The organism is Desulfobacterales bacterium, from assembly GCA_021647905.1.
In the GTDB taxonomy this organism is placed as follows: domain Bacteria; phylum Desulfobacterota; class Desulfobulbia; order Desulfobulbales; family BM004; genus JAKITW01.
This window is the reverse complement of sequence record JAKITW010000008.1, coordinates 1-55545: the sequence shown is the minus strand read 5'-3', so window position 1 is coordinate 55545 and position 55545 is coordinate 1. Positions and strand designations below refer to the sequence as shown.

General features: G+C 59.3%; 62 protein-coding genes and 2 tRNA genes (1 of these 64 only partly in view). 53 read left to right on the top strand and 11 right to left on the bottom strand.

Translation table 11 applies throughout. The annotated features are described in order from the left end of the window. A protein-coding gene (locus tag L3J03_02725; protein MCF6289904.1) for a hypothetical protein crosses the window boundary here: on the top strand, positions 1-129 show its 3' end. 585 nt of this gene lie to the left of the window's left edge; the window shows 129 of its 714 coding nt (coding positions 586-714); the start codon falls outside the window, past its left edge; it ends in the stop codon at positions 127-129. Positions 130-159: 30 nt separating this feature from the next. On the opposite strand, the gene cobO is transcribed toward L3J03_02725, so the two are convergent. Together cobO and L3J03_02715 are read right to left on the bottom strand one after the other, a co-directional pair. Further along, a complete protein-coding gene (gene cobO, locus L3J03_02720; GenBank protein MCF6289903.1) occupies positions 160-684 on the bottom strand; it encodes a cob(I)yrinic acid a,c-diamide adenosyltransferase in 525 nt (174 codons plus the stop codon). A gap of 75 nt (positions 685-759) precedes the next feature. Beyond that, positions 760-1545 (bottom strand): prepilin peptidase, encoded by a 786-nt coding sequence (locus tag L3J03_02715; GenBank protein MCF6289902.1) that lies wholly within the window; start codon positions 1543-1545, stop codon positions 760-762. A 177-nt stretch (positions 1546-1722) separates the two neighbouring features. Between L3J03_02715 and L3J03_02710 the strand changes: the two genes are divergently transcribed. The 7 genes from L3J03_02710 (at position 1723) to aroA (ending at position 8263) form a co-directional block, all read left to right on the top strand. After that, positions 1723-2508: a dihydroorotate dehydrogenase electron transfer subunit gene (locus L3J03_02710; GenBank protein ID MCF6289901.1), complete on the top strand. Its 786-nt coding sequence runs from the start codon at positions 1723-1725 to the stop codon at positions 2506-2508. Next, positions 2499-3422 (top strand): dihydroorotate dehydrogenase, encoded by a 924-nt coding sequence (locus L3J03_02705; GenBank protein ID MCF6289900.1) that lies wholly within the window; start codon positions 2499-2501, stop codon positions 3420-3422. The genes L3J03_02710 and L3J03_02705 overlap by 10 nt, the downstream gene beginning before the upstream one ends. Before the next feature lie 16 nt (positions 3423-3438). After that, positions 3439-4143 (top strand): YkgJ family cysteine cluster protein, encoded by a 705-nt coding sequence (locus L3J03_02700; protein MCF6289899.1) that lies wholly within the window; start codon positions 3439-3441, stop codon positions 4141-4143. Between the two features lie 329 nt (positions 4144-4472). Beyond that, a complete protein-coding gene (gene aroD, locus L3J03_02695) occupies positions 4473-5216 on the top strand; it encodes a type I 3-dehydroquinate dehydratase (GenBank protein MCF6289898.1) in 744 nt (247 codons plus the stop codon). Positions 5217-5499: 283 nt separating this feature from the next. After that, on the top strand, positions 5500-6369 hold the full coding sequence (locus L3J03_02690) for a shikimate dehydrogenase (GenBank protein ID MCF6289897.1): 870 nt from the start codon (positions 5500-5502) through the stop codon (positions 6367-6369). Next, entirely contained in the window at positions 6366-6884 is a 519-nt protein-coding gene (locus L3J03_02685; GenBank protein MCF6289896.1) for a shikimate kinase, read from the top strand. Before L3J03_02690 ends, L3J03_02685 begins: the two co-directional genes overlap by 4 nt. 20 nt (positions 6885-6904) lie before the next feature. After that, positions 6905-8263 (top strand): 3-phosphoshikimate 1-carboxyvinyltransferase, encoded by a 1359-nt coding sequence (gene aroA / locus L3J03_02680; GenBank protein MCF6289895.1) that lies wholly within the window; start codon positions 6905-6907, stop codon positions 8261-8263. Positions 8264-8360: 97 nt separating this feature from the next. On the opposite strand, the gene L3J03_02675 is transcribed toward aroA, so the two are convergent. Next, entirely contained in the window at positions 8361-8756 is a 396-nt protein-coding gene (locus L3J03_02675) for a PilZ domain-containing protein (GenBank protein MCF6289894.1), read from the bottom strand. A gap of 72 nt (positions 8757-8828) precedes the next feature. Next, positions 8829-9017: a hypothetical protein gene (locus tag L3J03_02670; protein MCF6289893.1), complete on the bottom strand. Its 189-nt coding sequence runs from the start codon at positions 9015-9017 to the stop codon at positions 8829-8831. Between the two features lie 600 nt (positions 9018-9617). On the opposite strand from L3J03_02670, the gene L3J03_02665 reads away from it, so the two are divergent. The 10 genes from L3J03_02665 (at position 9618) to L3J03_02620 (ending at position 18920) form a co-directional block, all read left to right on the top strand. Further along, positions 9618-10949, top strand: coding sequence for an ammonium transporter (locus L3J03_02665; GenBank protein ID MCF6289892.1), 1332 nt, complete (start codon positions 9618-9620; stop codon positions 10947-10949). A gap of 170 nt (positions 10950-11119) precedes the next feature. Beyond that, a complete protein-coding gene (locus tag L3J03_02660) occupies positions 11120-11458 on the top strand; it encodes a P-II family nitrogen regulator (GenBank protein MCF6289891.1) in 339 nt (112 codons plus the stop codon). Between the two features lie 408 nt (positions 11459-11866). Beyond that, positions 11867-12172 carry a transcriptional regulator gene (locus L3J03_02655; protein MCF6289890.1) on the top strand — a complete coding sequence of 102 codons (306 nt, stop codon included), beginning with the start codon at positions 11867-11869 and terminating at the stop codon, positions 12170-12172. A 52-nt stretch (positions 12173-12224) separates the two neighbouring features. After that, positions 12225-12794 (top strand): M48 family metallopeptidase, encoded by a 570-nt coding sequence (locus L3J03_02650; GenBank protein MCF6289889.1) that lies wholly within the window; start codon positions 12225-12227, stop codon positions 12792-12794. Between the two features lie 27 nt (positions 12795-12821). Continuing rightward, positions 12822-13349 (top strand): YfcE family phosphodiesterase, encoded by a 528-nt coding sequence (locus L3J03_02645; GenBank protein ID MCF6289888.1) that lies wholly within the window; start codon positions 12822-12824, stop codon positions 13347-13349. A 212-nt stretch (positions 13350-13561) separates the two neighbouring features. Continuing rightward, positions 13562-14365, top strand: coding sequence for a hypothetical protein (locus L3J03_02640; protein ID MCF6289887.1), 804 nt, complete (start codon positions 13562-13564; stop codon positions 14363-14365). Positions 14366-14488: 123 nt separating this feature from the next. Then, entirely contained in the window at positions 14489-16060 is a 1572-nt protein-coding gene (locus tag L3J03_02635) for a tetratricopeptide repeat protein (protein ID MCF6289886.1), read from the top strand. A gap of 159 nt (positions 16061-16219) precedes the next feature. Next, the gene (locus L3J03_02630) at positions 16220-17629 is read left to right on the top strand and encodes a trypsin-like peptidase domain-containing protein (protein MCF6289885.1); all 1410 of its coding nucleotides are present in this window, start codon (positions 16220-16222) and stop codon (positions 17627-17629) included. A gap of 381 nt (positions 17630-18010) precedes the next feature. Continuing rightward, entirely contained in the window at positions 18011-18523 is a 513-nt protein-coding gene (locus L3J03_02625; GenBank protein ID MCF6289884.1) for a DUF177 domain-containing protein, read from the top strand. 19 nt (positions 18524-18542) lie between these two features. Beyond that, on the top strand, positions 18543-18920 hold the full coding sequence (locus tag L3J03_02620; GenBank protein MCF6289883.1) for a YkgJ family cysteine cluster protein: 378 nt from the start codon (positions 18543-18545) through the stop codon (positions 18918-18920). 172 nt (positions 18921-19092) lie between these two features. Here the strand turns inward: L3J03_02620 and L3J03_02615 are convergent, their stop codons facing one another. From L3J03_02615 to L3J03_02605, 3 genes are all read right to left on the bottom strand, one after another. Further along, a complete protein-coding gene (locus tag L3J03_02615) occupies positions 19093-19308 on the bottom strand; it encodes a zinc ribbon domain-containing protein (GenBank protein ID MCF6289882.1) in 216 nt (71 codons plus the stop codon). A gap of 371 nt (positions 19309-19679) precedes the next feature. Further along, a complete protein-coding gene (locus L3J03_02610) occupies positions 19680-19841 on the bottom strand; it encodes a hypothetical protein (protein MCF6289881.1) in 162 nt (53 codons plus the stop codon). 195 nt (positions 19842-20036) lie between these two features. Next, the gene (locus tag L3J03_02605; protein ID MCF6289880.1) at positions 20037-20624 is read right to left on the bottom strand and encodes a TetR/AcrR family transcriptional regulator; all 588 of its coding nucleotides are present in this window, start codon (positions 20622-20624) and stop codon (positions 20037-20039) included. Between the two features lie 172 nt (positions 20625-20796). Between L3J03_02605 and L3J03_02600 the strand changes: the two genes are divergently transcribed. The 3 genes from L3J03_02600 to L3J03_02590 all read left to right on the top strand — a co-directional run bounded on the left by L3J03_02600 (position 20797) and on the right by L3J03_02590 (position 22370). After that, the gene (locus L3J03_02600) at positions 20797-21207 is read left to right on the top strand and encodes a hypothetical protein (GenBank protein MCF6289879.1); all 411 of its coding nucleotides are present in this window, start codon (positions 20797-20799) and stop codon (positions 21205-21207) included. After that, positions 21204-21728, top strand: coding sequence for a hypothetical protein (locus tag L3J03_02595; protein MCF6289878.1), 525 nt, complete (start codon positions 21204-21206; stop codon positions 21726-21728). Before L3J03_02600 ends, L3J03_02595 begins: the two co-directional genes overlap by 4 nt. 480 nt (positions 21729-22208) lie before the next feature. Beyond that, positions 22209-22370 carry a hypothetical protein gene (locus L3J03_02590; GenBank protein ID MCF6289877.1) on the top strand — a complete coding sequence of 54 codons (162 nt, stop codon included), beginning with the start codon at positions 22209-22211 and terminating at the stop codon, positions 22368-22370. A 28-nt stretch (positions 22371-22398) separates the two neighbouring features. Here the strand turns inward: L3J03_02590 and L3J03_02585 are convergent, their stop codons facing one another. From L3J03_02585 to hisB, 3 genes are all read right to left on the bottom strand, one after another. Further along, positions 22399-23298 carry an ARMT1-like domain-containing protein gene (locus tag L3J03_02585; protein MCF6289876.1) on the bottom strand — a complete coding sequence of 300 codons (900 nt, stop codon included), beginning with the start codon at positions 23296-23298 and terminating at the stop codon, positions 22399-22401. 204 nt (positions 23299-23502) lie between these two features. Further along, positions 23503-24111, bottom strand: coding sequence for a hypothetical protein (locus tag L3J03_02580; protein MCF6289875.1), 609 nt, complete (start codon positions 24109-24111; stop codon positions 23503-23505). A gap of 102 nt (positions 24112-24213) precedes the next feature. Beyond that, the gene (gene hisB, locus L3J03_02575; GenBank protein MCF6289874.1) at positions 24214-24813 is read right to left on the bottom strand and encodes an imidazoleglycerol-phosphate dehydratase HisB; all 600 of its coding nucleotides are present in this window, start codon (positions 24811-24813) and stop codon (positions 24214-24216) included. 343 nt (positions 24814-25156) lie between these two features. On the opposite strand from hisB, the gene L3J03_02570 reads away from it, so the two are divergent. From L3J03_02570 to L3J03_02475, 20 genes are all read left to right on the top strand, one after another. Beyond that, positions 25157-25231, top strand: a tRNA-Gly gene (locus tag L3J03_02570). Between the two features lie 150 nt (positions 25232-25381). Continuing rightward, a complete protein-coding gene (gene rplM, locus L3J03_02565; GenBank protein MCF6289873.1) occupies positions 25382-25810 on the top strand; it encodes a 50S ribosomal protein L13 in 429 nt (142 codons plus the stop codon). Positions 25811-25859: 49 nt separating this feature from the next. After that, a complete protein-coding gene (gene rpsI / locus L3J03_02560) occupies positions 25860-26252 on the top strand; it encodes a 30S ribosomal protein S9 (GenBank protein MCF6289872.1) in 393 nt (130 codons plus the stop codon). A 215-nt stretch (positions 26253-26467) separates the two neighbouring features. Then, a complete protein-coding gene (gene argC / locus L3J03_02555) occupies positions 26468-27508 on the top strand; it encodes an N-acetyl-gamma-glutamyl-phosphate reductase (protein MCF6289871.1) in 1041 nt (346 codons plus the stop codon). Next, positions 27505-28272: a tRNA pseudouridine(38-40) synthase TruA gene (truA, locus tag L3J03_02550; GenBank protein MCF6289870.1), complete on the top strand. Its 768-nt coding sequence runs from the start codon at positions 27505-27507 to the stop codon at positions 28270-28272. Before argC ends, truA begins: the two co-directional genes overlap by 4 nt. A 131-nt stretch (positions 28273-28403) precedes the next feature. Beyond that, positions 28404-29612 carry a pyridoxal phosphate-dependent aminotransferase gene (locus L3J03_02545; GenBank protein MCF6289869.1) on the top strand — a complete coding sequence of 403 codons (1209 nt, stop codon included), beginning with the start codon at positions 28404-28406 and terminating at the stop codon, positions 29610-29612. A gap of 291 nt (positions 29613-29903) precedes the next feature. After that, positions 29904-30320: an NADH-quinone oxidoreductase subunit A gene (locus tag L3J03_02540; protein ID MCF6289868.1), complete on the top strand. Its 417-nt coding sequence runs from the start codon at positions 29904-29906 to the stop codon at positions 30318-30320. Next, the gene (gene nuoB, locus L3J03_02535) at positions 30302-30793 is read left to right on the top strand and encodes an NADH-quinone oxidoreductase subunit NuoB (protein ID MCF6289867.1); all 492 of its coding nucleotides are present in this window, start codon (positions 30302-30304) and stop codon (positions 30791-30793) included. The genes L3J03_02540 and nuoB overlap by 19 nt, the downstream gene beginning before the upstream one ends. 2 nt (positions 30794-30795) lie before the next feature. Then, positions 30796-31323, top strand: a complete 528-nt coding sequence (locus L3J03_02530; GenBank protein MCF6289866.1) for an NADH-quinone oxidoreductase subunit C — start codon at positions 30796-30798, stop codon at positions 31321-31323. Continuing rightward, on the top strand, positions 31320-32438 hold the full coding sequence (locus L3J03_02525) for an NADH-quinone oxidoreductase subunit D (GenBank protein MCF6289865.1): 1119 nt from the start codon (positions 31320-31322) through the stop codon (positions 32436-32438). The genes L3J03_02530 and L3J03_02525 overlap by 4 nt, the downstream gene beginning before the upstream one ends. Positions 32439-32449: 11 nt before the next feature. Further along, positions 32450-33451, top strand: a complete 1002-nt coding sequence (locus L3J03_02520) for an NADH-quinone oxidoreductase subunit H (protein ID MCF6289864.1) — start codon at positions 32450-32452, stop codon at positions 33449-33451. Between the two features lie 2 nt (positions 33452-33453). Continuing rightward, positions 33454-33894: an NADH-quinone oxidoreductase subunit I gene (locus L3J03_02515; GenBank protein MCF6289863.1), complete on the top strand. Its 441-nt coding sequence runs from the start codon at positions 33454-33456 to the stop codon at positions 33892-33894. After that, positions 33894-34433 (top strand): NADH-quinone oxidoreductase subunit J, encoded by a 540-nt coding sequence (locus L3J03_02510; protein ID MCF6289862.1) that lies wholly within the window; start codon positions 33894-33896, stop codon positions 34431-34433. Before L3J03_02515 ends, L3J03_02510 begins: the two co-directional genes overlap by 1 nt. Further along, positions 34430-34756: an NADH-quinone oxidoreductase subunit NuoK gene (nuoK, locus tag L3J03_02505; protein MCF6289861.1), complete on the top strand. Its 327-nt coding sequence runs from the start codon at positions 34430-34432 to the stop codon at positions 34754-34756. The genes L3J03_02510 and nuoK overlap by 4 nt, the downstream gene beginning before the upstream one ends. 18 nt (positions 34757-34774) lie before the next feature. Further along, a complete protein-coding gene (locus L3J03_02500; GenBank protein MCF6289860.1) occupies positions 34775-36268 on the top strand; it encodes a monovalent cation/H+ antiporter subunit D family protein in 1494 nt (497 codons plus the stop codon). Positions 36269-36272: 4 nt separating this feature from the next. Further along, a complete protein-coding gene (locus L3J03_02495; GenBank protein MCF6289859.1) occupies positions 36273-36521 on the top strand; it encodes a hypothetical protein in 249 nt (82 codons plus the stop codon). Next, entirely contained in the window at positions 36514-38295 is a 1782-nt protein-coding gene (locus L3J03_02490) for a Na(+)/H(+) antiporter subunit D (protein MCF6289858.1), read from the top strand. Before L3J03_02495 ends, L3J03_02490 begins: the two co-directional genes overlap by 8 nt. A 27-nt stretch (positions 38296-38322) precedes the next feature. Next, positions 38323-39852 carry an NADH-quinone oxidoreductase subunit M gene (locus L3J03_02485; GenBank protein MCF6289857.1) on the top strand — a complete coding sequence of 510 codons (1530 nt, stop codon included), beginning with the start codon at positions 38323-38325 and terminating at the stop codon, positions 39850-39852. Between the two features lie 149 nt (positions 39853-40001). Continuing rightward, the gene (locus tag L3J03_02480; GenBank protein MCF6289856.1) at positions 40002-41426 is read left to right on the top strand and encodes an NADH-quinone oxidoreductase subunit N; all 1425 of its coding nucleotides are present in this window, start codon (positions 40002-40004) and stop codon (positions 41424-41426) included. Between the two features lie 506 nt (positions 41427-41932). Further along, positions 41933-42262 (top strand): cytochrome-c peroxidase, encoded by a 330-nt coding sequence (locus L3J03_02475; protein MCF6289855.1) that lies wholly within the window; start codon positions 41933-41935, stop codon positions 42260-42262. Positions 42263-42354: 92 nt separating this feature from the next. On the opposite strand, the gene L3J03_02470 is transcribed toward L3J03_02475, so the two are convergent. Continuing rightward, the gene (locus tag L3J03_02470; GenBank protein ID MCF6289854.1) at positions 42355-43443 is read right to left on the bottom strand and encodes a hypothetical protein; all 1089 of its coding nucleotides are present in this window, start codon (positions 43441-43443) and stop codon (positions 42355-42357) included. A gap of 264 nt (positions 43444-43707) precedes the next feature. Here L3J03_02470 and L3J03_02465 point away from each other — a divergent pair, with 264 nt between their 5' ends. The 12 genes from L3J03_02465 to L3J03_02410 all read left to right on the top strand — a co-directional run. Beyond that, positions 43708-44925, top strand: coding sequence for a glycosyltransferase (locus L3J03_02465; GenBank protein ID MCF6289853.1), 1218 nt, complete (start codon positions 43708-43710; stop codon positions 44923-44925). Between the two features lie 369 nt (positions 44926-45294). Continuing rightward, positions 45295-46428 carry a Re/Si-specific NAD(P)(+) transhydrogenase subunit alpha gene (locus L3J03_02460; GenBank protein ID MCF6289852.1) on the top strand — a complete coding sequence of 378 codons (1134 nt, stop codon included), beginning with the start codon at positions 45295-45297 and terminating at the stop codon, positions 46426-46428. A gap of 13 nt (positions 46429-46441) precedes the next feature. After that, entirely contained in the window at positions 46442-46735 is a 294-nt protein-coding gene (locus tag L3J03_02455) for an NAD(P) transhydrogenase subunit alpha (protein MCF6289851.1), read from the top strand. Further along, the gene (locus L3J03_02450) at positions 46732-48111 is read left to right on the top strand and encodes an NAD(P)(+) transhydrogenase (Re/Si-specific) subunit beta (protein ID MCF6289850.1); all 1380 of its coding nucleotides are present in this window, start codon (positions 46732-46734) and stop codon (positions 48109-48111) included. The genes L3J03_02455 and L3J03_02450 overlap by 4 nt, the downstream gene beginning before the upstream one ends. 119 nt (positions 48112-48230) lie before the next feature. Then, the gene (locus L3J03_02445; GenBank protein MCF6289849.1) at positions 48231-49025 is read left to right on the top strand and encodes a hypothetical protein; all 795 of its coding nucleotides are present in this window, start codon (positions 48231-48233) and stop codon (positions 49023-49025) included. Further along, entirely contained in the window at positions 49018-49485 is a 468-nt protein-coding gene (locus tag L3J03_02440; protein ID MCF6289848.1) for an RDD family protein, read from the top strand. The genes L3J03_02445 and L3J03_02440 overlap by 8 nt, the downstream gene beginning before the upstream one ends. Before the next feature lie 251 nt (positions 49486-49736). Further along, positions 49737-49812: transfer RNA gene (locus tag L3J03_02435), tRNA-Phe, on the top strand. A gap of 501 nt (positions 49813-50313) precedes the next feature. Then, positions 50314-52395 carry an elongation factor G gene (gene fusA, locus L3J03_02430; GenBank protein MCF6289847.1) on the top strand — a complete coding sequence of 694 codons (2082 nt, stop codon included), beginning with the start codon at positions 50314-50316 and terminating at the stop codon, positions 52393-52395. Positions 52396-52421: 26 nt separating this feature from the next. Next, positions 52422-53126, top strand: a complete 705-nt coding sequence (locus L3J03_02425; protein MCF6289846.1) for a hypothetical protein — start codon at positions 52422-52424, stop codon at positions 53124-53126. A 212-nt stretch (positions 53127-53338) separates the two neighbouring features. Beyond that, entirely contained in the window at positions 53339-54139 is an 801-nt protein-coding gene (gene hisA / locus L3J03_02420) for a phosphoribosylformimino-5-aminoimidazole carboxamide ribotide isomerase (GenBank protein ID MCF6289845.1), read from the top strand. A 425-nt stretch (positions 54140-54564) separates the two neighbouring features. Then, positions 54565-55104 carry an RsbRD N-terminal domain-containing protein gene (locus L3J03_02415; protein MCF6289844.1) on the top strand — a complete coding sequence of 180 codons (540 nt, stop codon included), beginning with the start codon at positions 54565-54567 and terminating at the stop codon, positions 55102-55104. A gap of 35 nt (positions 55105-55139) precedes the next feature. Then, positions 55140-55545 (top strand): menaquinol oxidoreductase (locus L3J03_02410; GenBank protein ID MCF6289843.1); only part of this gene is annotated, 406 nt, incomplete at its 3' end.

Here is a 55545-nt window from a genome sequence, read left to right as displayed (position 1 = left end):
AAAAAATTCGGCCACTCCAAGCCGCAGATGGGCGAAGCCCTGCGGCTTGGCCGGGAAATCGGCACGGCCCTGCAACAGCGGACCCCGCTCGCCTCCCTTACCCTGCGTACCGATCTGTCCACCCCCTGATCCGGGCGGATCAATCACGGCTGTCTGCCTTCAGAACTCAATACCCCGGCGACCCCTTTCTCCCTGTTGAAAGGGGTGTTTGATCTCCCGCATCTCGGTGACCAGGTCGGCGGCGGCCAGCAGCTGCTCGCCGGCATCCCGGCCGGTGATCAGCAGATGAAGTTTACGGGGCCGCTCCTTGAACGCGGCCAGCACCTCCGGTTCAGCGAGATAGTCAAAGTTGAGGGCATAGGTGAACTCGTCGAGGATCACCAGATCGTAGTGATTGCTCATGATTTTTTTCCGGGCCAGGGCCCAGCCGGCAATGGCCGCCTTTTTCGGTTCCCCGGGATCCTTGGCCGCCCAGGTAAAACCGCTGCCCATGGTATGCAGTTCGATCATATCGCCAAGGCGGGCCAGGGCCCGCACCTCGCCGGTATCGTCCCGGCCCTTGATGAACTGGATGATGCATACCTTGAGCCCCTGTCCGGCGGCCCGCAGGGCCTGGCCCAGGGCAGCGGTTGTTTTACCCTTGCCGTTGCCGGTGTAGAGAATAATCAGGCCGTTTTTTCCCATGGTGGATCCTTGATGAAATTGTAAAAAAAGATATTCACCGCGGTAACATCGGAGTTTTTACGGGGCTGTCAACCCTCAGCCGGCTGGGAGAAAATACCAGCGGAGCAAGGCGTCGATCCGCTCGGCGTAAAAGAGATAAAAGAGCGCTGCGCCGGCCAGGAAGGGACCAAAGGGGATCACGGTCTGGCCGCCTTTTTTCTGCTTGAACATCGCCCCGATCCCGACCACGGCCCCGACCAGGGAACTGGCGAAGATCACGAAGAACAGACTCTGCCAGCCGAGGAAGGCGCCGATCATCGCCAACAGCTTGATGTCGCCGCCGCCCATGCCGTCCCGCTTGGTGATCAGGTAATAGCCGGCCGCGATGCTGTAGAGGACCCCGCCGCCCAGGAGCAGGCCCAGGCCGGATTCCTGCCAGCTGACCATGGGGTTGACAACCGAGCAGGCAAAGCCGATGATGATCCCGGGCAGGCTGATCACGTCGGGGATGATCTGGTGATACAGGTCAATGACCATGATCGCCAGCAGGGCCCCGCAGAAGAGCAGATAGATGGCAAAGGCCGGCGAGAGGTGAAACTTGCGGAACAGCCCCACCGTGAGCAGGGCCATGGCCGTTTCCACCAGCGGGTACTGCCAGGAGATCGCGGCGCGGCAGTGTCTGCATCTCCGGCCCAGCAGAATAAAGCTTATTATGGGAATATTATCATACCAACGAAGCCGTTGTCGACAGGCCGGGCAATGGGAGGCCGGAAAGACAATCGATTCTCCCTCAACCGGCAGCCGCAGAATCACCACGTTGAGAAAGCTGCCCAGCATTGCGCCAAAGACGAACAGGTATCCCAGCACCAGGGTTTCGCTCATCGGGAAAATCCTATACATTTGATGTTTACAGGGGATGGCAGGTATTTTACTATCTGAGGCGTCTTCTTAAGTCCGGACCGGCGACGCATCCGGATAAATGTACAATAGATCCTTGATCAAGGCTTTGCTTTTTTTGCCGTCCAGGCGACGCGGGGCCATGCTGGAGATGGTGGCCATATGGACCAGCCAGGGCAGGAAAATGCAACCATAACCAGGACCGAGCAACTGACCCCGGATATCTTCCGGATCACGGTCCGGGCCCCTGGAATCGCCCAGGCGGCCCGGCCCGGCCAGTTTGTAATGGTCCGGGTGGCGGACGCCTATGACCCCCTGCTGCGGCGGCCTTTTTCCATTCACCAGGTCATTGGGCCGGACCAGGTCCAGATCCTGTTCAAGGTGGTGGGCAAAGGCACTGGGATTCTCGCCCGGGCAACGGTGGGCCGGGAACTGGATCTGGTGGGTCCGTTGGGCCGTGGTTTTCATATTACCCGGCAGCAGCCCCTCTGCCTGATCGGCGGCGGCATGGGGATCGCGCCCCTGTTGTTTCTGGCCCAGCGGCTCTGCCAGGTTCCGGAAAAACCGGAGATCCTGGTTCTGGTCGGGGCCGGCACCAGGAGCGAGTTGCTCGCCCTGGCCAGGGACCTGGAACAACTGGGACTGGCGGTGCGGACCGCCACTGACGACGGCTCCCTGGGCCATCACGGCCTGGTGGGGGACCTGCTGGCCGGGCTGGACCGCCGGGCGCGGCAGGCCTATGTCTGCGGGCCCTATCCGATGATGCGGGCCGTGGCCGGGCAATGTCGCGTCCTGGGCTGGTCCTGCGAGGTTTCCCTGGAAACCATGATGGCCTGCGGCCTTGGTGCCTGTCTCGGTTGCGCTGTGCCCCGCGGGCAGGGAGACGGGTATCTGCATGTGTGCAAACATGGGCCGGTTTTTGATGCACAGGAGGTGGCATGGCGATAGGGCAACCAGACCTCACGGCCAGGATCGGCTCGCTGATCCTGAAGAATCCGGTGCTGACCGCCTCGGGCACCTTTGGCTATGGAGAGGAGTTTGCCGCGCTGGTCAACCTGGACCGGCTGGGGGCGGTGGTGGTAAAAGGGATTTCCCTTAAAGCCCGGTCCGGCAACCCCATGCCGCGGGTGGTGGAGACCGCCTGCGGCATGCTGAACGCCATTGGCCTTGAAAATGTGGGCGCGGAACGGTTTATCACTGAAAAGCTGCCCTTTTTTCAGAAAATCAGGACCCCGCTGGTCGCCAATATCCTCGGAGACTCGGTGGCGGAGTACCGGACCCTGGCCCGGCGGCTTGAGCGCGAGTCCCTGGTGGCGGCCCTGGAGGTCAATATCTCCTGTCCCAATGTCAAAAAGGGGGGAGTCGCGTTCGGCATTGACCCGGACACGGCCCGGGCGGTAACCGAGGCGGTACGCAAAGAGTTCACCCGGCCGGTGATCGTCAAGCTTTCGCCCAATGTGACCGATATCACGGTTATTGCCCGGGCCGTGGAAGCGGGCGGCGCCGATGCGGTCTCCCTGATCAACACCCTGCTGGGCATGGCCATTGATGGAGAAACCCGGCAACCGCGGCTGGCAAACATTGTCGGCGGTCTTTCCGGTCCGGCGATCAAACCGGTTGCCCTGCGGATGGTCTGGCAGGTCGCCCGGGCGGTGCGGATTCCGGTGATCGGCATCGGCGGTATTACCACTGCCGCGGACGCGGTGGAATTTCTCCTGGCCGGGGCCACTGCCGTGCAGGTGGGCACGGCCAATTTTTTCAGCCCCCGGGCCAGCGAGGAGGTAGTTGACGGCCTGGCCGCTTATCTCCGGAAACAGGGGCTGGAGTCGGTGGGTGAACTCATCGGCGGCCTGATTCTCTAGGCCGGGGCAGGTTTACATGCCACGGGACAGCGATACCAAGCGTGCCGGTTCGACACCGCTTACCCGGCTTTATGAGATCCATGAGCAGTTTGTAAGCAGGCTGCCCTTTGCCTGTAAAAAGGGCTGTGCTGTCTGCTGCACCCGGAGCGTGACCATGACCAGCCTTGAGGGCCGGGCCATTGCCGCCTTTCTTGAGCAGGCCCGGCCGGATCTTGTCGCAAAACTGAAGGAGCACCGGGAGGTGCAGGTTTCCGGTCGACCGTTGATGACCACCAACCAGTTTGCCGCCGCCTGTCTGGCCCGGCGGGAGATCCCGGCCGAGGCCGAGGACCCCTGGTGTTTGAGCCCCTGTTTTTTTCTTGAGCAGGATTGCTGCGCTATCTATCCGCTCCGGCCTTTCGGTTGCCGGAGTTTTGCTTCGCTCAGCCGTTGTGCTGCCGGTGGGGCGGCCGAGAGTCTGCCGTTTCTGATCACCGTGAACACGGTGCTGCTCCAGATTATCGAGGAGTTGGCCTTTCGGCAGGGCGGCTACTGGGGGCGGATGGACCGGGTCCTGGCCCGGCTCCTGGGCACTGAGCGGGCATCCGGCCAGGAGCTTGTCCCGGCCCGGCCGTTGCCCGGCTTCCTGGTCGAACCCGAGGAATGGGGCGTTGTCACGGAACTATTTTCCCGGCTCAAAGAGGCGGGTCTCGGTGACTGGCGCGAATGGCTCGTCCGGTGACGCCCCGGTTGATTGACAACTGTTTCCGATTGGAATAGGTTTGTCGGTCTCGCATAAACCGCTCAACGGACGTGGGTCAGTTACAACGTGGTGATTTTGTTATGTGGCATTTAAAACGTTGAGGTGTTTTACGGGATCATAAAGTTGATGAACTCGTAACAACCCGAAAGGCTTCAAATGCCACCCAATAAAATCAACAAGTTACAAGACGAATCACGTCCGTCGAGCGGGTTGTTGCGAGACCGACAAAGTTGGCCAGCTACCAAGGGCCTGTCGGAGAAGTACCTTTTTATAGCGCTTGGCTTCTGGCCGGAAAAAGGAATGGAATCATGACCAATACCAGTGAAGATTTTTCCCTGAACGATCCCTTTGCGATCAGGACCCGGGGGCGGATCTGCGTGGCCGTGGCCAGCCCCACCGCAAAGGAGGCCATTGAGGTGGCCCGGGGTACGGAACCACTGGCCGAGGTGATCGAGATCCGGCTTGATGCCATGGTTAAACCGGAGGTTGCGCCGTTGATCAAGGCCCTGAACCGGCCGTTGCTGTTCACCAACCGTCCGGCCTGGGAAGGCGGCGCCTTTACCGGTTCGGAGGAGCAGAGGATTAAACCGCTCCTGACCGCGGTCAGGGCCGGGGCAACCTATGTGGACCTTGAGCTAAGGGCTGAGCCGGCCCTGCGCCGCCAGCTGTTCCGGGAGATCGAGCGGGAATCGCCCGACACCATGCTGATCCTGTCCTGGCACGATTTCAACACCACCCCGGACACCGAGGAGTTGGAAAAGATCTTTGCCCGCCTGTGCCGGAGCGGGGCCCAGGTGGGCAAGATCGTCACCATGGCCCATGATTATCAGGATGCACAACGGGTCCTTGCCCTGCAGGAGTTGTCCATGGAATGGGAGTTTCCCTTGATTTCCTTTGCCATGGGCAGGGCCGGAATGTTGAGCCGGCTGGCCACCCTGGAACGGGGCGGCTACATGACCTATGCGGCCCCGGATTCAGTGCCGGGCACCGCCCCGGGCCAGTTGCGGCTGTCGGAGTTGTACTCTCTGCTTGGCAAAGACGTTGCGCTGTAATTCAGGACAGACGGCGGCCTGACATAACGTAAGTGATCACAGGCACCCCATCTTCGCACGATCGCTCCTGCCCGCATAGGCGGGCTATAGCGGCCGGTCGCGCTTGCGCAAATCTGCGGCACCTGTGGTCACTTACAGGTTTGGGGGTAGTAATATCACAGAGTTATACGCCCCGTGATCAGTTACGACATAACAAATGATGCCCTGGAAGAGTATTTGTTGCCGCCACAGGGGCGGCGGGCGATTCTTCCGGGGTCGACCAGTGTAAGGAGTGGGTGGAGCCATGAAGGAACGAACAACAATCAGTCCGGCGACAAAGGTGTGCGCGATCATCGGCAACCCGGTGGGGCACAGCCTTTCCCCGGCCATCCATAATGCCGCCTTTGCCGCCCTGGACCTGGATTATGTCTATGTGGGGTTCCGGGTGGAGGATGTCGAGCATGCCCTGGCCGGGATGCGGGCCCTGGAGAATTTTAGGGGGATGAGCGTAACCATCCCCCATAAAATCGAGGTCATGGATTATGTGGATGAGATTGCCGAGGTCGATCGCCACATCGGTTCAATCAACACGGTGATCAGTCAGGACGGCCGACTTCTGGGTCTTAATACCGACGGACCCGGCGCCATGAAGGCGATTGTCGATGCCGGGGTGGATCTTGCCGGCCGCAAGGTCCTGATGCTGGGGGCCGGCGGCGCGGCCCGGGCAATCGCCTTTACCCTGGGCCACCAGGGCGGCATCGGCCGGCTCACCCTGCTGGACATCAGCCAGGAGTTGCTGGGCCAGCTCGGCGGCGATCTTGAAAAGGGAACCGATGTGACCATTGTGGCCGATCTGCTCAATGAGGACACGGTCCGGCAAAACGTCCAGGAGGCGGATCTGATCATCAACTGTACGCCGGTGGGCATGCATCCCAAGGTGAACGCAACCCTGGTGCCGGCCGAACTGTTCCGGCCGGAACAGGTGGTGTTCGATGTGGTCTACACCCCGCTCCGGACCAGACTGCTGACCGAGGCCAAGGCCAGGGGGCTGAAGGTGATCCAGGGGGTGGAGATGTTCATCAACCAGGCGGTGCTGCAGTTTGAGCGTTTTACCGGGGTGGATGCCCCGGTTGAGGTCATGCGGAGGGTGGTGATGGAGAAATTGACCCCATGAATATCGTCTTGATCGGCTATCGCGGAACCGGGAAAAGCGTGGTGGCGGCAAGGCTGGCCGTTCGCCTGAATATGCCGGTTTTCAGCATGGATGCGGAGATTGTCAGAAAGGCGTCCATGTCGATCCCGCGGATCGTTGAGAAACAGGGCTGGGCCGGATTCCGGGACATGGAATCGGAGGTGGCCCGGGAAATGGCGCGCAAGGACAACTGTATTGTCGATACCGGCGGCGGTGTCATTGAGCGGCCGGAAAATATCGAGGTCCTGGGCAGGAATGGCCTTATCTGCTGGCTGCAGGCCTCGGTGGAGGTGATTGTCAGCCGGATCAAGGGCGGCACGGAAAGGCCGGCCCTGGTTGCCGGCAAGACCTTTACCGAGGAGGTGGCCGAGGTCCTGGAGCGACGTACGCCGATGTATGCCAAGGCCTGCCATCATGCGATCGATACCGACCATATCTCTCCGGACCAGGTGGCTGACGAAATCGTTACCCTCTGGAATCAGAAGAACAATCCCTAGCAAGGGGTCGAACATTTACCATGAAAGAGATCCGTCCTGTTTCCACTATTGACGCGGTTGTCGAAGTTCCCGGCTCCAAGAGCCTCACCCAGCGGGCCCTTATCGTTGCGGCCCTGGCCGATGGCGACAGCCAGTTGATCGGCCCCCTGGCCAGCGAGGACACCCGGTATACGGCCGCGGCCCTGCGCGCCTTTGGGATCACCATTGAAGAGTCTGGCAATTGCTGGCTGGTCCGGGGCGCCGGCGGCCGGATCAACGCCCCGGATCAGGAGATCTTCCTGGGCAACAACGGTACTGCCACCCGCTTTCTCACCTCAATGGCCGCCCTGGGCAACGGCATTATCCGGATCACCGGTGATAAACGGATGGCGGAGCGGCCGATCCAGCCGCTGCTGGAGGCCCTGCGCGGCTGGGGGGTGGAGGTGCGCAGCATCAGGGATACCGGCTGCCCGCCGCTTGAGATCAAGGCCAAGGGGTTGGCCGGCGGCCGGACCCTGCTGCCCGAGGGAAAAAGCAGCCAGTACCTCTCCTCGCTTCTCCTGGTGGCGCCCTATGCCCGCAAGGAGGCGATCCTGACCGTGGCCGGCGAGGTGTTGTCCAAGCCCTATGTGACCATGACCATGGCGGTGATGGCTGATTTCGGGGTCCAGGTCTCATCCAGCCGGGAACTCAACGAGTTCGTGATTCCCAGGGGCCGATACCAGGCCCGGAAATATCCAGTGGAGGGTGATGCCTCCAATGCCTCCTATTTCTGGGCCGCGGCCGCGGTCACCGGCGGCCGGGTCACGGTGACCAACGTGCCGGCCCAGTCGCTCCAGGGCGACACCGGTTTTATTGCCCTGCTCGCCCGGATGGGCTGTACGGTGGAGCAGGCCGGGGACGGGCTTACCCTGATCGGGCCGACTGAACTCCAGGGTATTGAGGTGGACATGGGCAATATGCCGGACGTGGTGCCGACCCTGGCGGTGGTGGCCTCCCGGGCCCGGGGCCGGACAGTGATCAGCAATATCGCCCACCTGCGGATCAAGGAGTGCGACCGGCTGCATGTGATGGCCGTGGAACTGGCCAAGCTGGGGGCCCGGGTGGAGGAACTGGACGATACCCTGATTATTGAAGGGCTGGGCCCGGAAGCGCCCCCCATGCACGGGGCCGAGATCAAGACCCATGCGGACCACCGGATCGCGATGAGTTTTGCCGTGGCCGGCCTGGTGGTGCCTGGAATCAGGATCCAGGGCGAGGAATGCGTTGCCAAGTCCTTTCCCGATTTCTGGGACCGGTTCCGCTTCGGCCAGAGGGCAGAGGACAGAAGACAGTGGACAGTGGGCAGTGGGCAGTGGACGGTAAACCAAGAACCGAGAATAGAGGACGGAAAAAAATAGTGGACGGTATGCGGTATGTGGTTTGCGGTGAAAAAAATATGGAGCCTTGACCGTGGGCCGGATATACTATTCCCTGACCCCTGACCCCTGACCCCTGTTAATTATCGCCCTTGATCAGCAGGCCGGGATTTTTGCGCAGTTCCTCGAGAATCTGGTCCGGATCCGGACTGTTCAGTACCATCAGGTTTTTGAAGTGGCGGTACTGGGAGATATCCATGGCAATGAACTTGATCCCTGCGCCGGCCTGGCTTTTGTGGACCACCGCGCTCTCGAATTCGATCTGCACCCGCTCCTCTGTCCCTTGCCGCTCCTGGATGATCAGCAGGATGTGGATCTTCTCGCCCGCCTGTAATTTTTCCTGATCCTTTATTTTGAGCAGCATCCCGCCGAAGCTGATGTTGCTGGTCCTGCCGGTCAGGGTGCCGTGGTCCGTGGTTATGACCTCGACCGCCATTTCCAGCGGCAGCCTGGTATATTTCCGGTGTTCGATCATCGACCAAAACTCCTGTGCTTTTTTTGCCTCTCCCTGTCACCCGCCGGCCCGGCTACGCCTCCAACTGGACACCTACCTTAAGAAGTTCAATAAGTTAAAGCAACAGAAAACCGGATTACCATGTAAGCATCCAGTAAACCCCCTCCTGTCGGGAAAGGGGTCTTCTTCTACCAACGGCCGCTCCATTGAGAAGGGCCGGCTGTTCATAAACAGGCTATCAAGCAGGAACTCGCTTCGCCGCAACGGCGATTCGGAAGCCATAAGCATATCATGCCGAAGTTGTTTCAAATTCCGCTTTTGCCGTCACGGCTACGGCTCAGGGTCCGCTACACCGTTCGCTATAAGAAAACCCCTTTCCCGGTCAAACCTCAAACGTACGGGGTTTACCGAAACCTTACGCGGGCGGCAAGGAAGTTGGCCACGATTTCCCGGACCAGGGGATCAGGGTCATCGGCCAGGGGGTTGAGATGGTTGGCAAGGGGGGCTGATCAGCGCTTCCTGCGAACCCCTGCCCGGCAACCCGGCTGATTCGTTTTTTATCCCTCGGCAAACAACATATTTGTTAAATTGCGGGCCTGGTTTTACAAATATGTTGTCGTTATTGTTGGGCACGATTGGGACGCAAGAGTTCATTTTCCATAAAATCAAAGGGATAAGAAGCTGGCACAGAACCTGCTTCCCCGTGGGCACGTCAACCCGTCAACCATGATGAACTCGCAACAATCCCAACCGCGGCAAATGCCACTGAACAAAAGCAACAACCTGCCATACGCTGGCCCCGCATCTTGTTGCGTGACCAGTGAATATACCAGGACCGTGCACACGGTCACACTCAAGGGATATCAGGAGAGGGGGAAAATCATGCAGATAAGAAAACCGATCATTTACGGAGGGTTTGCGCTTGCCGTTTTCCTGCCCGGGCTGGCCCGGGCCGCGGGGAACGGAATCGATACCGGCACAACCGCCTGGATGCTGACATCAACGGCCCTGGTGCTGTTGATGGTGCCGGGGCTGGCCATGTTTTACGGCGGCCTGGTCCGGACCAAGAACGTCCTGGGCACCATGATGCACAGCTATGTCTCCATGGCGGTCATCGGCGTACTCTGGGTGGTGTGCGGCTATTCGCTTACCTTCGGCCAGAGCATCTTCGGCGGGGTTATCGGCTGGAACAGCGACTATTTCCTGCTCCGCGGCATTGACGACTCCATTGTCAACGGCATCCCCGAGTATATCCTTGCCATGTTCCAGGGCAAGTTCGCCATCATCACCCCGGCCCTGATCAGCGGCGCCCTGGCCGAGCGCGTCTATTTCCGGGGTTACATCCTGTTCATCGTCCTCTGGTTTCTCATGGTCTACGCCCCGCTATGTCACTGGGTCTGGGCCTCGGACGGCTGGCTCTTCAACTACGGTGCCGCCGGGGTTATCGACCTGGCCGGCGGCCTGGTGATCCATGTCTCGGCCGGGACCAGCGCCCTGGTGGCGGCCCTGTTCCTCGGCCGGCGCAAGGGCTGGCCCCAACGGGCCATGCAGCCCAATAACCTGGTGATGACCATGATGGGCGCCGGTCTGCTCTGGGTGGGCTGGTTCGGCTTTAATGCCGGTTCCACCGTGCAGAGCGGCCTGGATACGGCCCGGGCCCTGACCATGACCCAGGTTTCGGCCGCCAGCGGCGCCCTGGCCTGGCTGCTGATCGAGGTTGTCCATTTCCGCAAGGCAACCTCCCTTGGTTTTGTTTCCGGCATCCTGGCCGGCCTGGTGGTGATCACCCCGGCCGCCGGGGTGGTCCAGCCCGGCGGTGCCATCATCCTGGGTGCGCTTTCCTCCGGTGCCTGTTACCTGGCCCTGATGGCCAAGGGCCGCTTGGGCTATGACGACAGCCTCGACTGTTTCGGCATCCACGGGGTGGGCAGCGGCATGGGAGTGCTGATGCTGTCCTTCTTCATCCGCGACAGCTGGATGGCTGATGCCGCGGCCGCGGCCGGAGCCGGCGGCTGGGGCGTTCTGGATCAGTTCGGCGTCCAGCTGGTGGGCCTGGGCGCGACCATCGCCCTCTCCCTGGTAGCCACCTATGTTATCTGCTTTATCGTTGAAAAAACAGTGGGCTTCCGGATCGATGAGCAGGGCGAGGCCATCGGCCTTGACTATTCGTTGCACGGCGAGCGCGGGTATGGTTTTATTAACACCGAAGGATAATTGATGAACTCGTAACAACCCGAAAGGCTTCAAATGCCATCCAATAAAATCAACAAGTTACAAGACGAATCACGTCCGTCGAGCGGGTTGTTGCGAGACCGACATAATTGACCGGCATCAATGCGATATGTCCATAGCCGGAGAAGAAATCCGGCCAGCGAGGAGCAATCATGAAAAAAATCGAAGCAATTATCAAGCCGTTCAAGCTGGACGAGGTCAAGGAGGCCCTGAACGGTATCGGTCTCAAGGGGATGACCATTACCGATGTCAAGGGCTACGGCCGGCAGAAGGGCCACAAGGAGATCTATCGCGGCGCCGAGTATGTGATCGATTTCATTCCCAAGACCAAGATCGAGATCGTCATTGAGGCCGAACGGGTGGAGGAGGTGGTCAACACCATCCGCCAGGCCGCCAATACCGGCAAGATCGGTGACGGCAAGATCTTTGTGATCCCGGTGGAAGAGGTGCTCCGGGTCCGGACCGGCGAGACCGGGCCGGAGGCTATTTAGAGCCTCTGGCCTTAACATCTGCGAAAAGCGTGGGTGGGGCGCAGGGTTCGAGTGGCTGTACACACCTTGTTCGAACTGTAGAGGCTCTTATCCGGCCCCGCCGGGCTGGAGCCTCTGGCCTTAACATCTGCGAAAAGCGTGGGTGGGGCGTAGGGTTCGAGTGGCTGTACACACCTCGTTTGAACTGTAGAGGCTCTTATCCGGCCGTAACCGTTCACCGGGGGTATGGAATTACGGTAACCTCATGCCCGTAAGCGTTTACCAGTGCCTTAGATTCGTTCATTTGGGACAGCGAAGCATACTGGCGCTATTCGAGCAGGCCCAGATGGGCGAAGATGAGGTGCTGGTGAACGCTTACATCCGGCCCCGCCGGGCTGGACCGGCAGGGGCTGGGATCGTGGAGAAATCATGGATACTCCGGTCCTGGAACGGCAACAGACCGTCCGTCAACAGATCATCGACCTGCTGCTCGTCCAGGAGGCGACCGCCCTTGATATCTCCCAGGCCCTGGGCATCCGGGAAAAGGAGGTTGCCGGACACCTGGAACACATCGCCCATTCCGTTCAAGCCCACGGCCGCACCCTGGCAGTGACCCCCAGTCGCTGCCAGGGCTGCGGCTTTGTCTTTCACGACCGGCGCCGGTTTACCCGGCCCGGCCGTTGTCCGCGATGCCGGGGCAGCCGCCTGAGCCGCCCTTGCTTCCGGCTTTGCTGAATCCGTGACGGATCGGGCTAATATTCCATATTACCGCCTCTGGCAGATAACCATGAACCAGGACAGAGAACTCGACATCAAGGGCATCGGCCTGGTGCTTTTTGCGGCAAGTTCCAGGGCCCGGCGGATTAATATCTCAGTGCGCGGCCCGGGCCGGGTCCGGGTGGCAGTGCCGCGCGGGGTCTCGCTGGACCGGGCCAAGGCAGTGGTGACGGAACAAGGGGAGTGGATCCGCAACCATCTTGCCCGGATGGCGGAGATCGCCCCCAGGCAGGAGGCAATGCGGCAACGGCTCAGGGTGAATGACCCTGGAGCCGCGGCGCGACAACTGACCGCCCGGTTGGCGGAACTGGCCCTGCTGTACGGATTCGATTATGAAAAAGTCACCATCCGCAAACAGAAGACCCGCTGGGGAAGCTGTTCGGCAAGCAACAATATCAGCCTGAATATCAAGCTTGCCGTCCTGCCCCGGGAACTGCGCGATTATGTACTGCTGCACGAGTTGGTCCACACCAGGATCCATAACCATCAGCCCGGCTTCTGGCAGGCCCTGGAGAAGATCATGCCCGATGCCCGGGCCCGACGGCGCCGGCTTCGGCAGTATGGGCTCGGGCTGGATTAAGAGCCTATATTTACAATCTGAAAAACCATGAAGATCGCCATTCTTTCCGATACCCACGATTATATCCCCAACCTTACCGCCGCGGTGGTCTACTGCAATGCCTACAGTATCAATGTGCTGATCCATTGCGGCGACCTGATCTCGCCGTTCATGCTTCCCGAACTGGCCGGGTTCGGCGGTGCGGTCCATCTGATCTACGGCAACAATGTCGGCGACCAGCACCTCATTTCCCAGGAATGCGGCACCCGTTTCCCTGGGATCAACCACCACGGGGTGATGGGGGTGGTCGAGGCGGGCGGTAAAAAAATCGCCTTTCACCATTATCCCCAGGTCGCCCGCGGCCTGGCGGCCCAGGGGCTGTTCGACGTGGTCTGCTGCGGCCATAACCATATCTACCGGGTGGAGAAAATCGGCACCAGTTTGCTGGTCAACCCCGGCGAGTTGCTCGGCAAGGACGGCCAGCCCTGTTTCGCGGTCCTGGATTGCACCACCATGGAGGTCGCCCGCATCGAAGTGGGCGCACCCCTGTCCCCAATATCGTCGCCCACCCCGTAAGCTCACCGATAACCCCGGGGCCGGTCACCTTTTTTCGACTTGACACCGGCCGGGTTCCTATTCTATGTTTGGTTGGATCGCTGAATGGTCATTCACTCGGCCCCCTCGTATTCCCCCGCATCCGGCTCAATGCCCGGCAGGAGACCGCGGCACCTCCCGGACGGGAATGGGCTTGCGCTTTAATTTCATCCTTTAGACAAAGGAGACACCCGATGAGCAAGAAATCGTACCTGAAAGGAATTGTGGGTCTGGGCCTGGCCGCCTTGCTGGCCATGACGCCGGCCGCCTTTGCCTCCGGCGGAGAACACGGCGGCGGGCACGGCGGCACCACGGCCAAGCAGATGAATTCGAGCGAAACCATCAAGGCGGTGATCAGCGGCAACGACCAGTTCCGGGGCCACCACGACAGCCATTATTTTGATGCCTACCAGGAGGGACAGACCCCGAACCTGACCGTGATCACCTGCGCCGACTCCCGGGTGCAGACCCCGTTATTCGGCATGGACCCGTATAACAAGATCTTTATCATCCGCAATATCGGCAACCAGATCGTCAACTCCGAGGGTTCGGTGGATTACGGGGTCCTGCACCTGCCCACCAGGATTCTGCTGGTTATGGGCCATTCAAGCTGCGGTGCGGTCAAGGCGGCCATGGGCGATTACTCCGGCGAGACCAAGGGAATCAAGGCCGAACTGGACACCCTGAAGCCGGTGCTGACGGCTGGTGACAACGGCCAGTTCAGGACCCGCTGGAACCGCAACGTGGAGATCAATGTCGATCACCAGGTGCAATACGCCATGGGGCTTTACAGTCAGCAGATCGCCGCCGGCGAGCTGGCGGTGGTCGGCGGGGTCTATGACTTTAACAACAACTACGGCCGTGGCCGCGGCATGCTGGTGATCACCAATGTCAACGGTGAGACCGACATCAACCGGATCATGCAGAGCCCGGTGTTAAAGGAGTTGACCGATGCCGAACTGGTCAACCATGTCGGAACCCTGGCCCCGGGTCAATAACCGATACTGTTTTTGACGGCATTGTCTTGAAACGCTGCAACTGAAGAACAACGCCTTGCCCGTGTCCATCGGGCAGGGCGTTTTGTCTGGCCCTCTGCTTTTATTCAAAATCACCTGTAAGCGATGTACGGTTCGACTCCTGACAGCCACAACCGCCGCCCGAAAAGCAACCCCTCCGCCATTGCCCGACTCTTTCATCAGGCGTTTCGCTGCCACGGCAACGGGGACCTGGATGGGGCCCTGGATCTCTACCACCGGGTCCTGGCCCTGGACCCGGACAATTTCGAGGCCCGCTACAACCTCGGGATTATCCATCACAGCCAGGGGGAGCTTGAACAGGCGCGACAGCACTACCGGTCGGTCCTGCGGCTGGTGCCGGATCATCTCCCGACCCGTTACAGCCTGGGCAATGTCTGCCGGGATATCGGCGACCGGGATGGCGCCATTGAGGCCTACCAGCGGGTAATCGCCCTGGACCCCGGCCATGCCGACGCCCTGCATAACCTCGGGGTTATTTTTTTTCTCGGCAACCAGCCCGGGGCGGCAATTGACTGTTATCGCCGGGCCCTGGCCGTGGAGCCCGGATTCGGGCCGGGTCACTATAATCTCGGGGTGGCCCTTTACCATGCCGGCCGGCTCGAAGAGGCGGCGGCCAGCTATCGGGCCGCTATTCGAATAAACCCCGACGATGGGGACAGTCACTTCAACCTCGGGATCACCCTCAGGGAACTGGACCGGCTCGAAGAGGCGGCGGCCAGCTATCGGGCCGCCCTGGCAAACAACCCCGATGATGTCCATGCCCACTATAACCTGGGCAGCATCATGAAGGAACTGGGCGAACTGGACCAGGCGGTTTCCTGCTTTAACCGGGCTCTGGAGCTTGACCCCGGCTATGGCACGGCCCTCTGCAACCTGGCCGGGGTCTACCATATCATGGGCAGCATCGACAAGGCGATCAGCTGCTATCAACGCTCCCTGGACCTGGGCAATGACACCCCGGCCACCCACCATATCCTGGCGGCCCTCACCGGCCATACCACCGAGTCGGCACCGCGCCAGTACGTGGTCGACCTGTTCGACGGCTATGCGCCGCGTTTCGATCAGAGCCTGCAGGGGGAACTGGGCTACCTGGTCCCGGAACGGATGGCCCGGGCACTGGCTCAACTGGTCGATGTTCCGCCCCGTTTTAGCCGCGCCCTGGACCTGGGCTGCGGCCCCGGCCTGTCCGGCGCCCCCTTCCGCGGCCGGGTTGATTCCCTGGTCGGAGTGGATCTCTCGGAAAAGATGCTGGCCCGGGCCAAGGCCAAAAACATCTACGATCAACTGCACTGCGAGGAACTGGTCTCTTTTCTGGAAAAAAGAGAAGAACGGTACGACCTCTTCCTTGCCGCTGATCTCCTGGTCTACCTGGGCAAGGTGGACCCCCTGTTTGCCGCGCTGCGCAAGCGGTGCCGCCCCTGGGCCCGGTTTGTCTTCTCCATCGAGACCTGTACGCAGTCTGATTATGTCCTGCGCCAGTCCGGCCGCTATGCCCAGTCCGCCGCCTATATCGAACGCCTCTGCGACCGGCATGGGTTTATCATCGAATACCGGCGGGATACCGGGATCCGCAAGGAGCGGGGCGCCTGGATCCCGGGCCAGATTTTCGTGCTTTGCCGGCCGGAAGATTGCAGCCGGTCGCCCGGCGCGGCTTGACATTCAGGACGCTGCACCCTATAGCTTAAGGCAAGGTTTTTATCTCTCACAGCGGCGCGGATCTGCCGGAGAGGGGTTGTTTTTTTGTCAAACCCTGGGTACTGCGTGGGCTCAGTGAGAACTGTTTTTTTCATGTTCAGCTGAACCAGGAGTCATCCCGTGCGGTTTTTTCAACTGGTTTATTCGAAAGTCGTCACCAGGCGCCGGCCCTGCCATGCCGGAGTGACCTCTTTCATTGCTTCGTTGTGGCCGGGGAAATATGGCCCGGCCATGCTGGTTATTCTGGTTTTATCTTTCATCCTCCAGGGAACGCCGGTCCCGGCCTTTGAGCGCCGGACCCCGGTGGTGGAGGCGATCGCCATTGCCGGGCCGGCGGTGGTCAATATCCGCACCGAGCAGATCATCAAGCGGAGAAGCTCGCCCTTTTTCGGTTTTTCCGACCCCTTTTTCGAGGAGTTCTTCCGCAGCCTGGTCCCGCCGCGGACCTATACCACCCAGTCCCTGGGGAGCGGGGTGATCATCGACCCCCAAGGCTACATCCTTACCAATGCCCATGTGATTGAAAAGGCGTCCAGGATCTTTGTGGCCCTGCCCGATTCCCAAAAGGAACTGGAGGCCGAACTGGTGGGTATGGCCGAACGACTGGACCTGGCAGTACTCAAGGTGGTCGCTGCCAAGGAGTATCCCTTTATTCCGCCGGGCCGTTCCGATAACCTGATGATCGGCGAGACGGTAATCGCCATCGGCAACCCGCTGGGGCTGGGCCATTCGGTGACCACCGGCATTATCAGCGCCCAGCGGCGGCGGATCCCGGTGGGGAACGGCTTTGTCGCGGTGTTCATCCAGACCGACGCCCTGATCAATCCCGGCAACTCCGGCGGCCCGTTGATCAATATCAACGGCGAGTTGATCGGGATCAACACCGCCATTGCCAGCCAGGCCCAGGGGATCGGTTTTGCCATCCCCATTGACACTGCCAAGAAGATCGCCTCTGACCTGATCCGCTACGGGAGGGTCCGCAAGGCATATATCGGCATCGTGTCCCAGTCAGTGGGCAAAAAGTTCAGCGAGTCCCACGGCGAGGGCGGAATCCTGGTCAAGGAGGTGGACCCCGGCTCGCCCGCGGCCCGGGCCGGGATCAGGTTCGGTGACGTAATCCTGGCCCTGGACGAGGTGCCGGTCGCCTCGCCGGCTGAGTTTGTCTCCATCCTGGAGACCTATACCCAGGGGGACAGGGCCCGCCTGCATCTGCTGCGCGGCATGGATACCCAGGCGGTGGAGGTAACGTTGACCGAGCCGCCCAGGGACTATGGCCTTCGCTACGGCGAGCGGGTCTTCGGCCTGGTGGTAAAGGACTCCCGCCAGGGTGCCATGGTGCGCAAGGTGATTCCTGACTCCAGCGCGGCCCGGGCCGGGATCAGGCCCGGCGACCTGGTGATGGAGATCGCCGGCGAGCGGATTACAAGGATTGCTGATTTCGGCCGGATCGTTGAGGCGCACATGGGCCGGGAGCCGTTACGCTTCCTGGTCGTGCGCGGCAAACGCGGCTATTACGTGGATCTGCCATAGGAGAGGTCATAGGTGACAGGTCGTGGGTTATAGGGTATCGAATTCGTTCCCTTCGCGCATTCGGACCACTGACGAACGCTCACGGATTCCGGTTTTTCCTATTACCCATCACCTCACTAAAAGACTCGACCAACCCCGGCCCCACCAGATATCATAACGAGATGGTTTAAAGGCACGATTTCCGTAACCGTTCACCAGGGGCTACAGATTTACGGAAACCACCGTCCTGTAAGCGTTTACCAGTGCCACGGATTCGTGCAAGCAGGCCGGCGAATCCATAGTATGCCTATGTGAACCGGCCTGATCGTGCGAAGACGGGGTGCTGGTGAACGCTTACCGATTTCCAGCGACCGATGGGTCAGGGCACAGGCAGGGCAACGGATGAAGATACGATTTGGCGAGATACCAAAGACGGGATTGCAGTATGAGATCAACGACCACTCCTGGTTCCCGGGCCCGGAACTGGACCGGACCGCGCCGGTCAGAGCCCATGTTTTCGTAAGACGAAAAGGGAATGAGCGGGTGTTTCTGGAGGGTGAGATCAAGGCCTTTCTAGCCCTTGACTGCGACCGCTGCATGGCGTCCTATTCCGTGCCGCTGGCCGGCGCCTTTACGGTTGACCTCGAACTGTTCCCTGATCCCGGCGGACTGCCCGAGGAACACCAGTGCGGCAAGACCGAGATGGATACCATCTTTCTGGAGGAGCCGGTCTTTGATCTCCTTGATGTCCTGGCTGAGCAGGTACTCCTGCTGGTTCCGGCAAAACGGGTCTGCGGCAAGGGCTGCCGCGGGCTCTGTGCCCAATGCGGGGCCAACCTCAACCAGGGCCCCTGCACCTGCGGACAGGACCAGGGGGCGTCGCCTTTCAACGTGCTGGGAAAACTGAAAAAATAATTAGGGTCAAGGCCTGTTGATGCTCTATTGCAATTACTGCCCCGGCTATTGCTGCTACCGGTCGCCCGGCGCCAGCCTCCTGCTGACCGCCGCTGATATCAACCGGTTGGCCCGGTATTTCGGGATCAGCGACGGCGAGGTGCGCCGCCGGTTTCTGGAGAACAGAAAAAACACATTTAAACTGAATCAGGACGGGGCGTGCATCTTCCAGGCCGGGGACCGGCTGGTCAAACGGTGCACCATCCACATGGTCCGGCCGGATCAATGCCGCCGCTTCCCCTATGACAAACCCTGTCCCTATCTGGAACGGCAGGATCTGCTGGCGGCGATCCAGCCGCGGCTGGAGGCGACCCTGCGCCGGGCCTGGCGGAACAGCCGCCGGGATGGTGAGGGGTAGATATGGGCCTGAAGGGCGGAAAGCCGGTTGAGCTGTATATAAAAAACGAAGGCCCGCAACCGGATAATCCGGCCCGGCGCTTGCAAGACATCCGGGCGGGATACTCCAGTTGAGAGCCTTCAGGGGGGGATTTGATTTATAACGGCCGCACGGGCCGTCTTTCTTAGCCTGCTCAGGAAAAACCGCCGGAACCGCAGCCGCCGGGGCCGGTGCCGAACGGGGTGGAACTTCCGCCCGCTGCAAGCCGGTAGCTGGTGGCGGAAATGGTCTTTTTCACCTTGTTGCTGCCGCATTTGCCGCAGACCACCTTTTCCCGGTCCGCAGAGCCAAAGATGATTTTTTCAAAAAGGGTGTTGCAGTCATTGCAACGAAATTCATAAATAGGCATGGCAAACTCTCCTGTGAGTTTTTTTATTGGTTGTTAGATTGCGCAGGCGTTGCCAGAGCCCAGGGGGATGGCCGGAATAAGCGCAAACCCCGGGTATGGGCTGTCGGCAATATAATCGACCTTGATCGATCCGCAGCGATTCAACAGACCGTTGTCCACCACAAAGGTGATTTCATCGATCTCATAGACCTTGTCTTCTTTTTTCGGCTCATCCAGAGCCAGATTGAGACTGGGGCCGGATCAGCCGCCACCCTTGTAGGCCACCCGCACCGCGGATTCGATCCGGTTGGCGCGGAGATACTCCTGCAGCTTTTCTGCCGCCTGTTCCGTTATTTCCAACATGGCTTAACCTCCTTTACTCACAAATTTACTCATATTTTCAAGGCCGCCCTTGGGTAAACATTCAGTAACCCCCTCCTGTCGGGAAAGGGGTCTTCTTCTACCAACGGCCGCTCCATTGAGAAGGGCCGGCTGTTCATAAACAGGCTATCAAGCAGGAACTCGCTTCGCCGCAACGGCGACTCGAAAGCCATAAGCATATCATGCGGAAGTTGTTTCAATTTCCGCTTTTGCCGTCACGGCTGCGGCTCAGGGTCCGCTACACCGTTCGGTATAAGAAAACCCCTTTCCCGGTCCAACCTCAAACGTACGGGGTTTACCGAAACCTTACGCCCTTGGCAAGCAGACCCTCTGCTTCTAGAACGAGCGTTCGGCCGGGTGACTGAAAATCAGGTCACCGATGACCAGGCGCACTCCCAGGTCTGGTCGAGAAAACGATCCAGGGGGCCCTGCACCGCGCCGTCCAGTTTTAGGTGGATCAAACGGATCGCCCCGCCGAACAGGGCGGCCGTGGCCACTGTCGGGTCAAGATCACATATCTCGCCGCGTTCTATTCCCTTGGCAACCATGTCCCGCATCATCTCAAAGGGCCGGGAGGCGCAGACCGGCTTTTCACAGGGCAGAAACTCCCGGTGCTTGGCATAGAGGATAAACTGCACTGCCTGGGGCGAGGTCTCCACCATGTCAAACAGGGTGGTGATCACCGCCCGGGCCCGATCATGGATCGATTGGTGGCGGTCCATGATCTCGGCCATCATCTGTTCCATCCGGTCGAGCAGATCCTGGTACAGGGCCTTGGCCAGGGCCTCCTTGGACTTGAAGTGGTGATAGATGGAACCGATGCTCACCCGGGCCTCCCGGCGGATATCCTGCATCGAGGTATTGAAATATCCCTTGCCGGTGAATAAACCCAGGGCGGTCTCCAGGGTCAGGCTCCTGGTGTCCTGGGAACTTTTTTTTGCTGCATCCGAACCCATGGTCACTCCTTGCAACGTTATGCATGTTCCTATCACTAGAACGAACGTTCATTCTAATATAGGGCCAGTGGCGGCGGTTGTCAAGGAGTGGAACTGATTTATGTTGTTTTGATCCCGGGCAGAGGGATATAGTGGGCAGTGATTCCCTGAACCCGGATCCCTGGTAACCTGAATGAAGAAACCACTCCTTGCAACCCTGGCGGTATTCAAGACCGCCCTGCCGATCCTGGCCGGGGTGCTGCTGCTGATCAGCCTGGTCGACCCGATCCTGGCCCGCCATTACTCGCAATGGTTCACCGGCAACTACCTGGCCGACCCGCTGATCGGGGCAGCAGCAGGCAGCATCTCCTTCGGGATTCCCATTACCAGTTATGTGGCTGGCGGCGAGTTGCTGGACAAGGGGGTGAGCCTGCTGGCGGTGACCGCCTTTGTCATGGCCTGGACCACGGTGGGGCTGGTGATGCTGCCCCTGGAGGCATCCTTTCTCGGCCGCCGGTTCGCGCTGATCCGCAACGGGGTCAATTTCATCTTTGCGATTCTGGTGGCCGTGGCCACGGTGGCCACCATCGGTCTGCTGCCATGACCGGGCCGGCTGAAAAAAAAAAGGGCCTTGGCAGCGGGCCTAAGTTCTTTCTGGCCATGCTCGCCATCTACGGAGTAACCGGTGCGATCAAACCGGAGCTGGCAGGCCGGGCCCTGGTCGAGTTCGGCCAGATGGCGGGCAAGATCATCCCGATTCTCGGCCTGGTCTTTGTGATGTTGTTCTTGATCAACCTGCTCCTCGATCCGGCCTGGATCCGCAGGCACCTGGGCCGGGACTCGGGCTGGCAGGGCTGGCTCTACGCAGTGGTCGGCGGAATCTTTGTCTCCGGCCCGCCCTATATGCTCTACCCGATGCTGAGCGAGTTCCGCCGCCACGGGGCCCGGCAGGCCTTTCTGGCGGTGATCCTCTACAACCGCAACGTCAAGATTCCTTTTATACCGGTGCTGATCTACTATTTCGGCCTGCGCTACACCGTGATTCTGTCGCTCTATATCATCCTCTTCTCACTGGCAAACGGCTGGCTGGTCGAGCGGTTGGTCGGGTCTCCGCGCACCAAATAGTCTCCCTTTCCCTTTCTTAAAGCAGTGTCCGTTTCACCCACATAACGACCGATGTTGTCCGGAATCATCAAATTTTCCGGCCGAGCCCCGGGCCGCTGATAGTTGTTGAACTTTGCAACACTTACCTCGCGGGGCGCAATGGCCCGTAACCATTTGTTTTTATTGGTATGGCGGGAATATCTGAAAATAACGTTAAACTTTGCAACACTTGTCGCGGGGTGACCGTTTTCCTCCCTGACGATGATATAGTCTTATATTTCAATCTGATATGCGATTTTTGTAAAAATGGCACAGTATCTGCAAAAGTTAAGGGCAAAACAACGAGCCAGGGAATTAACCCGGTTCAATACTGATGAACTCGTAACAACCCGAAAGGCTTCAAATGCCACCCAATAAAATCAACAAGTTACAAGACGAATCACGTCCGTCGAGCGGGTTGTTGCGAGACCGACAATACTGACTTTAATGAGGAGAAATACAATGAAGACTCAAATGGAAAATATCAGCGCGTGGGACAGAATCATGATGGCGATCACCTTTGCCGAGGCCGGCGAGCACGAGACGGCCCGCAAGGTCATGAACAGGCGGCCCGGCAGCCGCATCCGGAAAGAGTCGGCCCGGCGGCCCGAACTGCGGGTATAACGCAGAACCAGGTAATCATCCCCCTTTTTTACCCCTGCCACCGCCGGTGCCGAAGCAGCACCGGCTCGCCCTTTCCGGTAAGTTGCGGGCAGTCGAACCCCGGTCCGGCCAGGTGGCGGGCCACCACCGGACATTTTACCGTGAGCAGGAAGTAGACCGGTCCCGGGGTGTCGGACAGGGTCTCGAAATTGCCCTGGCCCTTGCTGATGATCAGGTCGGCGGTCCTGAAAAAATGCTGCAACTCCGCGCTGCAGTTTTTAAGCGGGGTGCCCGGGCAGGCGGTGCCGTTGCTGATGATGATGCAGTGCTCATCCAGGCCCAGTTCCCGGCCGTCCGTTACCAGGGCGTCGTTGATGATCGCTTTTTCCTTTAATGCCAGCACCACCCGTTTGCCCATGTCCGCGAGCATCTTGATCACCATCCCGTCAAAGACCAGTTCGCCGCAGTTGTCCCCCAGGTAGAGGATGGTCCCGCCTTCAGGTACCCGGGACAGGTCGTGCCGGAATTTCTGGTAATGGTCCCGGACCAACTCCCGGTCCAGGCAGTTGTTGACGGTCGTCTCAATGTCAAAATCATGGTGGCTGCCGTAATCGATGATATTGCCGGCAACCGCCAGCCTGATCGCGGCAAGCAGGGGGTCGGCGGCCGCCACGATCCGCTGCTCCAGTTCCGGCCGCAAGGCGGTAGCGGATTCATTGGATGCCCGCTTCAGGGCGGCAAAGGGGTCGCAATTGCCGGATACCCGGCTGATCATCCCATAGATGGCAATCGCGTTTTCCGGCGGCGAAATTTCCGGATCAAGGGAGGGGAGCAGGGCCGATGCCTGGGCAATGACCTTTTTTTCCAGTTCCGGGTCGTCGGTGGCAAGCCTTGCCGCATAGCGGATCTGCCGCAGGAGACAAGGGGTGCATTCAGGCGAGGTCTGCATGGTGGAGAGTGGAGGAGATAGTCAACAACTTGCAACATGACACACGTCCGTCTCGCTGGTTGTTGCGAGACCGACAAATATGATGAACTCGTAACAACCCGAAAGGCTTCAAATGCCACCCAATAAAATCAACAAGTTACAAGACGAATCACGTCCGTCGAGCGGGTTGTTGCGAGACCGACAAATATGGTCCAGCCATGCTGGTTATTTGTTATCATCTCCCAGAAAGGGGCATTCTCCGAGTTTTCCGGCCACCCCCTCCCGGGCCAGTTCCTCGGCAGTGATGAATCTGAATCCGCGGGCCGCGGCCCGGCGGAGAAGAAAGAGGTTCTCAAGTACGGGCTGCTGGGTTTCGTCAAAGGTGCCGAACCAGAGGACCCGGCCGCTGGACACTGCCACCAGTTTCATCTCAAAGGCAACCGAGGCCGACCGTTGGACGGACATGGCGCTGCCGACGCGCTGGAAATAGCGGTGCAAGGTGGTGATCAGCACCGCATCGCTGCCCATCTCCCGGCCGATGCCGCGGGCCAGGGTTTCGCGGCTGCCGGTTTCGAGCCGGGAACTGTCCAGCAGCACCGGATCGACCATCCTGGTATCAGGATGGCTCCGGGTATATTCAGTGAGCAGGGCCGAGAGCACCTCGACCCCGGCCGCGAGCCGGGGCCCGGGCACCGCCGCCTCAGGGGGCATGAAGGCAATGGTCTTGATGTCAGGCGTAAATATCTTGCTCTCTTGAACCGGTTGCGGGGTAATGGGCGCGCAGGCAACCGTCAGGATAAGGATAACGATGGCGACCAGCAGGTTGTTTTTCACGGTAAATCCTCCTGTCGGCCCTGGGGCCGAATCCTAACTTTGAGATTTGGTAACCGTCTGCCAGGGGCGGAAAACCGGCAACCCCGCTGATCAGCACCCGGCCTACAGTGTCCCCTTTGAGGAGAGTGCCCCCCGGGCCCGCGGCTCCGGGCCGGTTGCCTGGGCCAGGGCCCGGCCCAGGGCCTTGAACACGGCCTCGATAATATGGTGGCTGTTTTCGCCATGCAGGAGTTCCGCGTGCAGGGTCAGGCCGCCGTGCAGGGCCAGGGCCCGCAGGAACTCCTTGGTCAGCTGGGTGTCGAAACTGCCGACTTTCTGGACAGGAACAGGCACGTCACAGTAGAGATAGGGACGGTTGGAGATGTCCAGCACCACCCGGGCCAGGGTTTCGTCCATGGGCACCAGGGCCGTGCCGTAGCGGCGGATACCGCTGAAATCGCCCAGCGCCTTTTTCAGGGCCTGACCCAGGCAGATACCCAGATCCTCCACCATGTGGTGGTCATCCACCTCGGTATCCCCGCTGCCGCTCACTGTCAGGTCGAAAAAACCATGCACCGCAAACAGGGTCAGCATATGATCCATAAAGCCGATACCGCTGGCAATATCGGCCTTGCCCCGGCCGTCCAGGGTCAGGGACAGACTGATCTCGGTTTCCTTGGTCTTTCGATGGACCTGGCCGGTCCGGACGGCCGCGTTCTCCATGGGGTTCCTCGTTGGCTATAGTATATAAGGTATGGGACCAGGCACCGCACAGGGGCGACAGTGGTGCTCCGAATAGTATATCTATACAAGTTGTCGGATTCAGAGGCAATAGCCTTTTTGCGATCATCGGACAAAATCAGCGGCTGTACCAGGGCGGCCGCCGGAAGATACGGGGGGTTGTTTCGTAACTCATCACCGGGTAGGTACCAGGCCGGAATTATCTTGTCTGGCGCGGGCCCGGCGCTGAGATATACCGGGTTAACCGGCCGGCGAATTTTTATTGACAACCAGCCGCGGCCTCGGTTATAGTCGCGACGTTTTGTAGCTCTTGGATTGCATCCGGGCGGGAATAACTCAGTGGTAGAGTGCAACCTTGCCAAGGTTGAAGTCGCGAGTTCGAATCTCGTTTCCCGCTCCATTTTTTTACAGAATGAAGGTTCGACTCGTTCGAGCCTTTTTTTGTTGACTCCGGGCGCGTTTCGCTTTATAAAAACACCCTTGCCAATCGTTCGGGATGCCTGGACGGTGGCACCGTGACTTTTTGATGGAATATTGAGGATACTGGCCCATGAAGACCCATTTGACCCCGGTCAAGGAAATCGTAAAAAACTGGTACATAGTCGACGCTGAAGACAAGGTCCTCGGCCGCCTGGCTACCGAGATCGCCACCCGCCTGCGGGGCAAGCATAAACCCAATTATTCGCCCTTCATGGATGTGGGTGATTTCATCGTGGTGGTCAATGCCGAGAAGATCAGACTGACCGGCAAAAAGCTCACCGACAAGATGTATTATCGCCACAGCGGGTACATGGGCGGCCTTACCGAGCAGACCGCCAAAGAGGTGCTGGAAAAGAAACCGGAAGAACTCATCCGGGCCGCGGTCAAGGGGATGCTTCCCAAGAACACCCTGGGCCGGGCCCAGTTGAAGAAACTCAAGGTCTATGCCGGCGGCGAGCATCCCCATGAGGCCCAGCAACCGGTGGCGCTGGCCATCTAGGCTTTTGTAGAGATCGAGCGGGCAACTGCATATTTGGAGAGATAAAGGAATGGCTGAACAGAGGCATTACGCGACCGGGAAGAGAAAGAACGCCGTGGCCCGGGTCTGGGTTAAACCGGGCAATGGCCGGATTGTCGTTAACAAGAAATCCGTTGAGGACTATTTCGGCGCCGGCTACACCCGGCAGAAGGTGGAGAAACCCTTTGCCACCACTGAAACCGAGACCCAGTTCGATGTGGTCGCCACCCTGCGCGGCGGCGGCAAGGCGGCCCAGGCCGAGGCCCTGCGCCACGGGATTTCCCGGGCCCTGCTCGAAGTCAACCCTGAGTTCCGGCTGACCCTGAAAAAGGCCGGCCTGCTGACCCGCGACCCGCGTACCAAGGAACGGAAGAAGTACGGCCAGAAGGGGGCCAGGGCAAAGTTCCAGTTTTCCAAGCGCTAAGGGCATACCGATCGGTTTGCCGCCGTGCTTATCCGGCTACGGACTCCAGGGGAAGACAAGAGTGTTTGTCTTTCCCTGTTTTTGTTTCCACCCCGGGAAAGGCAATCACAGGTTTGAGGGGTAGTGATACCGTGAAGTTACACCCCCTGTGATCAGTTACCCGGGAACGGGCCGGGATGCGGACCGCGATAAACTCTATTAAGGAGATCAAGGAAATGGTCAAGGTCGGAATAATCGGTGCGTCCGGTTACACCGGGGTGGAGCTGGCGCGAATCCTGGCCCTTCATTCCGGGGTCGAGCTGACCGTTGTCACCTCCCGCCGATATAAGGGACAGCCCTTAAGCGCGGTCTATCCCAATCTTAAAAACATCGTTGACCTCGCCTGTGTTGATGCCGAGCCGGCATCCCTGGCCAAGGCCGCGGATCTCTTTTTTACCGCGGTACCGCACCAGACCGCGATGAATATCGTTCCCGCTCTGTTGGATGCCGGATGCAAGGTGGTGGATCTGTCCGCCGACTTCCGGATCCACGATCCCGCGGTATATGAAGAGTGGTACCAGCCGCACGCGGCCAAGCAATACCTGGCCGAAGCAGTGTACGGCCTGCCGGAACTGCACCGGGAGGCGATCCGCGCCGCCCGGCTGGTCGCCAACCCGGGGTGTTACCCCACCAGTATCATCCTCGGCCTGGCCCCGCTGCTCAAGGCCGGGCTTATCGATCCGGCCACCATTATCGCCGATTCCAAGTCCGGCGCCTCGGGCGCTGGCCGGAGCGCCCAGGTCGGCAGCCTGTTCTGTGAGCTGAGCAACGGTTTCCAGGCCTATAAGGTGGGCGGGGTACACCGGCATACCCCGGAGATCGAGCAGGAACTGGGTATACTGAGCGGCCGGCCGGTACGAATCTCCTTTACCCCGCACCTGGTGCCCATGTGCCGTGGGATCCTGAGCACGGTTTATGCAACGCTGAACAAGCCGCTGACCACGGAAGAGGCCCTGGCGCTCTATGCCGATTTCTACCTTGACCACTACTTTGTCCGGATCTGCGCACCGGGCGCCCTGCCGGCTACCCAGTATGTGCGGGGCGGCAATTTCTGCGATCTCGCCTGCCGGGTGGATAAGCGCACCGGCCGGATCATCGTCCTGGCCGCCATTGATAACCTGGTCAAGGGCGCGGCCGGTCAGGCGGTGCAGAACATGAACCTGGTCTGCGGTTTTCCGGAAACCGAAGGGCTGGCAACAGTGCCCTTATTTCCGTGAGCAGGGCGCGAAACATCAGGCTGCTGCTCGCCTTTGACGGCACCAACTACGCCGGCTGGCAGAAGCAGCGCGACCAGAAGACCGTGCAGGGGATGATCGAGGCGGCCATCAATACCATGACCTCGGCGCCAATCACCCTGCACGGGGCCGGCCGTACCGATGCCGGGGTTCATGCCCTGGGAATGGTTGCCAGTTTTCATACCAGGGCAATTATTCCTTGCACCGGGTTTCGGATGGGTTTAAACAGCATGTTACCGGTTGATATCCGGGTGATTGAGGCCGGTGAGGCAGGGGATGATTTCCATGCCCGCCGGAGCGCCCGGGCCAAGACCTATTACTATGATATCTGTACCGGCCCGGTCCAGATGCCCTGCCAACGGCTTTACAGCGCCCATGTCCCCGGCCGGCTCGATCGTGAGGCCATGCGGGCCTGTGCCCGGCTCCTTGTCGGCAGCCATGATTTCTCCAGTTTCGAGGCCGCCGGTTCCCGGGACCCGAGCCGGAAACAGGGGCGCGGCCCGGTGCGGGAAATATTCAGTGTCCGGTTGATCAACCCGCCGGTGGCCGGGCGGTTCCGGTTCGAGATAACCGGTGACGGGTTCCTGCGCCACATGGTGCGCAACATCGTCGGCACCCTGTTGCAGGTCGGCCGGGGCCAGCGAAGCCCGGATGAATTCATGTCGGTTATCGCGGCCAGGAACCGGGCCGCGGCAGGACCGACCGCACCGGCCCGCGGCCTGTTTCTCAAAGAGGTGCATTATTGACCGGCACGGCCGGACCGAATTTCAGGCTGCAACCATAACGAAACAATAATCAAGGAAAGGCGTCACTCCGGCCGTGGCAAGGGGGTACGTTGTGGCGAATTTCAGATAAACTCACGCAAAGGTGATGCCGGATGGAGTCTTTTTCATTAACTTTGGCAGAGCGGGTGGCCCAGATCAAACCTTCACCGACCCTGGCGGTGAATGCCAAGGCCAAGGCCCTCAAGGCCGCGGGGGCCGATATTCTCAACTTCAGTGTCGGTGAGCCGGACTTCGGCACTCCGCCCCATGTCTGCGAGGCGGGCAAGGCTGCCATTGACGCCGGCTTTACCCGCTACACCGCGGTACCCGGCATCCTGGAACTGCGCCGGGCCGTGGTCGACCGGCTGGCCGTTGACCACGGCTGGACCTACGAACCGGATCAGGTCCAGGTATGCTGCGGCGGCAAGCACGGCCTCTACAACATGGCCCAGGTCCTGATCAATCCCGGGGACGAGGTATTGATCCCCACCCCCTACTGGGTCTCCTACCCGCCCATCGTCCAACTGGCCGGCGGCACCCCGGTGTTCGTTCCCCTGGCCGAGGCGGATGGTTTCGACCTCGACCCGGCCATGCTCGAAAAGTTCGCCACCAACCGGACCCGGGCGATCATCCTGAACAGTCCCTCCAATCCCATTGGTTCGATATTCAGCGCCAGGGCCCTGGAGGCGGTGGCCAGGATGGCCCTGGAACGGGGCTGGATCATTATCAGCGATGATATCTACGACACCATCACCTATGGCAACGATCCCCTGCCCCATATTCTGGAGGTGGAGCCACGCCTGAAGGACCAGACCCTGATCCTGAACGGAGTCTCAAAATCCTTTGCCATGACCGGCTGGCGGATCGGCTATACAGTCGGCCCGCAACCGATAATTGCCGCGATGAACAAGGTCCAGAGCCAGTCCACCTCCAATCCCTCGTCAGTGGCCCAGAAGGCGGCCCTGGCGGCCCTGACCGGCCCCCAGGATTTCCCGGCCATGATGCGGGACGCCTTTCTGCCCCGGCGTGATTTTTTTGTCAAGCGACTGACCTCGCTTGACAATGTCTCCTGCGTCATACCCAGGGGCGCCTTTTACCTGTTTCCCAACTTTTCCGCCTACTACGGCCGCAGCTTCAACGGCCGGCCGATCAACAACTCCCTTGACCTGGCCGATTATCTCCTGGATGAGGCGCGAATCGCCAGCGTCCCGGGGATCGCCTTTGGCGCCGACCCCTTTATCCGCTTCTCCTTTGCCGTCTCCATGGAAACCATTGCCAAGGGCATGAACCGGCTGCGGGCCGCCCTGGCCCGGCTCGGCTGAACCGAATCGGCTCCAGCCCCGGGGGAGTTTGCCGGGGCCTTTTTTCTGCTTCCCGGACATACCGCTCCGACACCCCCCTTTTTTTGGCAAACTTAAATCCCGGCCAATCAGCTCTTTCCTCGCAGGTCCGGGGAAACAGCCTGATCTTGGTATGTTTTTTTCATGAATGACCATTCAGAAATCCTGAATCTTCATTCAGTATTTTCTTGACAAGGGGTCGCGAGTGCATTAAAAATCAGCCCGTATATGCTGGGAGCCCTCCTGCGAACCTAACCTGTAAGGAGCCTGTCCGTGGAACAACCGCCGCTGTTGGATCACCTCTATGTGGCCGCTTTTTTTCTAGGCGGGGTCGCCTTTGCCATCGGTCCCTTCATCATCGCTTTCTTCCTCTCCTATCGTTCCACCCGCAGCATCAGCAACAAGACAACCCAGTTAATCGAATGCGGGGTCAGCCCCATCGGTACCGCCTGGGTCCGCTTCGGGATCGTCTACTACCTCTATGCCCTGATGTTTCTGGCCTTTGATGTTGATGTGCTCTTTCTGTTTCCAGTGGCAGTCGCCTACCAGAAACTGGATCCCGCCGTCATCTCGGATACCCGTGCCTTTGTCGAGATAGTGATCTTTGTCGGGATCCTGTCTCTGGCGATAATCTATGCTTGGACCAAGGGAGTGTTTAAGTGGGAAAGGAAATCGTACAAGCGCCAATAGTTCAGTTTGCCCTGCTCGACAAACTCCTTGCCCTGGGCAGGGCGAACTCCCTCTGGCCAATGACCTTCGGCCTGGCCTGCTGCGCCATTGAGATGATGGCCGCCGGCGCCGCCCGTTTCGACCTTGCCCGCTTCGGGGCCGAGGTCTTCCGGCCCTCGCCCCGGCAATGCGACGTGATGATCGTGGCCGGGACCATTTCCAAGAAAATGGCGCCTGCGGTAAAAACCCTTTACGACCAGATGCCGGAACCCAAATGGGTCATTGCCATGGGCAACTGCGCCATATCCGGCGGCCCCTTCAAGTTTGACGGCCAGTACGGGATCGTCGAGGGCGCCGACCAGTTCCTGGACGTGGACATCTACATCCCCGGCTGTCCGCCCCGGCCCGAGGCCCTGCTCGAGGGGATCATGGAACTGGAAGAAAAGATAACCGGGTTCCGGCGCAAGAGCTGGCCCCGGGTGGAGGCCGGCTGATCATGATCCTTGAAAGAATACAGAACGCCATCGCCAGCGTTGAGACCATTGCGGTCACTGCCACCGACTATCCGGCCAAGGGCTATCATCTGGATATCCTGGTGGAGCCGGAGCAACTGGTTGCCGCAGTAGAAGTCTTGGATAAGGAAGGTTTTTTCATCGAGGCGATCACCGGGGTCGATCTGCTGAGCTTTGACAAGGCCAGGAAAAAACCGGTCAGCAAAAAAACGGACGACCAGGCGCCGGCCGAGGAGGAGACCCCGCCGCCACCACCCCCGCCGCCGCAGATGGAGGTGGTCTACGACTTCAATCATATGGAGGAACTCTGCCGGGTAACGGTCCGGGTGCGGCTCTTGCGGCAGACCCCCGAGGTGCCCACCATTTCCGGAGTCTATCCCGGGGCGGACTGGCATGAGCGTGAAACCCACGATTTCTTCGGCATCAAGTTCACCGGTCATCCCTACCTTGTCCCCTTGCTCCTGCCCGAAGACGCTGATTTCCATCCCTTACTCAAGGATTTCAAAGCATGAGTACCACAGTCATCGACCACACCCTGGAGACCTTTGAGCTCAACCTCGGGCCCCAGCATCCGGCCACCCACGGGGTGCTCCGGGTGGTGCTCACCATGGACGGCGAGTATATCGTCAAGGCCGTGCCGGTACTCGGGTACATCCACCGGATGCATGAAAAAATGGGGGAAACCCGCACCTGGGCTCAGTTCTGGCCCAACACCGGCCGGCTGGATTACCTCGGCGCCCTGTCCTACAACCACGGCTACGCCCTTACCGTGGAACGGGCCGCCGGGATCGAGGTGCCGGAACGGGCCGAGTATCTGCGGGTGATCACCGTGGAGATGAACCGGCTCGCCAGCCATCTCCTCTGGTTCGGCGCCTTTGTCCTCGACCTGGGCGGCTTTACCCCGCTGCTCTATGCATTCGATGACCGGGAAATTATCCTTGACCTGCTGGAATCGGTGACCGGGGCCCGGCTCACCTTCTGCTATTTCCGTTTCGGCGGGGTCTACAACGACGTGGACGACAGCTTCCTCACCGGCTGCATCGAGTTCATCAAGCGGCTCAGGTCCAGGATACCGATGTACCACGACCTGGTCACCAAGAATATCATCCTGCGCAAACGGCTGGAAGGCATCGGCATCCTCTCCGCGGAGATGTGCCGCAAGTACGGGGCCACCGGGCCGGTGCTGCGCGGTTCCGGGGTCAACTTCGACGTGCGCAAGCACGAACCATATTCGGTCTATCCGGAGTTTGACTTCGATATCCCGGTCTATCCCGAGTGCGATTCCATGGCCCGCTACATGGTGCGGATGGACGAGATGGAGCAGAGCATGCGGATTATCGAGCAGGCCATTGCCAAACTGCCCGACGGCCCGATCATGCCGAAGAAAAAGCCCAAACTGATTAAACCGGAAAAGGGCGATTACTACGGCAACGTGGAGGCGGCCCGGGGCTCTTTCGGGATGCGGGTGGTCAGCGACGGGACCAATACCCCCTATCGGATGAAACTGCGTTCGCCAACCTTTTCCAACCTGAGCCTGTTCGGCGAGGCGGCCGAGGGAATGATCCTGGCCGATGCCCTTGCCCTGATGGGTAGTCTTGACCTGGTAATTCCGGAGATCGATCGGTAAGGAGTTCTTTTATGACTGCAAACCCTGTTGTACGGCTGCTCATATCCCTGTTGGTGGTTATCGGCTTCATCGCCTTTAACGCCGCCTTCCTGGTCTGGGTTGAACGGAAGGGCGCCGGCCACATCCAGCGGCGGATCGGCCCGAAGGAGGTCGGCCCCTACGGCCTCCTGCAGACCGTGGTTGACGGCGTCAAGCTGATGAGCAAGCAGCTTTTTGTGCCCGACCATGTCGATCCGATCCTCTTCCGGGTGGCGCCGCTGTTGATCCTGATTCCGGCGGTGATGAGTTTTGTCACCATCCCTTTCAGCGACGTACTGGTGGCCCGGAAGATCGATCTGGGCCTGTTGATGGTCTTTGCCTTTGCCTCGGTCAACGTGCTCGGCCTCTTGATCGGCGGCTGGGGTTCGGGCAACAAGTATGCGGTGATCTCCGCGGCCCGGGCCGTGTCCCAGAACGTGGCCTATGAGATCCCGATGCTGGTCACCACCATTACCATTGTGATGATCACCGGCACCCTGAACATGAACGAGATCGTGGCCCAGCAGGCCGGCGGCTTCTGGAACTGGAATATCCTGCCGCTGGGCAAGAACTTTCTCCTGGCCGCGATCATGCCGATCTCCTTTCTGATCTTCTTTATCTGCTCCCTGGCCGAGACCAACCGGGCCCCGTTCGACATGGCCGAGGCGGAGAGTGAACTGATCGCCGGGGCCTATACCGAGTATCCGGGCATGGGCTTCGGGGTCTTTTTCATGGGTGAGTATGCCAACATCATTGTCGGCTGCGCCCTGGCCACCATCCTGTTCCTGGGCGGCTGGCAATGCCCGTTCGGCCTCTTCCCCGGGGTGCACTGGTTCCTGATCAAGCTCTATCTCCTGATCTTTACCGTGGTCTGGATCCGCTGGACCTATCCCCGTACCACCATTTACGGCCTGCTGAACCTTTCCTGGAAGGTGCTGATCCCCTTCTCCCTGTCGATTCTCCTGCTGACGGCCGCCATATTAAAGGTGTTGTAACTATGAGCAACTACTGGAGCGATGTTTTAGGCGGGACCAAGAGTCTGGCCGTGGGCCTGGGCATCACCATCAAGGCATTTTTCCAGCCGGTGGTGACCATGCAGTATCCCCGCGAATACGTGAAGATGACCCCGCGGTTCCGGGGACATATCGACCTGGTCAAGAACGAGGAGACCGGCGGACCCAAATGCATTGTCTGCGGGATGTGCCAGAAGGCCTGCCCCTCGGGATGTATCACCCTGGCCGGCAAGAAACCGGAGGGGTCCAAAAAAAAGGTCCTGACCGAATACACCCTTGATTTTACCAAGTGCAGCCTCTGTGGTCTCTGTGTTGAAAGCTGCAAGCCGGGCGCGATCGACTTTTCCAAGGAGTTCAACCTGGCCGGGCCGAGCCGAGAGGCGTATGTGTTTGATCTCATCAAAAGACTAAAGGAAAGAAGCTGATGGTGTCTGTGTACACGGCGGAAGGGCTATCGGAACTGGTGTTCCTGGCAGTGATCGGGGTTACCGTGCTCGGCGCGGTGATTGCCACCAATTCGGTGCGGCTGATCCGGGCGGTAACCGGGCTTGCCCTCTGTTTTATCGGGGTGGCCGGTATTTACTACTATCTGAACAGCCCCTTTGTCGCCATGATGGAGATGCTGATCTATGTCGGCGCGGTCTGCGTGACCATTGCCTTTGCGATCATGCTGGCCGATCCGGACCCCGGCGAGCGGCCCGGCGGTTCGGGCCTGCTGGCCGGCGGGGCCAGCTTCCTGGTCGGGGTCCTGTTCTTCTGGGGGCTGACCGCCCTGGCCGCCATGACCCCGTGGGCCGCGGCCCCGGCCAAGTTGAACAACGGCTCAATGCTGGAGATCGGTACATCTCTGCTCACCACCTACAGCATGGTCTTTGAACTCATCTCCGTGGTTCTGCTGGTGGCGATTATCGGCGCATTGGTTCTCGGTCGGCCCGGCCGCGGACTGGGCGGGAGGGAATCATGACAATCATGAGTTTAAGCAACAGCCTGGACATCTACCTGATCCTCGGCGCCCTGATGTTCGGCATGGGGATGTACGGCATGGTCCAGCGGCGGACCCTGATCGGGATGTTGATTGCCGCGGAACTCGTTTTATGCGGCGCCTCGATCAACTTCATGGCCTTTAACCGCTTTCTGGCGCCGGACCCGACGGTGGGCCAGATCTTTACCCTGTTCATCATGGGGATTGCCGCGGCCGAGGCCGCCATTGCGCTCAGCATCATCATCGCCGTTTACCGCAACTACCGGTCCGTTGAAACCGAGGACGTGGTGGAACTCAAAGGATAAGGACGAGGGCAGACCACTATGCAAACCATTATCTCCATAAGACCGGTGCTTGCCATACTTGCGGCCCTGGCCTGCGTTTTACTTATCATATTTTCCCGCCGGAGACCCAACCTGCGTGAGTTCTGGTCTTTTGTCTGCGCGGTTGTCATGTTCTCCATCGTCGCCTCGATGATCCCCGACATATGGGCCGGCAACCGCATTGAATATACGCTGTTCCGTATCCTGCCGGGCGTCAGCGTCAAATTCGGGGTGGACGCCTTTGGCATGGTCTTTGCCGTGGTTGCCTCCTTCCTGTGGATCGTGACGGTATTCTACTCGGCCGGCTATATGAGGGGACTCAATGAACATGCCCAGTCCCGTTTTGCCTCCTGTTTCGCCCTGGCCCTGTTCGGCGCTGTCGGCGGCGCCATGGCCGGCAATTTTTTCACCCTCTATCTTTTTTATGAAATCGTCAGCATCTGCACCTACCCCCTGGTCGGTCACCACCAGGATGAGGAGGGCTATGACGGCGCCAAAAAATATCTGGTCTACCTGGCCGGCACCGCCAAAATGATGCTGTTGCCGGCCCTGGTCCTTACCTACGTGGTGTGTGGGACCCTGGAATTCCCGACCAACATCCATACCGGCATCTTCCCGGCCTCCGCCGACCCGACCCTGGTAACGATTATCTTTATCTGCTGCCTGGTGGGCTTCGCAAAAAACGGCATCATGCCGTTCCATCACTGGCTGCCCGGCGCCATGGTCGCGCCGACCCCGGTTTCCGCCCTGCTGCATGCCGTGGCCGTGGTCAAGATCGGGGTGTTCGCCACTACCCGGGTCATGCTCTATGTGTTTGGTGTCGATACCATGGCCCGCCTGCACCTGGGCATCCCGACTGCCTATTATGTCTCCTTTACCATTATTCTGGCCTCGGTCATCGCCCTGACCAAGGACAATCTCAAGATGCGGCTCGCCTATTCAACGGTCAGCCAGTTGTCATATATAATACTGGGGGTGGCCCTCCTTACCCCCAGCGCCGTCCAGGGCGGCATCATCCATATCGCCAATCACGCCTTTGCCAAGATCACCCTGTTCTTCTGCGCCGGCGCCATCTACGTTGCCACCCACAAAAAAAATATCTCCGAGATGAACGGCCTGGGAAAGAGCATGCCCTTTACCTTTGCCGCCTTCGGCCTGGCCTCGCTGACCATGATCGGGGCCCCGCCGGTGGCTGGTTTTGTCACCAAATGGAAACTGCTGATGGGCACCCTGGAGATGCATTCCAGCCACTATATAGCCTTCATCCTGGTGCTGCTGGCGTCCACCCTGCTCAATGTGGCCTATTTCGCGCCGATCACCTATAGGGCCTTCTTTGGCAAGCGGCCGCCGGGCGAGGTTTATGAAGGAGTGAAGGAGGCACCCATCTCCATGGTGGCGCCACTGTTCTTAACTGCAATTATTTCCGTTCTTATTGGCATCTATCCTGACTTCTTCATGTCCTTTGTTAAACTAGCAATCCCATCAATTTGGTGATGTCATGAATCTGGTAAAATTAATCGACTTTTTTCGTGATCGGCTGAAGATTGTAATCCGCTGTTGCTACGGGGTGTTGGCCTTGCTGGTGGTTATTGATATCTTTGTCGACAAGACCCACGCCCACACCAGGATAGAACACCTGCCCGGTTTCTGGTCGGTGTTCGGTTTTGTCGGCTGTGCGCTTATCATTATTCTGTCAAAATGGTACGGCCATCTGGGTATCATGACCCGCGAGGACTATTATGACTGATTTTATCCATCCTGCATTTATCATGATCATCGGTGCCCTGCTGCTGCCGCTGTTTCGGGGGCCGCTCAGAAAGCCCTATCTTGTCCTGGTGCCGGTGCTGGCCTTTGCCTCGGTAATCCATCTCAGTGGTCATCACGGTACCTACGGGATATTTCAGTTTCTGGACTGGCGCCTGGTTTTCGGCCGGGTGGACAAGCTGAGCCAGGTATTCGGCTATATCATGACCCTGATGGCCATCATCGGCACTATCTACGGAATGCACGTTGAAGAAGACGCCCAGCACATCGCGGCCTGGCTCTACGTGGCCGGGGCTCTGGGGGTGATTTACTGCGCCGATTTCATGGTCCTCTTCCTGTTCTGGGAACTGATGGCCTTTGCCTCTGTTTTCCTGGTCTGGTTCAGAAGAAGACCGGAATCAATGCCCGCTGGTTACCGTTACCTGCTGGTCCACACCGCGGGCGGCCTTATTCTGCTGGCCGGCATTATCCTGCGCTACCGGGCCACTGGCGGTGATCTTTCCTTTACCCTGCTCAATGTCAATAACCCCGAACTTTACACCTATCTGATCATGTGCGGCTTTATGTTGAATGCCGCAGTGCCGCCGCTGCATGCCTGGCTGCCGGACGCCTATGGTGAGGCAACGGTGGGCGGGGCGGTCTTCATGTGCGCCTTTACCACCAAGACCGCGGTCTATGCCCTGGCCCGCGGCTGCGCCGGCCTGGAGATCCTGCTGCCCCTGGGCGTGTTCATGGCGCTCTATGGCGTGGTCTATGCCGTGCTTGAAAACGACTGCCGCCGGCTGCTCGCCTATCATATTATCTCACAGGTCGGCTACATGGTCGCCGGCGTCGGCATTGGCACTGAGATGGCAATCAACGGCACCTGCGCCCATGCCTTTGCCCATATCCTCTACAAGGGACTGTTGTTCATGGGCTGCGGTTCCGTGCTGCAGATGACCGGCACCAGCAAGTTCACCGAACTGGGCGGCCTGTACAAAAAGATGCCCATGACCTTTGTCTTCACCCTGATCGGCGGCCTGTCGATCTCCGCCTTTCCCCTGTTTTCCGGCTTTGTTTCCAAATCGATGATCATTGCCGCTGGTTTTGAGGAGCACATCTACTGGGCCGGGTTCGGCCTGACCCTGGCCGGCGCCGGGACCTTCCTCCATACCGGCCTGAAGGTGCCCTACTATATCTGGTTCGGTAAGAACAACTGCAGCAAGAAAGTATGGGAAAGGGCCAAGGAGCCGCCGCTCAATATGAACGTGGCCATGGCGATAGCCGCATTTCTCTGCATCTTCATCGGCTGTTACACCCCCTATCTCTATAACATGCTGCCCTATCCGGTCCTCTGGAATCCGTATACGGCCTATCATCTGTCGGAAACCATGCAGATCCTGCTGTTCACGGCCCTGGGCTTCTTCCTGCTGCTCAAGAAGCTGACGCCGGAGCCGACGATCAGCATCGACATGGACTGGTTTTACCGGATGGGCGGCCGCGGCGTTTACTGGCTGGCCAGCAAACCGATTCAACTGGTCGATAACGGGGTTAGCATGGCCTACCAGTGGGCCGGCCTTATTCCACTCATGACCACGGCCCGCTTCTGGTCCTGGTTTGACTGGCACGGCATCGATGGGGTGGTGGACGGCATTGCCCGCACGGTTCGCCGGACCGGCGACCGGGTCCGGGTCCTGCAGAGCGGCCAGCTGCAGTACAATATTTTCTACACGGTATCGATCATCGCGGTGTTGATTGTCGCTTACGTGCTCGGCTAACCTAATAAGTTTTCAAGGATAGAGGGAATGCAAGATTTTCTGATCATGAATAGTTTGGGGTTCCCCATTCTGAGCGTGCTGATTTTTCTGCCGCTCGCGGGTAGTATGCTGCTCTTCCTTCTTCCCAGCGACGGGGGCGCCAAATTCTGGACCCTGCTGGTCACTCTGGTAACCGCGGCGATCTCCCTGATCCTGTACCGGGACTTTAATACCGGGACCGCCATGTTCCAGTTCGGCGAGCACCACGCCTGGATTCCGATGCTGAAGATAAACTATACCCTGGGGGTGGACGGGATCAGCCTGCTCCTGGTACTGATGACCACCCTGCTCATGCCGCTGTGCGTATTGGGTTCCTGGCGCTACATCAAGACCCGGGTGCGGCCGTTCATGTTCTGCCTGCTGATCATGGAGACCTCGATGCTCGGGGTGTTCATGGCCCTGGACTTTGTTCTCTTCTATATCCTCTGGGAGGCGATGCTGATCCCGATGTACCTGCTCATCGCCATCTGGGGCGGACCGCGCAAGGTATACGCCTCGATCAAGTTCTTCCTCTATACCCTGGCCGGCTCGGTGATGCTGCTTGTGGCGATCATCGCCCTGTACCTTGAAAACGGCACCTTCTCCATCCCGATGATGATGGGCAATGGCTACTCTTCCGCCTTCCAGTTCTGGGTGTTCCTGGCCTTTTTCCTGGCCTTTGCCATCAAGGTGCCGATGTTCCCCTTCCATACCTGGTTGCCGGCGGCCCATGTTGAGGCGCCAACCGCCGGCTCGGTGATCCTGGCCAGCGTACTCCTGAAAATGGGCACCTACGGTTTCTTGAGGTTCTGCCTGCCGATTACCCCGGAGGCCAGCCTGGCCCTCATGCCCTATGTACTCTGGCTGTCGGTGGCCGGCATCCTTTACGGCGGCTTTACCGCCCTGGCCCAGCAGGACATGAAAAAACTGATTGCCTACTCCAGTGTCGGTCATATGGGTTTTATCACCTTGGGGATCTTTGTTTTCAATACCCAGGGAATCGAAGGGGCCCTCCTGCAGATGATCAACCACGGGGTCACCACTGGGGCCCTGTTCCTCTGCGTCGGGATGATCTACGAGCGGACCCACAGCCGGGAACTGGCCGTTGCCGCCGGGGTGGGTCAGTACATGCCGGTCTATGTCACTTTCCTGGCATTCTTCTCGCTGTCGTCCCTGGCCTTTCCAGGTACCAACGGTTTTGTCGGCGAATTCCTGATCCTGGCCGGCGCCTTTACCCATAACAAGATCCTGGCCGCCTGCACCATCCCCGGCGCGCTCCTGGCCGCCGCCTATATGTTCCGGATGCTGCAGCGGGTGGCCTGGGGCGGCGTCAACAACCCGGACCAGTCCCATCTCAGCGACCTCTCCGCCCGGGAGATCCTGACCCTGGCCCCGTTGCTGCTCTTTGTCTTCTGGATCGGTCTGGCGCCAAAGCCGTTTATGGACATCATGCATACCAGCGTCGCCCACCTGATCGGTCAGGTGGAGGTGGCGAAAATCCAGCAATCCGCCGCGATGCTGGCCACCCTGGTCCCTTAGGAAACTTGATGAACTCGTAATAACCCGAAAGGCTTCAAATGCCACCCAATAAAATCAACAAGTTACAAGACGAATCACGTCCGTCGAGCGGGTTGTTGCGAGACCGACAAACTTGTAAGGAATTAATTGTAATCCTGGAAGGATAGACAATGAAAATGGCACTGTTCCTCCCCGAGTTATTTCTCCTCTTCAGCTGCCTGGTGGTTTTTCTGCTGAGCCTGGGCAACCCGGCCCCGCGCCGAGTCCGCAACATCACCACCGGGCTGGTGGTGATCAGCGTGCTGGCCTGTTATCTGAGCCTGGACATGAATGGGGAATTGTTTTACCGGGCCTATCGGATTGATTTATTTTCGCAGCTGTTCAAGCTGTTGATCCTGGGCGGGCTGGCCCTGCTGCTCCTGTTCAGCACCGAGTTGAAGGGGATCCGCGAGAATACCCGGACCGAATACTATCTCTTTCTTCTGTTGAGCACCCTGGGACTGGTGATGCTGGTGAGCTGCGTTGAGCTGCTCTCCATTGTCGTTGCCCTGGAACTCTCCTCGTTCGCCTTGTATATCCTGGTGCCGATGCGTGATGATCATGCCGGCCTGCGTACCCAGATGGAGGCGGGCATCAAGTACATCCTGTTCGGCGTGGTTGCCACCGGGGTGATGCTTTTCGGGATGAGCTATCTCTTCGGCCTGACCGGTTCCACCTACCTGAACGAGATCGTGCCGGCCATTGCAAACATCGGTCCCACCCCGGCGGTGGTGGTCGGTCTGTTGATGGTAATGGGCGGTTTTTTCTTCAAGCTCGGGGTACTCCCCTTTCATTTCTGGCTGCCGGATATCTACCAGGGCGCCTCCAACGAGACCACCACCTTTATCGCCGCAATACCGAAACTGGGCGCCGTGGCCCTGCTGATCCGGGTGACCGGGATGGCCGAGCCAGCCGGCGACAGCGTGGCCTCGGTACTTGCGGTCCTGGCGGTCTGTTCCATGTTTTACGGCAACCTGTCGGCCCTGGTCCAGAAAGACATCAAGCGGATGCTGGGCTTTTCCGCGATCGCCCATGCCGGTTTCGTGATCCTGGGTATGATCACCCTGAAAGAGTCGGGCTATGCCTTTGCCATCTACTATATTACCGGTTATATGGTGATGAACCTGGCCTGCTTCCTGGTGATCTGCAAGGTGTCGAGCCAGGGCGAGAATATCCTGGTCAGCGATCTCACCGGGCTCTACAAACGGTCGCCGATTCTGTCCCTGACCCTGACCGTGGGCATGTTCGCCCTGGCCGGAATCCCGCCCTTTGTCGGGTTCATGGGTAAATTCATGCTGTTGACAAACGCCCTGGAGAACGGTTTCCTGACCGTGGTCATCCTGGCGGCCCTGAACACCGCCATTGCCATCTATTACTACCTGTCGGTGGTCCGGGTCAGCTTCTGCACCGATCAGGAGGAACGGGGACCGCTGACCGTGGACTTTTCCACCAAGCTGGTCAGCCTGGCCCTGATGCTGATCATCATTGCCATGGGCGTGGCCCCGGCCGGGATGGTGGAGATCGCCCAGAGCGCGGTCAAGAGCATCATGATGTAAGTTTTTTAATCTTGAATCCCTTTCAAGGCGCAGGAATTCGATTTCTGCGCCTTTTTTTGTTTGTTTGCGCCCTAGCTTTTTCCTGTCAGATTTTCCTGCAATAAGGCCGTATGAAACATTTTTCCTAGTGGTAAAGGGGGTATATTCCTAGGTTTCTGGCAGGTTGCTACCTGACATTTTCCTCGTAACCTCCTGGTATTGTGTCATTTTGATTTTTGTGGCATCTGTACAAGCTGGTGTTGATTTGTGTCACCGGGCAAAGGTGATGAACTCGTAACAACCCGAAAGGCTTCAAATGCCACCCAATAAAATCAACAAGTTACAAGACGAATCACGTCCGTCGAGCAGGTTGTTGCGAGACCGACAAAGGTGATGAACTCGTAACAACCCAAAAGGCTTCAAATGCCACCCAATAAAATCAACAAGTTACAAGACGAATCACGTCCGTCGAGCAGGTTGTTGCGAGACCGACAAAGGTGAATGACTTCAAAAAAAGGAGGAACGTCATGAACAACAAGTTTTTTGTGATCAGTCTGCTGCTCGCCGGTTCCCTTCTGCTGGCCGGCTCGGCCCTGGCCGCCAGGTCGTCGGTGGACCTGGGCAAACAGCTCTTCAATGATCCGGCCCTGGGCGGATCCGCCAACGACAAATCATGCAACTCCTGCCATGCCGACGGCAAGGGGCTTGAAAAGGCCTCTGCCAATCCCAAATTGGTCAAGATGATCAATAAATGTATTACCGGGGTGTTGGCAGGCCGGAAAATCGACGGTCGCTCGGTGGAGATGCGCTCATTGAAGATGTATATCGAGTCCCTGGAAGGGGCCGGGCGGCAGTAAGGGTTGGCGCTGGCCGTAAACGCAAAAAAAAACCAGGGCAGGCGGTGAAACGCCTGCCCTGGTTTTTTTATCGCGGGTCGAGCAAGGATGTATTATCGGCGCAACCGTTTCCCAGCCACCTCTCCCGGGTCGCGAATCACCGCCGGATCGGCCAGCACCCGGGCGAGGATGCTGTCTTCCCCGGCCTGGTGCCGGGCATAGCTCCGGCCCACCGCATTGTTGTTGCGATCCATTATTGTCTCCTCCCGGGTGTTGCCGGACATCCCCTGTTCATGGGCATCGGTTACCTGCTTGGCAAAGGCCGGCCCATACTCCCGGGTAAGGATAAAACTCCACAGCACATGACGGAAGGCATCCTCCGGCACAGAGGCGCTCCGGGCCGCGGCCTGCTGAGCGGTGTAGCGGGCATGGTCCCGGATCCGCAGGAGCCGGGGCGCCCTGACCGGGTTGGCGGCGAGCAGGCTTATTTCCGCCTGGGACAGGGGCCGTTTCAAGGTCATCTCCTGGGAGATCCTGACCAGGTCAAGTTCGTTCATGCTCAGGGAAGACCCCTGCGGCCCTTCCTTGATCATGATCCGGGCGGTATGGCTCTTCCGCTGGATCGGAAAGGTGACCGAACCGGTGAAAAAGACCGGCAGGGAGCAGGTCCCGGTCTTGACCATATCGCGGCAAGCGGCAACCAGCGCAGCCACCTGAGCCCGGGCCCGCCCCGGATTCAGGGGATCCAGGGAAAAGCGGACAACCAGTTCGTCGCCGTCAAGGCGCGACGGCGCGGCGTGCAGGCCGCCTGTCCCGGCATTGGCGGTTTCAGCCTGCGGAATTACGGTTATTCCCCTGGCCTGGAGGAGAAAGGAACGGGTGCTGATATCGACCAGACGGAGATTTACCCGGTCCACTCTCAGGGAGATGGCCTGGTCTTCGGGGAAATAGCTGTTTTTCTTCAACTTCACCCGGGCCGAGACATTCTGCCAGGCCGCCTGGTCATAGGAGATCAGTTCGGCCCGGGCAAAATCAACGCTGGTCAGCTCGATGCCGTAGTCAGCCCCCTTGGCGGCGATCATTGCAATGGCCTTCCTGGTCCCGAGGTCGAGCAGGGGGCCGGAGGCCAGATAGAGCACGCCCAGGGATGCGACGGCAAGAATCAACAGGGTCAACAGGAGAAAAAAAAGTTTTCGCATCACAAGTACTCTCCAGGCTTAAGGGACGGCTTTGAAAAAATCCCGCGGGCAGCGGGCGATGCAGGCCGGCAACCATGGGGAGACTCCAAGAATCCTTCTTGCCGGTCAGACACTATCTAATAGCGGATCCCGGGACCTGTCAAGGATTAACGGTTGGCCGGATCTCCGTATTTTTTCTTGACAATCACCAGGCCCTATTCTATACGAAGGCAGGGTAATACCCCCCCCGAACGAATTCCATAACAGTCTCCATGCCCGCTGATTCCCATGGGAAAAAAAATCGCCTACCTGGTGTCCCGGTTCCCCCATCTTCCGGAAACCTTTATTTTACGGGAGATGAGCGAGCTTGTCCGGCAAGGCGAGTCCATTTTTCTCTACCCGTTGATTCGGCAACAACAGCCGGTGGTCCACCAGGAGGCGGAGTCCTGGCTCGGCCGGGCCCGTTTTCTTCCCTTTCTCTCGCCCAGGGTCCTGGAGGCCGGGCTGGGCACCTTGGCGCACCGGCCGGCCGTGGTTGCCGCTCTGTTCGCCCGCACCGTGCGCGGCAATCTGCCCAGCCGCAGGTTTCTGGCCCGGGCCATGGCCCTTTTCCCCAAGGCGTTATACGCCGCCCGCTTGATGCAGGAGCAGGGGATCGAGCATATCCATGCCCATTATGCCACCCATCCGGCCCTGGTGGCCTGGTTGATTCACCGGTTGACCGGGATCAGTTACAGCATCACGGTCCATGCCCATGATATCTTTGTTGATACCACCATGCTCGGCGTGAAGCTCCGGGAGGCCTCCTTTGTGGTCGCCATCTCCGAATATAACCGCGACTACCTGGCCCGGACAGTGGGTCCCTGGGTCCGGGAAAAGATTGAGGTGATCCACTGCGGCATTGAGCCGGAACAGTATGCCGCGCGGCAGGGCACCCACCGGCCGGGCCAACGGTTCGAACTGCTCAGCATCGGCAGCCTGCAGCCCTACAAGGGATATTCCTATCTGATCCGGGCCTGTGGTCTGCTCCGCGACCGCGGGGTTCCGTTCCGCTGCCGGATCATCGGCGGCGGCGGGGAAGCCCGGAACCTGGCCCGGCTGATCGCCCGGGAACGGCTCGGCTCTTTAGTCGAACTGGCAGGCCCCCTGCCCCAGGAGGAAGTGGCCGGGATATTGCCTTCGGCCCACTGTTATGTCCAGCCCAGCATCGTCACCCCGGCCGGCAAGATGGAGGGCATCCCGGTCTCCCTGATGGAGGCCCTGGCCTGCGAGTTGCCGGTGCTGGCCTCAAACCTCTCCGGGATTCCCGAGTTGATCCAGCCGGACAAGACCGGCTACCTGGTGGAACCGGCCGATCCCGCGGCCCTGGCCGCGGCCCTGGAACAGATCTACGCGGAGCCGGCCCGGGCCGGGCGCCTGGCCCGGGCCGGCCGCAGTCTGGTCCGGGACCGCTTTGCCCTGAAGAAAAATGTCCGCCAACTCGCGGCCCGGTTCGGTTCAGTGTAAGCCGGCCACCCCCTGGCAGGGACAACAATTTCAGAGCGCCCCCCATATAAACCGGTGCAATTATCGCTGGAATATGGTAATTCGCACAACCCCTGAGATTTCTGTCCGGGGTTGATAACTCATCTCTTCCGTGTTACAACAATGCAGCTTTAAGGGAGGGAATGTTTCCCGCAATTATGCCCTGGAGGCACGAACTGTCGCCGAAAGGGGGTAGTGCTGCGGGATTTTTTTACCATCCATGAATGATAAGGATCCTGGGGCCGGTCCGGTCCGCTGGCACACTTCTTATGACGGGCAGGTCGGTTGCGGGTTCGATCCCGAGACCGTTGGCCTGCCATTGCTACAGAATCTAGTAAAGGAGCCGCAGTTATGAAGATTGCTGCAATGAAGGAAACCCATCCGGGAGAGAAACGGGTTCCGCTCATACCGGCCACCGTGGACAAACTGGTCAAGCTTGGCGCCGGGGTGGAAATCGAGTCAGGCCTGGGGCTGACCTGCCGCTACCAGGATGCGGACTATGAAAAGGCCGGCGCCACGGTTAACCGGGATCGTCTCGCCCTGCTCGGTTCGGCGGATATTATCCTCCGGCTGCGCAAGCCGCCGCTGCAAGAGGTGGCGGACATGAAAAAGGGCTGTCTCCATGTCAGCTACCTGGACCCGTTCAATGAGCCGGATCTGCTGGAAAAACTCAAGGCGGCGGGCGTCAACGCGGTCAGCCTGGAGATGCTGCCCCGGTCCACCATTGCCCAGAAGATGGACGTCTTAAGCTCCCAGGCCAATCTGGGCGGCTATGTATCCGTTATCCTGGCCGCGGAACAGCTTGACAAGATTTTCCCGATGATGACCACCCCGGCCGGCACCATCAAGCCGGCCCGGGTCTTTATTATCGGCGTCGGCGTGGCCGGACTCCAGGCCATTGCCACCGCCCGGCGGCTCGGGGCCCGGGTGGAGGCGTTCGATACCCGGCCGGTGGTGGAGGAACAGGTCAAATCCCTGGGCGCCAAATTCGTTAAGATCGATCTCGGCGAGACCGGCCAGACCAAGGACGGCTATGCCAAGGCCCTGACCCCGGAACAGATCCGGCAACAGAAGGAGGGCATGGCCAAGGCCTGCGTCCAGGCCGATGTGGTGATCACCACGGCCCAGCTCTTTGGCCGGCCGGCGCCCAGGATCGTTGACCGGGAGATGATCGCCCGGATGCGGCCCGGCAGCGTTATCGTTGATATGGCGGTGGAGACCGGCGGCAATGTCGAGGGCTCCGAGCCGGACAAGGTCATTGAGGTGGAGGGCGTCAATATCATCGGCCTGGGCAACCTGCCCGGCCGGGTGGCGGCCACTGCCAGCCAGATGTACTCGTCCAACCTGGGTAATTTCATTGCCCATTTCTGGGACCAGGAGGGCAAGACCTTTAAGCTCAATCTTGACGACGATATCATGAAGGGGGCGCTGATCACCCATAACGGTGAGATCTTCAGTGAAACCTACAAGAGCATCATGAAATAAAAGAGGTTTATCAATGGAAGCCGTTTTTCTGACCTTTGTCTTTGTCCTGACGATTTTTCTGGGGTTCGAACTCATCGCCAAGGTGCCCTCGATCCTGCATACTCCGCTGATGTCCGGCTCCAACGCCATCTCCGGCATTACCCTGGTCGGCTCCCTGGCCTCGGTAAAGACCGGCAACGTCACCGTGGCCATTGTACTCGGCACCCTGGCGGTGGCCTTTGCCACCATTAACGTGGTGGGCGGCTATGCCGTAACCGACCGGATGCTGGAGATGTTCAAGAAGAAAGAGGGGGGAGGCGGACAATGAGTACCACTGAGCTGTTAATCAACTTCACCTACGTCATTTCGGCCGGGCTGTTCATCTTCGGCCTGAAGATGCTCAGCTCCCCGGCCACGGCCCGGCGCGGCAACATGATCTCGTCGCTGGGCATGCTGCTGGCCATTGTGGTCACCCTGATGAACTCGGGCCTGGATTATAAGTGGATCGCCCTGGGCATGGCCATCGGCACGGTGATCGGTCTGGTGGCCGCCTACCGGGTGCGGATGACCTCCATGCCGGAGATGGTCGCCCTGTTCAACGGATTCGGCGGTATTGCCAGCCTGCTGCTGGCCTGGGGCGAGTACCACCAGCATCCCGAGCTGTCGGTCTTCATCGCCATTGTCACCGTTCTGTCCGCCTTTATCGGCGGGGTCACCTTTTCCGGCAGCATGGTGGCATTCGGCAAGCTGAGCGGCACCATCACCAGCAAGGCGCTGGTCTTTTCCGGCCAGCATATCATCAACGGCCTGGTCCTGCTCACCGCGGTGGGCGCCGGCGTCATGTTCGCCAATGGTCCGGAGGCAGGGTATACCTACTTCCTGGTGGTGGTCGGGGTGGCCCTGCTCTTTGGCATCACCTCGGTTATCCCCATCGGCGGCGCTGACATGCCGGTGATTATTTCCCTGTTGAACAGCTACTCCGGCCTGGCCGCCTGTGCCGCCGGTTTCGTGATCCATAACAACATCCTGATCGTGGCCGGCGCCCTGGTGGGGGCCAGCGGGATCATCCTCACCAAGATCATGTGCAAGGCGATGAACAGGTCGCTGGCCAACGTGCTTTTCTCCGGATTCGGCGCTGTTGCCAAGAAGTCGGGCGACGGCCCCCAGGGCGAGGTCCGGCCGGCCACGGCCGAGGATGTCTACTACATCCTGGAGGCGGCTGATTCCGTGGTCTTTGTCCCCGGATACGGCCTGGCCGTGGCCCAGGCCCAGCATGTGGTCCGCGAACTGGGCGAGCTGCTGGAGAAGAACGGCACCGAGGTCCAGTACGCCATTCATCCGGTGGCCGGCCGGATGCCGGGCCACATGAACGTGCTCCTGGCCGAGGCCAATGTCCCCTATGATCAACTGGTGGAGATGGATGACATCAACCCCAATATGGATTCCGTGGACGTGGCCGTGGTCATCGGTGCCAACGACGTGGTCAACCCGGCCGCCCTGGACGACGAATCGAGCCCGATCTACGGGATGCCGATTATCGAGACCCACCGGGCCAAGACGGTAATCGTGCTCAAGCGCTCCATGGCCGCCGGGTTTGCCGGGATCCAGAACGCGCTCTTCTTCTATCCCAATACCCGGATGTACTTCGGCGATGCCAAGGCCTCGATCCAGGCCCTGGTCGCTGAATTCAAGGGCGCGGAGTAAGGCGTTGCCTTTTTTTCTTTATCCTTTCCCGTTGTTATTGTATACAAAAAGCATCGATACCGCTGTGCCGGCTCCTTGAGGCGAAGATCAACCGTACACCCTGGAACGAGGATCTTTCGATGCGCTGCCCAAAATGTGCCTATATCTCCTTTGACGATCTCTCTTCCTGCGCCAGTTGCGGCCGCGAGTTTCCCGGGCCGGACAACCAGCTGCAGGGAACCGGTGTTTCCGTAACCGCCCCCTTTTTTCTCGCTGCCACGGTTGACGGCATGGTCGATCGCGGCGGGGCGCTCGAACCGGAGGGGGATGATCTTGCCGGGGCCCTGTCAGGGGAGGAGGTTGATTTCCAGCTTGAACCGGAGGAGGAAGAGGTTGCGGCCGGTGGCAGGGAGATAGAGCCGGAGGCGGATATTGATCTTGAGCTGGCCGTTGAAACCGGGGCGGATGAAGGGGTTGTCCCGGAAGCAACGGCCGAGCCGGAGGATGACGGCGGCGCCGTTGCTTCCGGGGAGCGGATTTCCCTTGTTCTGGAGGATGAGTCAGAACCGGCCATTGATCTTCCGGCCGATGAAGAGCCCCCGGTGACATCGGCAGACAGGGCCGGGGAGGATGAGGTGCTGCTCGACCTGGCCGGCCTGGATGATCTGGACCTGGGCCGGGACCCGGCGAGTCCGGTTGATGACCAGCCCGACCTGGCCGTTGCCGAGGAGGAAGAGTTTGAAGACCTGTTTACCGACCTGGATCTTTTTGAAGATTCAGGGGGTGATTCCGTTACCGACCCGCTGGCTGGCGAAGAACCCGGCCTGACCCTGGCATTGGATGATGAAGGGGAAAAGCCGGTTGCCGACCCGGGGTCCGACCCGGAAGCAAAGGCGCCGGACTCCGGTCTTACCCTGGAAATTGACGATGAGTAACCGGCCGGACCCTGTTGCAGCGACCTTTGCCGAGCGGACCATGGCCCTTTTGATCGATTGCGCCTTGCTCACCCTGGGCCATGGGGCGGTATTTGCCCTGGTGGTCGCCGGGTTGAACGGTCTTGGTGCCCGGGCCCTGCTCGGTAGTATCATTGCCCTCTTTCTTTGCCTGCCGATTTTTCTGCTGGCCTATATTGTCCTGAGCATGGCCTACTTTACCCTGTTGCCCGCCTGGGGCGGGCAGACCCCGGGCAAGCTGGCCATGGGGATCCGGGTTGTCCCGGACGGGCAGCCGGCGACCCTGGGGGGTGCGTTTTTACGCTGGGTCGGTTACCTGGTCTCAACCCTTCCCCTTGGCGCTGGTTTTCTCTGGGCCGCCCTGGACAAGGACCGGCGTGCCTGGCATGATCACCTGGCCGCCACCGTGGTCCTGGTCAAACGCAAGGAGTACTCGTCCTAATTGTCGTTGTCACTCCACGGGCAACGGGCCGCGGCTGGAAATTACAGTGTATTTTTCGATGAATTCCGACCTCCCGGGAGTTCATCAAAATAGATGGACCTGTAACAACCCCAAACGCTTCAAATGCCACCCAATGAAATCAACAAGTTACAAGGTGACACACGTCCGTCTCGCGGGTTGTTGCGAGACCGACAAAATAACTTGACAAACAAAACACCCTTCCATATAGTTGCGTCTCCATTCACGATGGAGCCGAGATAGCTCAGTCGGTAGAGCACCGGACTGAAAATCCGGGTGTCCCTGGTTCAAATCCTGGTCTCGGCACCACTGCAAAAAAATGGAGGAGCTGCAGCCTGTCTGCAGCTCCTTTTTTTGTCCGTGATTTTACCCGCGAACAACAGGATCGCCGGTCTTGACGACCATCCATGCCCGGTGATCAGTCCCTTTTTTTATCGTTTGCCCCGCCATTGCGGAAAGCGGGCCGGCGGCAGCGTTTTTTTTTGCTTGACAGTGGCGGAAGCTCCGGGTATTACCCGCCGCAAACGGCCCCTCTGACAGGGGCCGTCATTTTTTGGCAGATGGCAAGACCCGGCGGATCAAGCCCGGGGTTTGAGGAAATCTTGATGAACTCGTAACAACCCGAAAGGCTTCAAATGCCACCCAATAAAATCAACAAGTTACAAGACGAATCACGTCCGTCGAGCGGGTTGTTGCGAGACCGACAAATCTTGAATAAGGTATAATGTGGCATCCGGAAGAGGGGAACAGGAGAACCTGGGTCTCAACGGATTGCGCGAGAAGGAACACGGAAAGGTTGAGGACGGAAAAATGAAGTGGAATATCGACAAGGTTCGTAATATCGGGATCAGCGCCCATATCGATTCGGGCAAAACGACCCTGACCGAGCGCATTCTGTACTATACCCAGCGGATTCACGCCATCCATGAGGTGCGGGGCAAGGACGGTGTCGGCGCGACCATGGACTCCATGGACCTGGAAAAGGAACGCGGGATCACCATCCAGTCGGCAGCCACCTACTGCTCCTGGCAGGACCATACGGTCAATATCATCGACACCCCGGGTCATGTCGACTTTACCATCGAGGTGGAGCGGGCCTTGCGGGTCCTGGACGGCGCGGTCCTGATCCTTTGTTCGGTGGGCGGGGTCCAGTCCCAGAGTATTACGGTGAACCGGCAGATGACCCGCTACAAGGTGCCGCGGATCGTCTTTATCAACAAATGCGACCGGACCGGCGCCAACCCCGGGCGGGTGGCCCGCCAGGTCCGGGAGAAGCTGGGCCTCAACGCGGTGATGATGCAGCTCCCCATCGGGCTGGAAAGCGACCTCAACGGGGTGATCGACCTGGTCAAGATGAAGGCGATCTATTTTGACGGCGATCAGGGGGAAACCATCCGTTACGACGAGATCCCGGCCGATCTGCTGGCCGAGGCCGAGGCCCGGCGGGAGGAGTTGCTGGATGCCGCCTCCATGTTCTCCGATGAACTGATGGAAGCAGCGCTTGAGGGCACCCCCACCGAGGAGATGATCATCGCGGCGGTACGGCAGGGAACCCTGGCCCTGGAGCTGGCCCCGGTGCTGGTGGGTTCGGCCTACAAGAACAAGGGGGTCCAGCCCCTTCTCGACGCGGTGATCAACTATCTGCCCGCTCCCGCGGATATCGAGAACACCGCCCTGGATATGGCCAACGACGAGCAGGAATTCACGGTTGTCCCTGATCCGGAAAAACCCTTGATCTCCCTGGCCTTTAAACTCGAGGATGGCCGCTACGGCCAGTTGACCTATGTCCGTACCTACCAGGGGGCGATGAAAAAGGGTGACACCATTGTCAACAGCCGTACCGGCAAGAAGGTCAAGATCGGACGGCTGGTCCGGATGCATGCCAATGAGATGGAGGAGATCGAGCAGGCCGGACCCGGCGATATCGTTGCCCTGTTCGGCATTGATTGCGCCTCGGGCGACACCTTCACCTCGCCCGAAGTCTCGATGTCCATGAGTTCGATGCATGTGCCGGAGCCGGTCATTTCCCTGGCTATCATTCCGGTGGACAACAAGTCCCAGGGCAACATGTCCAAGGCCTTGAACCGGTTCACCAAGGAGGATCCCACCTTTAAGACCTTTGTCGATCCGGAGACCAATGAAACGATCATCTCGGGCATGGGCGAGCTTCATCTCGATGTGTACATCGAGCGGATGAAGCGGGAGTACATGGCCGAGGTGGAGGCGGGCCGGCCGCGGGTGGCCTATCGCGAGACCATCACCCGGCGGGCCGAGTTCAATTACATCCACAAGAAGCAGACCGGCGGTTCGGGCCAGTTCGGCCGGGTGGCCGGCTACATGGAGCCCCTGGAAGAGGGTGAGTATGAGTTTGTCGATAAGATCGTCGGCGGGGCCATTCCGCGGGAATTCATCTCCTCTTGCGACAAGGGTTTCACCAAGAGCCTGCAGAAGGGCACCCTGGCCGGCGCGCCGGTCACCGGGGTCCGTTGCGTGATCAACGACGGCGCCGCCCATGCGGTGGACTCCTCGGATGTGGCCTTCCAACTGGCGGCAGTGGGCGCCTTTAAGGAAGGATACCTCAAGGCCAGGCCGGTGATCATGGAGCCGATCATGAAGGTGGCGGCGGAAGGACCGTCCGAGTTCCAGGGCGCGGTGATGGGCAGCCTGAACCAGCGCCGGGGGATCATTATCGGTACCACCGAGGAAAGTAACTACACCGTGGTGGAGGCCGAGGTCCCGCTGGCGGAGATGTTCGGCTATTCCACGGTGCTCCGCTCCCTGACCCAGGGCAAGGCCGAGTTTACCATGGAGTTCAGTGCCTATAAGCCGGTGCCCAAGAGTGTTGCCGAGGACGTAATCAAGGCGTACCAGGAAGAAAAGAACAAGAAATAAGTTTTACTTATCAGAGGAGTCACGCCATGTTAGATAAAGACCTGGTAATGAATAAAACGCTGCGTATATTGAACCGGAAGCAGGGAGAGGACTCGACCGGCTGCCGGATGGGCGTGGTGATCGCCCGGGCCGGCCTGGGCAAGACCGCCATCCTGGTCCAGATCGCCCTGGACAACATCTTCCATGGCCGCAATGTTCTGCATGTCAGTGTGGGTGAAGGGCTGGAAAAGGCCAGGGCCTGGTATGATGACATGTTCCTGCATGTCACCGGCGACCTGCCGGCCGACCGTGCCGCCGAACTGGCGGAGTATGTTCAGCGCAACCGGATGATCATGACCTTTAAGGAGGCCGTATTCAGCCGGCCCAAGCTGGAGGAGCGGTTGAACGACCTGGTCTACCAGGATATCTTCCGGCCGGACTGCGTGGTGGTGGATGGTTTTGATTTTTCCGCGGCTGATTTTGACGAGGTGGCTGATATCAAGGACCTGATGTCCTCGATGAACCTGCAGGTCTGGTTTTCGGCATTGAGCCATCGGGCCGACCAACGGGTCAGCAAGGAGGGGATACCGGCGCCCTGTCACGATATCGCCGACCTGTTTGAAACGGTTATCGTGCTCAAGCCCGAGGCCCCGGGAATCAACCTTCACGTCATAAAGGACGAGACCGCCTGCGTGGTTCCTGGTAAGGTGTTGGCCTTGGATCCGTCCAGCATGACGGTTCAGGAGGGTTAACCCCGCATTTTTCACCGGCACTCCGGCGGCGAGCCAGGGAAGTACTGCGTCTGCTTTGTGTTGCCTCGTATCCACGCCCCTTGCCGACTTCTCGCAACGACCGGTGCAGGAAATGCGGATTACGGTGATCTGTATCGGCTGACAAGCCAATGCCGCCGCCGGCATCGAAGAAACAGCGACCGCCGCGGCTGCCAACCGTTTTTGAGGAAGGCATGCGATTCAGGCCCTGCATCGATCTCCATCACGGCAAGGTTAAACAGATTGTCGGCTCGACCCTGCGCGAGGACTCGCCCCGGGAACTCCAGACCAACTTTGTCGCTGATCTGTCCGCGGCCCACTATGCCGGCATGTATCGCCGGGACGGCCTGGCCGGCGGTCATCTGATCATGCTCGGTCCCGGTAACGAGCAGGCGGCCCGGGAGGCCCTGCAGGCCTTTCCAGGGGGCCTGCAGATCGGCGGCGGCATCAAGGCGGACAATGCCGTTGCCTGGCTCGACCGGGGCGCCGGGGCGGTGATCGTCACCTCCTATGTGTTCCAGGGCGGCATGGTCCACGAACACCGGCTGCGTGAACTCCGTGACCTGGTGGGCCGGGAACGGCTGGTCCTTGACCTGAGCTGCCGCAGACGGGACGGGCTCTATTATGTGGTGACCGACCGCTGGCAGAGGTTCACCGAAGTGGTGATCAATTCCCAGACCCTTTCCTATTTTTCCAAGTACTGTTTCGAATTTCTGATTCACGCCGCCGATGTCGAGGGCAAGTGCGCCGGTATTGCCGAGGACCTGGTCGAAGAGCTGGGGCGCTGCTGCCCGATTCCGGCAACCTATGCCGGCGGGGTCCGTAATATCGACGACCTTGAACGGATCCGCGAACTGAGCCACGGGCGGCTTGACGTGACCGTGGGCAGCAGCCTGGACATCTTCGGCGGCACCGGGATTACCTATGCCGAGGCCCTGGCGCTGCATAACCGCTGGCAGGCCCACGATGCATCCCCGGCCGCTCCGGTTGCCTGACCATCAAGAGTTTTTCCGTTTTTGATCCAACTCCTGCCGCCGCCACCGGTATCCAGGTTGCTCCGGCTGCCCCATGTCTTTTGTTTCATTGGTCGTTATACCACAAACGTCAGGTCCGGTTACGGCCTCCAGCCCGTGATTATTGATAAAATTGCAGAATAAACTTCGTCCGAATCGAATCCGGTGGCGGGCCGAGGTGGTATGACGCCGGAACCATCTGAATTTGCACCAAATGTCAGGACCAAGATCAACCCGGCCCGGGGGTCGAACCAATTTCCGATTTTTTTTCGGGTTGACTTTATTACGGCCCAACTATTTTCTTGTTGAAAATTCATTGTAAACATGATAGAAAATCCGCTTACAATTATGAATGACTATTCAATCATATCCACCCGTCCTCTTGGGGACAGCCCCAACATAAAAAAATGAGCCTGGATACCTTGCTGGACGAAAAGAGAGCAGACCTCGGAGCAAAGTGGATCAAGCTGGTGCTGGCCACTTACGGGGCCCCTGAATTTCTCAACAGTCAACAGAACCGTTTTGCCAATCCCATTGGATATACGGTAACCGCCGGGATCGGTAAAATCTTGCAGGTGCTTGTGTCAGGCAGTGACCTGGCTACGGCCGCGGCCCCCCTGGAGGAGATCATCAAGATCCGGGCTGTTCAGGACTTTTCTCCCTCCGACGCCGTCTCCTTTGTGTTCGGGTTGAAGCAAATAGTCCGGCACGAGTTACGGAAGGAACTGCGGGACGCAACAGTGCCGGCCGACCTGGCCGGGTTCGAGGCCCGGGTCGATTCCCTGGCGCTTATGGCCTTTGATTTATATATGGCCAGCCGGGAGCGGCTGTTCCAGGTCCGCCTGAACGAACTGAAGAGCGGGAACCATGTGCTGACCGATGACATGGTCTGCCCGTCCGCGTTTCTCCGGCAAGAGCGCAAAGGGTCCGCGGCAAAACATAAGTAACCTTAAGAGTTCAACATGAAGCGAGGTAACGATAAATGAAGCATTCATTCCTTGCAGTAATCGGCTTGGCGTTGATTGCATTCCTGGGCGCACAGGTGTCCGGCCTGCAGTATCTCTTTGGGGTGGTCTTCCCCTATCTGGCCTTTGCGATGTTTCTGGGAGGGTTTGTCTACAAGGTTCTGGGCTGGGCCAAGTCGCCGGTGCCCTTCCGGATCCCGACAACCTGCGGTCAGAGCCATTCCGTTCCCGGAATCAAGCAGGACAAGTATGACTGTCCCACAACCACCGGCCAGGTGGTCGTCCGGATGATGCTGGAGATATTCCTGTTTCGCTCTCTGTTCCGCAACACCAAGGCCGAGATCCACGGTGGTCCGAAACTGACCCACGAGTCCAGCAAGTGGCTGTGGATCGCCGGACTGACCTTCCATTACAGCTTCCTGG

What these genes read in the sequence shown, in the direction of transcription:
- L3J03_02530 (MCF6289866.1), top strand. Translation starts at nt 30,796, where the DNA reads ATGATCCTTGAAAGAATACAGAACGCCATCGCCAGCGTTGAGACCATT.
- L3J03_02520 (MCF6289864.1), top strand. Translation starts at nt 32,450, where the DNA reads ATGACTGCAAACCCTGTTGTACGGCTGCTCATATCCCTGTTGGTGGTT.
- L3J03_02660 (MCF6289891.1), top strand. Translation starts at nt 11,120, where the DNA reads ATGAAAAAAATCGAAGCAATTATCAAGCCGTTCAAGCTGGACGAGGTC.
- L3J03_02585 (MCF6289876.1), bottom strand. Translation starts at nt 23,298, where the DNA reads ATGCAGACCTCGCCTGAATGCACCCCTTGTCTCCTGCGGCAGATCCGC.
- L3J03_02595 (MCF6289878.1), top strand. Translation starts at nt 21,204, where the DNA reads ATGACCGGGCCGGCTGAAAAAAAAAAGGGCCTTGGCAGCGGGCCTAAG.
- L3J03_02590 (MCF6289877.1), top strand. Translation starts at nt 22,209, where the DNA reads ATGAAGACTCAAATGGAAAATATCAGCGCGTGGGACAGAATCATGATG.
- L3J03_02480 (MCF6289856.1), top strand. Translation starts at nt 40,002, where the DNA reads ATGAAAATGGCACTGTTCCTCCCCGAGTTATTTCTCCTCTTCAGCTGC.
- L3J03_02465 (MCF6289853.1), top strand. Translation starts at nt 43,708, where the DNA reads ATGGGAAAAAAAATCGCCTACCTGGTGTCCCGGTTCCCCCATCTTCCG.
- L3J03_02500 (MCF6289860.1), top strand. Translation starts at nt 34,775, where the DNA reads ATGCAAACCATTATCTCCATAAGACCGGTGCTTGCCATACTTGCGGCC.
- L3J03_02625 (MCF6289884.1), top strand. Translation starts at nt 18,011, where the DNA reads ATGAAGATACGATTTGGCGAGATACCAAAGACGGGATTGCAGTATGAG.
- L3J03_02490 (MCF6289858.1), top strand. Translation starts at nt 36,514, where the DNA reads ATGACTGATTTTATCCATCCTGCATTTATCATGATCATCGGTGCCCTG.
- L3J03_02710 (MCF6289901.1), top strand. Translation starts at nt 1,723, where the DNA reads ATGGACCAGCCAGGGCAGGAAAATGCAACCATAACCAGGACCGAGCAA.
- L3J03_02495 (MCF6289859.1), top strand. Translation starts at nt 36,273, where the DNA reads ATGAATCTGGTAAAATTAATCGACTTTTTTCGTGATCGGCTGAAGATT.
- rplM (MCF6289873.1), top strand. Translation starts at nt 25,382, where the DNA reads ATGAAGACCCATTTGACCCCGGTCAAGGAAATCGTAAAAAACTGGTAC.
- L3J03_02510 (MCF6289862.1), top strand. Translation starts at nt 33,894, where the DNA reads ATGGTGTCTGTGTACACGGCGGAAGGGCTATCGGAACTGGTGTTCCTG.
- L3J03_02515 (MCF6289863.1), top strand. Translation starts at nt 33,454, where the DNA reads ATGAGCAACTACTGGAGCGATGTTTTAGGCGGGACCAAGAGTCTGGCC.
- L3J03_02645 (MCF6289888.1), top strand. Translation starts at nt 12,822, where the DNA reads ATGAAGATCGCCATTCTTTCCGATACCCACGATTATATCCCCAACCTT.
- aroA (MCF6289895.1), top strand. Translation starts at nt 6,905, where the DNA reads ATGAAAGAGATCCGTCCTGTTTCCACTATTGACGCGGTTGTCGAAGTT.
- L3J03_02650 (MCF6289889.1), top strand. Translation starts at nt 12,225, where the DNA reads ATGAACCAGGACAGAGAACTCGACATCAAGGGCATCGGCCTGGTGCTT.
- L3J03_02700 (MCF6289899.1), top strand. Translation starts at nt 3,439, where the DNA reads ATGCCACGGGACAGCGATACCAAGCGTGCCGGTTCGACACCGCTTACC.
- fusA (MCF6289847.1), top strand. Translation starts at nt 50,314, where the DNA reads ATGAAGTGGAATATCGACAAGGTTCGTAATATCGGGATCAGCGCCCAT.
- L3J03_02610 (MCF6289881.1), bottom strand. Translation starts at nt 19,841, where the DNA reads ATGGCTTTCGAGTCGCCGTTGCGGCGAAGCGAGTTCCTGCTTGATAGC.
- L3J03_02455 (MCF6289851.1), top strand. Translation starts at nt 46,442, where the DNA reads ATGGAAGCCGTTTTTCTGACCTTTGTCTTTGTCCTGACGATTTTTCTG.
- L3J03_02635 (MCF6289886.1), top strand. Translation starts at nt 14,489, where the DNA reads ATGTACGGTTCGACTCCTGACAGCCACAACCGCCGCCCGAAAAGCAAC.
- rpsI (MCF6289872.1), top strand. Translation starts at nt 25,860, where the DNA reads ATGGCTGAACAGAGGCATTACGCGACCGGGAAGAGAAAGAACGCCGTG.
- L3J03_02620 (MCF6289883.1), top strand. Translation starts at nt 18,543, where the DNA reads ATGCTCTATTGCAATTACTGCCCCGGCTATTGCTGCTACCGGTCGCCC.
- L3J03_02440 (MCF6289848.1), top strand. Translation starts at nt 49,018, where the DNA reads ATGAGTAACCGGCCGGACCCTGTTGCAGCGACCTTTGCCGAGCGGACC.
- L3J03_02460 (MCF6289852.1), top strand. Translation starts at nt 45,295, where the DNA reads ATGAAGATTGCTGCAATGAAGGAAACCCATCCGGGAGAGAAACGGGTT.
- L3J03_02475 (MCF6289855.1), top strand. Translation starts at nt 41,933, where the DNA reads ATGAACAACAAGTTTTTTGTGATCAGTCTGCTGCTCGCCGGTTCCCTT.
- L3J03_02605 (MCF6289880.1), bottom strand. Translation starts at nt 20,624, where the DNA reads ATGGGTTCGGATGCAGCAAAAAAAAGTTCCCAGGACACCAGGAGCCTG.
- nuoK (MCF6289861.1), top strand. Translation starts at nt 34,430, where the DNA reads ATGACAATCATGAGTTTAAGCAACAGCCTGGACATCTACCTGATCCTC.
- aroD (MCF6289898.1), top strand. Translation starts at nt 4,473, where the DNA reads ATGACCAATACCAGTGAAGATTTTTCCCTGAACGATCCCTTTGCGATC.
- L3J03_02545 (MCF6289869.1), top strand. Translation starts at nt 28,404, where the DNA reads ATGGAGTCTTTTTCATTAACTTTGGCAGAGCGGGTGGCCCAGATCAAA.
- L3J03_02615 (MCF6289882.1), bottom strand. Translation starts at nt 19,308, where the DNA reads ATGCCTATTTATGAATTTCGTTGCAATGACTGCAACACCCTTTTTGAA.
- hisA (MCF6289845.1), top strand. Translation starts at nt 53,339, where the DNA reads ATGCGATTCAGGCCCTGCATCGATCTCCATCACGGCAAGGTTAAACAG.
- L3J03_02640 (MCF6289887.1), top strand. Translation starts at nt 13,562, where the DNA reads ATGAGCAAGAAATCGTACCTGAAAGGAATTGTGGGTCTGGGCCTGGCC.
- L3J03_02485 (MCF6289857.1), top strand. Translation starts at nt 38,323, where the DNA reads ATGCAAGATTTTCTGATCATGAATAGTTTGGGGTTCCCCATTCTGAGC.
- hisB (MCF6289874.1), bottom strand. Translation starts at nt 24,813, where the DNA reads ATGGAGAACGCGGCCGTCCGGACCGGCCAGGTCCATCGAAAGACCAAG.
- L3J03_02690 (MCF6289897.1), top strand. Translation starts at nt 5,500, where the DNA reads ATGAAGGAACGAACAACAATCAGTCCGGCGACAAAGGTGTGCGCGATC.
- L3J03_02665 (MCF6289892.1), top strand. Translation starts at nt 9,618, where the DNA reads ATGCAGATAAGAAAACCGATCATTTACGGAGGGTTTGCGCTTGCCGTT.
- L3J03_02685 (MCF6289896.1), top strand. Translation starts at nt 6,366, where the DNA reads ATGAATATCGTCTTGATCGGCTATCGCGGAACCGGGAAAAGCGTGGTG.
- L3J03_02525 (MCF6289865.1), top strand. Translation starts at nt 31,320, where the DNA reads ATGAGTACCACAGTCATCGACCACACCCTGGAGACCTTTGAGCTCAAC.
- L3J03_02655 (MCF6289890.1), top strand. Translation starts at nt 11,867, where the DNA reads ATGGATACTCCGGTCCTGGAACGGCAACAGACCGTCCGTCAACAGATC.
- argC (MCF6289871.1), top strand. Translation starts at nt 26,468, where the DNA reads ATGGTCAAGGTCGGAATAATCGGTGCGTCCGGTTACACCGGGGTGGAG.
- L3J03_02670 (MCF6289893.1), bottom strand. Translation starts at nt 9,017, where the DNA reads ATGGCTTCCGAATCGCCGTTGCGGCGAAGCGAGTTCCTGCTTGATAGC.
- cobO (MCF6289903.1), bottom strand. Translation starts at nt 684, where the DNA reads ATGGGAAAAAACGGCCTGATTATTCTCTACACCGGCAACGGCAAGGGT.
- L3J03_02715 (MCF6289902.1), bottom strand. Translation starts at nt 1,545, where the DNA reads ATGAGCGAAACCCTGGTGCTGGGATACCTGTTCGTCTTTGGCGCAATG.
- L3J03_02415 (MCF6289844.1), top strand. Translation starts at nt 54,565, where the DNA reads ATGAGCCTGGATACCTTGCTGGACGAAAAGAGAGCAGACCTCGGAGCA.
- L3J03_02450 (MCF6289850.1), top strand. Translation starts at nt 46,732, where the DNA reads ATGAGTACCACTGAGCTGTTAATCAACTTCACCTACGTCATTTCGGCC.
- L3J03_02445 (MCF6289849.1), top strand. Translation starts at nt 48,231, where the DNA reads ATGCGCTGCCCAAAATGTGCCTATATCTCCTTTGACGATCTCTCTTCC.
- L3J03_02675 (MCF6289894.1), bottom strand. Translation starts at nt 8,756, where the DNA reads ATGATCGAACACCGGAAATATACCAGGCTGCCGCTGGAAATGGCGGTC.
- L3J03_02425 (MCF6289846.1), top strand. Translation starts at nt 52,422, where the DNA reads ATGTTAGATAAAGACCTGGTAATGAATAAAACGCTGCGTATATTGAAC.
- L3J03_02600 (MCF6289879.1), top strand. Translation starts at nt 20,797, where the DNA reads ATGAAGAAACCACTCCTTGCAACCCTGGCGGTATTCAAGACCGCCCTG.
- L3J03_02705 (MCF6289900.1), top strand. Translation starts at nt 2,499, where the DNA reads ATGGCGATAGGGCAACCAGACCTCACGGCCAGGATCGGCTCGCTGATC.